The 54414-nt window shown below is 61.7% G+C and carries 62 protein-coding genes, 1 tRNA gene and 1 pseudogene (1 of these 64 only partly in view); 32 read left to right on the top strand and 32 right to left on the bottom strand.

The annotated features are described in order from the left end of the window. Nucleotides 1–293 precede the first annotated feature (293 nt). From AKL28_RS01525 to AKL28_RS01545, 5 genes are all read left to right on the top strand, one after another. Entirely contained in the window at nucleotides 294–2351 is a 2058-nt protein-coding gene (locus tag AKL28_RS01525) for an NAD(+) synthase (protein ID WP_050466306.1), read from the top strand. Nucleotides 2352–2614: 263 nt separating this feature from the next. Continuing rightward, nucleotides 2615–2953: a P-II family nitrogen regulator gene (locus AKL28_RS01530; RefSeq protein WP_050466307.1), complete on the top strand. Its 339-nt coding sequence runs from the start codon at nucleotides 2615–2617 to the stop codon at nucleotides 2951–2953. A 96-nt stretch (nucleotides 2954–3049) separates the two neighbouring features. After that, nucleotides 3050–4270, top strand: coding sequence for an ABC transporter substrate-binding protein (locus AKL28_RS01535; protein ID WP_197091034.1), 1221 nt, complete (start codon nucleotides 3050–3052; stop codon nucleotides 4268–4270). Nucleotides 4271–4552: 282 nt separating this feature from the next. Then, complete coding sequence (adh, locus tag AKL28_RS01540) at nucleotides 4553–6073, top strand: aldehyde dehydrogenase (RefSeq protein WP_050466309.1); 1521 nt, start codon at nucleotides 4553–4555, stop codon at nucleotides 6071–6073. Nucleotides 6074–6166: 93 nt separating this feature from the next. After that, on the top strand, nucleotides 6167–6541 hold the full coding sequence (locus AKL28_RS01545; RefSeq protein WP_050466310.1) for a DUF779 domain-containing protein: 375 nt from the start codon (nucleotides 6167–6169) through the stop codon (nucleotides 6539–6541). Nucleotides 6542–6546: 5 nt separating this feature from the next. Here AKL28_RS01545 and AKL28_RS01550 read toward each other — a convergent pair whose 3' ends face one another. Beyond that, nucleotides 6547–8556: a sigma-54-dependent Fis family transcriptional regulator gene (locus tag AKL28_RS01550; protein ID WP_050466311.1), complete on the bottom strand. Its 2010-nt coding sequence runs from the start codon at nucleotides 8554–8556 to the stop codon at nucleotides 6547–6549. Nucleotides 8557–8776: 220 nt separating this feature from the next. Between AKL28_RS01550 and AKL28_RS01555 the strand changes: the two genes are divergently transcribed. Then, nucleotides 8777–10039: a PA0069 family radical SAM protein gene (locus tag AKL28_RS01555; protein ID WP_050466312.1), complete on the top strand. Its 1263-nt coding sequence runs from the start codon at nucleotides 8777–8779 to the stop codon at nucleotides 10037–10039. Nucleotides 10040–10080: 41 nt separating this feature from the next. Here AKL28_RS01555 and AKL28_RS01560 read toward each other — a convergent pair whose 3' ends face one another. From AKL28_RS01560 to trxB, 3 genes are all read right to left on the bottom strand, one after another. Further along, entirely contained in the window at nucleotides 10081–10734 is a 654-nt protein-coding gene (locus AKL28_RS01560; RefSeq protein ID WP_050466313.1) for a Smr/MutS family protein, read from the bottom strand. A 55-nt stretch (nucleotides 10735–10789) separates the two neighbouring features. Then, on the bottom strand, nucleotides 10790–11098 hold the full coding sequence (locus AKL28_RS01565; protein WP_050466314.1) for an I78 family peptidase inhibitor: 309 nt from the start codon (nucleotides 11096–11098) through the stop codon (nucleotides 10790–10792). A gap of 118 nt (nucleotides 11099–11216) precedes the next feature. Next, a complete protein-coding gene (trxB, locus tag AKL28_RS01570) occupies nucleotides 11217–12170 on the bottom strand; it encodes a thioredoxin-disulfide reductase (protein ID WP_050466315.1) in 954 nt (317 codons plus the stop codon). 413 nt (nucleotides 12171–12583) lie between these two features. Here trxB and AKL28_RS01575 point away from each other — a divergent pair, with 413 nt between their 5' ends. After that, nucleotides 12584–14914, top strand: coding sequence for a DNA translocase FtsK (locus AKL28_RS01575; protein ID WP_050466316.1), 2331 nt, complete (start codon nucleotides 12584–12586; stop codon nucleotides 14912–14914). Between the two features lie 64 nt (nucleotides 14915–14978). Continuing rightward, the gene (lolA, locus tag AKL28_RS01580) at nucleotides 14979–15713 is read left to right on the top strand and encodes an outer membrane lipoprotein chaperone LolA (RefSeq protein WP_050466317.1); all 735 of its coding nucleotides are present in this window, start codon (nucleotides 14979–14981) and stop codon (nucleotides 15711–15713) included. Between the two features lie 81 nt (nucleotides 15714–15794). Here the strand turns inward: lolA and fdxA are convergent, their stop codons facing one another. Further along, nucleotides 15795–16136, bottom strand: coding sequence for a ferredoxin FdxA (gene fdxA, locus AKL28_RS01585; RefSeq protein ID WP_050466318.1), 342 nt, complete (start codon nucleotides 16134–16136; stop codon nucleotides 15795–15797). A 116-nt stretch (nucleotides 16137–16252) separates the two neighbouring features. Then, a complete protein-coding gene (locus tag AKL28_RS01590; RefSeq protein WP_050466319.1) occupies nucleotides 16253–16597 on the bottom strand; it encodes a GFA family protein in 345 nt (114 codons plus the stop codon). A 237-nt stretch (nucleotides 16598–16834) separates the two neighbouring features. Here AKL28_RS01590 and AKL28_RS01595 point away from each other — a divergent pair, with 237 nt between their 5' ends. Continuing rightward, complete coding sequence (locus tag AKL28_RS01595; protein WP_050466320.1) at nucleotides 16835–18139, top strand: replication-associated recombination protein A; 1305 nt, start codon at nucleotides 16835–16837, stop codon at nucleotides 18137–18139. Between the two features lie 15 nt (nucleotides 18140–18154). On the opposite strand, the gene AKL28_RS01600 is transcribed toward AKL28_RS01595, so the two are convergent. Together AKL28_RS01600 and AKL28_RS01605 are read right to left on the bottom strand one after the other, a co-directional pair. Continuing rightward, nucleotides 18155–18550 (bottom strand): VOC family protein, encoded by a 396-nt coding sequence (locus tag AKL28_RS01600; protein ID WP_197091035.1) that lies wholly within the window; start codon nucleotides 18548–18550, stop codon nucleotides 18155–18157. Nucleotides 18551–18669: 119 nt separating this feature from the next. After that, on the bottom strand, nucleotides 18670–19311 hold the full coding sequence (locus tag AKL28_RS01605; protein WP_050466322.1) for an HD domain-containing protein: 642 nt from the start codon (nucleotides 19309–19311) through the stop codon (nucleotides 18670–18672). Between the two features lie 135 nt (nucleotides 19312–19446). Between AKL28_RS01605 and AKL28_RS01610 the strand changes: the two genes are divergently transcribed. After that, the gene (locus AKL28_RS01610; protein WP_050466323.1) at nucleotides 19447–20412 is read left to right on the top strand and encodes a GlxA family transcriptional regulator; all 966 of its coding nucleotides are present in this window, start codon (nucleotides 19447–19449) and stop codon (nucleotides 20410–20412) included. A 5-nt stretch (nucleotides 20413–20417) separates the two neighbouring features. On the opposite strand, the gene AKL28_RS01615 is transcribed toward AKL28_RS01610, so the two are convergent. Next, nucleotides 20418–21032: a hypothetical protein gene (locus AKL28_RS01615; protein WP_050466324.1), complete on the bottom strand. Its 615-nt coding sequence runs from the start codon at nucleotides 21030–21032 to the stop codon at nucleotides 20418–20420. 198 nt (nucleotides 21033–21230) lie between these two features. Between AKL28_RS01615 and serS the strand changes: the two genes are divergently transcribed. Next, on the top strand, nucleotides 21231–22532 hold the full coding sequence (serS, locus tag AKL28_RS01620; RefSeq protein ID WP_050466325.1) for a serine--tRNA ligase: 1302 nt from the start codon (nucleotides 21231–21233) through the stop codon (nucleotides 22530–22532). 121 nt (nucleotides 22533–22653) lie between these two features. Here the strand turns inward: serS and AKL28_RS01625 are convergent, their stop codons facing one another. Further along, nucleotides 22654–24534, bottom strand: coding sequence for a GGDEF domain-containing protein (locus tag AKL28_RS01625; protein WP_050466326.1), 1881 nt, complete (start codon nucleotides 24532–24534; stop codon nucleotides 22654–22656). A 300-nt stretch (nucleotides 24535–24834) separates the two neighbouring features. Between AKL28_RS01625 and AKL28_RS01630 the strand changes: the two genes are divergently transcribed. Continuing rightward, nucleotides 24835–24924: transfer RNA gene (locus AKL28_RS01630), tRNA-Ser, on the top strand. An 85-nt stretch (nucleotides 24925–25009) separates the two neighbouring features. Here the strand turns inward: AKL28_RS01630 and AKL28_RS01635 are convergent. The 5 genes and pseudogenes from AKL28_RS01635 to AKL28_RS01650 all read right to left on the bottom strand — a co-directional run bounded on the left by AKL28_RS01635 (nucleotide 25010) and on the right by AKL28_RS01650 (nucleotide 28422). Beyond that, nucleotides 25010–25993: a tyrosine-type recombinase/integrase gene (locus AKL28_RS01635; protein WP_050466327.1), complete on the bottom strand. Its 984-nt coding sequence runs from the start codon at nucleotides 25991–25993 to the stop codon at nucleotides 25010–25012. A 56-nt stretch (nucleotides 25994–26049) separates the two neighbouring features. After that, nucleotides 26050–26151, bottom strand: a pseudogene (locus AKL28_RS25355) (hypothetical protein); the annotation flags it as partial. Continuing rightward, complete coding sequence (locus tag AKL28_RS01640; RefSeq protein WP_050466328.1) at nucleotides 26148–26843, bottom strand: ASCH domain-containing protein; 696 nt, start codon at nucleotides 26841–26843, stop codon at nucleotides 26148–26150. The gene AKL28_RS01640 and the pseudogene AKL28_RS25355, both read right to left, overlap by 4 nt. Further along, on the bottom strand, nucleotides 26840–27358 hold the full coding sequence (locus AKL28_RS01645) for a J domain-containing protein (protein ID WP_197091036.1): 519 nt from the start codon (nucleotides 27356–27358) through the stop codon (nucleotides 26840–26842). The genes AKL28_RS01640 and AKL28_RS01645 overlap by 4 nt, the downstream gene beginning before the upstream one ends. A gap of 107 nt (nucleotides 27359–27465) precedes the next feature. Then, entirely contained in the window at nucleotides 27466–28422 is a 957-nt protein-coding gene (locus AKL28_RS01650; RefSeq protein WP_050466329.1) for a phage Gp37/Gp68 family protein, read from the bottom strand. A 32-nt stretch (nucleotides 28423–28454) separates the two neighbouring features. On the opposite strand from AKL28_RS01650, the gene AKL28_RS01655 reads away from it, so the two are divergent. Then, the gene (locus AKL28_RS01655) at nucleotides 28455–28841 is read left to right on the top strand and encodes a hypothetical protein (RefSeq protein WP_050466330.1); all 387 of its coding nucleotides are present in this window, start codon (nucleotides 28455–28457) and stop codon (nucleotides 28839–28841) included. A gap of 2 nt (nucleotides 28842–28843) precedes the next feature. Here AKL28_RS01655 and AKL28_RS01660 read toward each other — a convergent pair whose 3' ends face one another. The 17 genes from AKL28_RS01660 to AKL28_RS01725 all read right to left on the bottom strand — a co-directional run bounded on the left by AKL28_RS01660 (nucleotide 28844) and on the right by AKL28_RS01725 (nucleotide 39144). Then, entirely contained in the window at nucleotides 28844–30670 is a 1827-nt protein-coding gene (locus AKL28_RS01660) for a DNA cytosine methyltransferase (RefSeq protein ID WP_050466331.1), read from the bottom strand. Further along, nucleotides 30667–30870 (bottom strand): hypothetical protein, encoded by a 204-nt coding sequence (locus AKL28_RS01665; protein ID WP_050466332.1) that lies wholly within the window; start codon nucleotides 30868–30870, stop codon nucleotides 30667–30669. Before AKL28_RS01665 ends, AKL28_RS01660 begins: the two co-directional genes overlap by 4 nt. Then, the gene (locus AKL28_RS01670; protein ID WP_050466333.1) at nucleotides 30870–32663 is read right to left on the bottom strand and encodes an AAA family ATPase; all 1794 of its coding nucleotides are present in this window, start codon (nucleotides 32661–32663) and stop codon (nucleotides 30870–30872) included. Before AKL28_RS01670 ends, AKL28_RS01665 begins: the two co-directional genes overlap by 1 nt. Nucleotides 32664–32720: 57 nt before the next feature. Then, nucleotides 32721–33407, bottom strand: coding sequence for a hypothetical protein (locus tag AKL28_RS01675; RefSeq protein WP_050466334.1), 687 nt, complete (start codon nucleotides 33405–33407; stop codon nucleotides 32721–32723). Nucleotides 33408–33442: 35 nt separating this feature from the next. After that, nucleotides 33443–34060 (bottom strand): 3'-5' exonuclease, encoded by a 618-nt coding sequence (locus AKL28_RS01680; RefSeq protein WP_050466335.1) that lies wholly within the window; start codon nucleotides 34058–34060, stop codon nucleotides 33443–33445. 12 nt (nucleotides 34061–34072) lie between these two features. Next, nucleotides 34073–35239 carry a recombinase family protein gene (locus AKL28_RS01685; RefSeq protein WP_050466336.1) on the bottom strand — a complete coding sequence of 389 codons (1167 nt, stop codon included), beginning with the start codon at nucleotides 35237–35239 and terminating at the stop codon, nucleotides 34073–34075. Nucleotides 35240–35262: 23 nt separating this feature from the next. After that, nucleotides 35263–36063 (bottom strand): PD-(D/E)XK nuclease family protein, encoded by an 801-nt coding sequence (locus AKL28_RS01690; RefSeq protein WP_050466337.1) that lies wholly within the window; start codon nucleotides 36061–36063, stop codon nucleotides 35263–35265. Next, nucleotides 36060–36293 carry a hypothetical protein gene (locus AKL28_RS01695; RefSeq protein ID WP_050466338.1) on the bottom strand — a complete coding sequence of 78 codons (234 nt, stop codon included), beginning with the start codon at nucleotides 36291–36293 and terminating at the stop codon, nucleotides 36060–36062. The genes AKL28_RS01690 and AKL28_RS01695 overlap by 4 nt, the downstream gene beginning before the upstream one ends. A 1-nt stretch (nucleotide 36294) precedes the next feature. Beyond that, nucleotides 36295–36480, bottom strand: a complete 186-nt coding sequence (locus tag AKL28_RS01700; RefSeq protein ID WP_050466339.1) for a hypothetical protein — start codon at nucleotides 36478–36480, stop codon at nucleotides 36295–36297. Further along, nucleotides 36477–36749, bottom strand: coding sequence for a hypothetical protein (locus AKL28_RS01705; protein ID WP_050466340.1), 273 nt, complete (start codon nucleotides 36747–36749; stop codon nucleotides 36477–36479). The genes AKL28_RS01700 and AKL28_RS01705 overlap by 4 nt, the downstream gene beginning before the upstream one ends. Next, nucleotides 36749–37000 carry a hypothetical protein gene (locus tag AKL28_RS01710; protein ID WP_050466341.1) on the bottom strand — a complete coding sequence of 84 codons (252 nt, stop codon included), beginning with the start codon at nucleotides 36998–37000 and terminating at the stop codon, nucleotides 36749–36751. The genes AKL28_RS01705 and AKL28_RS01710 overlap by 1 nt, the downstream gene beginning before the upstream one ends. Further along, nucleotides 36997–37128 carry a hypothetical protein gene (locus tag AKL28_RS25275; protein ID WP_269432159.1) on the bottom strand — a complete coding sequence of 44 codons (132 nt, stop codon included), beginning with the start codon at nucleotides 37126–37128 and terminating at the stop codon, nucleotides 36997–36999. Before AKL28_RS25275 ends, AKL28_RS01710 begins: the two co-directional genes overlap by 4 nt. Next, entirely contained in the window at nucleotides 37125–37379 is a 255-nt protein-coding gene (locus AKL28_RS01715; protein WP_050466342.1) for a hypothetical protein, read from the bottom strand. Before AKL28_RS01715 ends, AKL28_RS25275 begins: the two co-directional genes overlap by 4 nt. Beyond that, nucleotides 37376–37675 carry a hypothetical protein gene (locus tag AKL28_RS01720; RefSeq protein ID WP_050466343.1) on the bottom strand — a complete coding sequence of 100 codons (300 nt, stop codon included), beginning with the start codon at nucleotides 37673–37675 and terminating at the stop codon, nucleotides 37376–37378. Before AKL28_RS01720 ends, AKL28_RS01715 begins: the two co-directional genes overlap by 4 nt. Before the next feature lie 156 nt (nucleotides 37676–37831). After that, the gene (locus AKL28_RS24285; RefSeq protein WP_156226207.1) at nucleotides 37832–38143 is read right to left on the bottom strand and encodes a hypothetical protein; all 312 of its coding nucleotides are present in this window, start codon (nucleotides 38141–38143) and stop codon (nucleotides 37832–37834) included. Nucleotides 38144–38159: 16 nt separating this feature from the next. Beyond that, on the bottom strand, nucleotides 38160–38573 hold the full coding sequence (locus AKL28_RS24290; protein ID WP_156226208.1) for a hypothetical protein: 414 nt from the start codon (nucleotides 38571–38573) through the stop codon (nucleotides 38160–38162). Nucleotides 38574–38691: 118 nt separating this feature from the next. Then, complete coding sequence (locus AKL28_RS01725; RefSeq protein ID WP_050466344.1) at nucleotides 38692–39144, bottom strand: hypothetical protein; 453 nt, start codon at nucleotides 39142–39144, stop codon at nucleotides 38692–38694. Nucleotides 39145–39222: 78 nt separating this feature from the next. On the opposite strand from AKL28_RS01725, the gene AKL28_RS23800 reads away from it, so the two are divergent. The 19 genes from AKL28_RS23800 to AKL28_RS01810 form a co-directional block, all read left to right on the top strand. Next, nucleotides 39223–39480: a helix-turn-helix domain-containing protein gene (locus AKL28_RS23800; RefSeq protein WP_082221326.1), complete on the top strand. Its 258-nt coding sequence runs from the start codon at nucleotides 39223–39225 to the stop codon at nucleotides 39478–39480. Beyond that, nucleotides 39477–40424 (top strand): hypothetical protein, encoded by a 948-nt coding sequence (locus AKL28_RS24295; protein ID WP_156226209.1) that lies wholly within the window; start codon nucleotides 39477–39479, stop codon nucleotides 40422–40424. The genes AKL28_RS23800 and AKL28_RS24295 overlap by 4 nt, the downstream gene beginning before the upstream one ends. A 169-nt stretch (nucleotides 40425–40593) precedes the next feature. After that, on the top strand, nucleotides 40594–40914 hold the full coding sequence (locus AKL28_RS01735; RefSeq protein ID WP_050466346.1) for a CII family transcriptional regulator: 321 nt from the start codon (nucleotides 40594–40596) through the stop codon (nucleotides 40912–40914). Nucleotides 40915–40955: 41 nt separating this feature from the next. Beyond that, entirely contained in the window at nucleotides 40956–41312 is a 357-nt protein-coding gene (locus tag AKL28_RS01740) for a hypothetical protein (RefSeq protein ID WP_156226210.1), read from the top strand. Further along, the gene (locus AKL28_RS01745) at nucleotides 41309–42166 is read left to right on the top strand and encodes a DNA adenine methylase (RefSeq protein WP_050466348.1); all 858 of its coding nucleotides are present in this window, start codon (nucleotides 41309–41311) and stop codon (nucleotides 42164–42166) included. The genes AKL28_RS01740 and AKL28_RS01745 overlap by 4 nt, the downstream gene beginning before the upstream one ends. Next, nucleotides 42163–43323: a DUF1376 domain-containing protein gene (locus tag AKL28_RS01750; RefSeq protein ID WP_050466349.1), complete on the top strand. Its 1161-nt coding sequence runs from the start codon at nucleotides 42163–42165 to the stop codon at nucleotides 43321–43323. Before AKL28_RS01745 ends, AKL28_RS01750 begins: the two co-directional genes overlap by 4 nt. Continuing rightward, a complete protein-coding gene (locus AKL28_RS01755; RefSeq protein WP_050466350.1) occupies nucleotides 43320–43763 on the top strand; it encodes a hypothetical protein in 444 nt (147 codons plus the stop codon). The genes AKL28_RS01750 and AKL28_RS01755 overlap by 4 nt, the downstream gene beginning before the upstream one ends. 101 nt (nucleotides 43764–43864) lie before the next feature. Continuing rightward, nucleotides 43865–44197 (top strand): Gp49 family protein, encoded by a 333-nt coding sequence (locus AKL28_RS01760; protein WP_050466351.1) that lies wholly within the window; start codon nucleotides 43865–43867, stop codon nucleotides 44195–44197. Between the two features lie 55 nt (nucleotides 44198–44252). Continuing rightward, entirely contained in the window at nucleotides 44253–44732 is a 480-nt protein-coding gene (locus tag AKL28_RS01765) for a RusA family crossover junction endodeoxyribonuclease (RefSeq protein WP_050466352.1), read from the top strand. Next, nucleotides 44729–44893 carry a hypothetical protein gene (locus tag AKL28_RS24300; RefSeq protein ID WP_156226211.1) on the top strand — a complete coding sequence of 55 codons (165 nt, stop codon included), beginning with the start codon at nucleotides 44729–44731 and terminating at the stop codon, nucleotides 44891–44893. Before AKL28_RS01765 ends, AKL28_RS24300 begins: the two co-directional genes overlap by 4 nt. A gap of 8 nt (nucleotides 44894–44901) precedes the next feature. After that, nucleotides 44902–45135 (top strand): hypothetical protein, encoded by a 234-nt coding sequence (locus AKL28_RS01770; RefSeq protein WP_050466353.1) that lies wholly within the window; start codon nucleotides 44902–44904, stop codon nucleotides 45133–45135. After that, nucleotides 45135–45866: a terminase small subunit gene (locus AKL28_RS01775; protein WP_050466354.1), complete on the top strand. Its 732-nt coding sequence runs from the start codon at nucleotides 45135–45137 to the stop codon at nucleotides 45864–45866. The genes AKL28_RS01770 and AKL28_RS01775 overlap by 1 nt, the downstream gene beginning before the upstream one ends. After that, the gene (locus AKL28_RS01780) at nucleotides 45863–47290 is read left to right on the top strand and encodes a terminase large subunit domain-containing protein (RefSeq protein WP_050466355.1); all 1428 of its coding nucleotides are present in this window, start codon (nucleotides 45863–45865) and stop codon (nucleotides 47288–47290) included. The genes AKL28_RS01775 and AKL28_RS01780 overlap by 4 nt, the downstream gene beginning before the upstream one ends. Continuing rightward, nucleotides 47287–49260, top strand: a complete 1974-nt coding sequence (locus AKL28_RS01785; RefSeq protein WP_231602302.1) for a hypothetical protein — start codon at nucleotides 47287–47289, stop codon at nucleotides 49258–49260. The genes AKL28_RS01780 and AKL28_RS01785 overlap by 4 nt, the downstream gene beginning before the upstream one ends. A 12-nt stretch (nucleotides 49261–49272) precedes the next feature. Next, nucleotides 49273–50409: a hypothetical protein gene (locus AKL28_RS01790; protein WP_050466356.1), complete on the top strand. Its 1137-nt coding sequence runs from the start codon at nucleotides 49273–49275 to the stop codon at nucleotides 50407–50409. A gap of 303 nt (nucleotides 50410–50712) precedes the next feature. Then, nucleotides 50713–51762 (top strand): phage major capsid protein, encoded by a 1050-nt coding sequence (locus AKL28_RS01795; protein ID WP_050466357.1) that lies wholly within the window; start codon nucleotides 50713–50715, stop codon nucleotides 51760–51762. A 61-nt stretch (nucleotides 51763–51823) separates the two neighbouring features. Further along, nucleotides 51824–52264 (top strand): hypothetical protein, encoded by a 441-nt coding sequence (locus AKL28_RS01800; RefSeq protein WP_174525321.1) that lies wholly within the window; start codon nucleotides 51824–51826, stop codon nucleotides 52262–52264. Between the two features lie 6 nt (nucleotides 52265–52270). Continuing rightward, on the top strand, nucleotides 52271–54412 hold the full coding sequence (locus AKL28_RS01805; protein ID WP_050466358.1) for a LamG-like jellyroll fold domain-containing protein: 2142 nt from the start codon (nucleotides 52271–52273) through the stop codon (nucleotides 54410–54412). Then, nucleotides 54412–54414, top strand: the 5' end (the start) of a protein-coding gene (locus AKL28_RS01810; protein ID WP_050466359.1) for a hypothetical protein. The gene runs 366 nt beyond the window's last position; only the first 3 of its 369 coding nucleotides appear in the window; its start codon is at nucleotides 54412–54414; the stop codon falls past the right edge of the window. Before AKL28_RS01805 ends, AKL28_RS01810 begins: the two co-directional genes overlap by 1 nt.

Genomic DNA, 54414 nt, shown 5'->3' on the forward strand with positions numbered 1-54414 from the left:
AGGCAGACAACGCTTGCTGGCCGCTCCCGGAGGGTTGCTCCCAGAAGGCGCGCTGGCCGCGTTGCACGGTGAGGCTGGTGGCCCCACCACCAGCCTCACCGCGCGCCTTGCCACCCCGCCTTCTGGGAGCAACGCATCTCGCAAATTAAATGTTAACAGGCCCTAGGGTCTGTTCCTTCGGTTGCCATGTGCGGCTTGCCGTGGCAAGACACCGAACAGGCATTCTACGCAAAATGAAAAAAACGCGTCGCAAGCGCGGCAATCGGATGCAATCAGGTAGCGGAAAGTACGACATGCAAAGCGAATTCTTCAATCTGTACAGCCACGGTTTCGCCCGCGTCGCGGTGGCGGTGCCCCAGTGCAAGGTAGCCGATCCCGGTTACAACGCCGCACGCACCATCGAACTGGCCGAACAAGCCGCCGCCGAAGGGGCGGTGCTGGTCTCGTTCCCGGAGCTTGGGCTGTCGGCCTACAGCTGCGAAGACCTGTTCCAGCAGCGCGCCTTGCTGGATGCCTCGCTGCAGGCCTTGCAATCGGTGCTGGACGCCTCGCTGCGCGTGCCGGCCGTGCTGGTCGTCGGCTTGCCGCTGAAGGTGGACCACCAGTTGTACAACTGCGCCGTGGTGGTGGCCGCTGGCCGCATCCAGGGTGTGGTGCCCAAGAGCTACCTGCCCAACTACAGCGAATTCTACGAAGCGCGCCAGTTCAGCAGCGCCGACTGCGCCATTACCCGTCGCGTGCATCTGCTGGGCCAGGACGTCGCATTCGGCAGCCAGTTGTTGTTCGACATTCGCAATATCCCCGATTTCCGCTTCCATATCGAAATCTGCGAAGACGTATGGGTGCCGATTCCGCCATCGTCCTTTGCAGCATTGGCAGGGGCGACGGTACTGGTGAACCTGTCCGCGTCGAACATCGTCGTTGGCAAGTCCGGCTACCGCCACCAGTTGGTCTCGCAGCAATCGGCGCGCTGCATGGCGGCTTACCTGTACTCCTCGGCCGGCAACGGCGAATCGACCACCGACCTGGCCTGGGACGGCCAGGCGCTGATCTATGAAAACGGCGAACTGCAGGCCGAGTCCGAGCGGTTTTCCGAGCAGGCCCACGTGATCTATGCCGATATCGACCTGGAACGCCTGTCGCGTGAGCGCTTCCACCAGACCACCTTCGGCCAGTCGGTGCGCCGCCATGCCGATGAGGTGCGCAAGTTCGAGGTGGTTGGCTTCGAGGTTGACGTGCCGCAGCAGAAATCCCTGCCGCTCAAGCGCCAAGTGGCGCGCTTCCCTTATGTGCCGGCCAACAATGCCCAGCGCGACGAGCGCTGCCGCGAGGTCTACAGCATCCAGGTGCAGGCGCTGGTGCAGCGGCTGTCTTCCAGCAATATCAGCAAGGTGGTGATCGGCGTCTCCGGCGGGCTCGACTCCACCCATGCGCTGCTGGTGTGCGCCAAGGCGATGGACAAGCTGGGCCTGCCGCGCACCAATATCCTGGCCTATACCATGCCCGGTTTCGCCACCAGCAGCCGTACGCTGGTCCAGGCGCACAAGCTGATGGAGCAGGTCGGCTGCACGGCGCAGGAAATCGATATCCGCCCCAGCTGCGAACAGATGCTCAAGGATCTGGACCACCCGTATTCACGCGGCGAGGCGGTGTACGACATCACCTTCGAAAACGTGCAGGCGGGAGAGCGCACCAACCACTTGTTCCGCCTGGCCAACCACAACGGTGCCATCGTGATCGGCACCGGCGACCTGTCCGAGCTGGCGCTGGGCTGGTGCACCTATGGCGTGGGCGACCACATGTCGCACTACAACGTCAATGCCAGCGTGCCGAAGACCCTCATCACCCACCTGGTGCGCTGGGTGGCGGAATCCGCCTCGCTGGCGCTGAAGCATCCGGAAGTGCTGATGCATATCCTGGAAACCGAGATCAGCCCGGAACTGGTCCCCGGCGCCTCGGCCGGCGAGCCCGGCCAGCGTACCCAGGATTTCATCGGCCCTTATGAACTGCAGGACTTCAACCTGTACTACATCCTGCGCTACGGCTTTACTCCGGCGAAGGTGGCCTTCCTGGCGCATACGGCCTGGAAGGACCGCGAGGCGGGGCATTGGCCTGACGGACTGCACGGCGCGCACAACGAATACACGCTGGCGCAGATCAAGAAGAACCTGGGCATCTTCCTGTTCCGTTTCTTCAAGACCAGCCAGTTCAAGCGCTCTTGCGTCCCTAATGCGCCCAAGGTCGGCAGCGGCGGTTCGCTCTCGCCGCGCGGCGACTGGCGCGCTCCCAGCGATTCTGAAGCAACGGTCTGGATGGACGGCCTGGAACTGATTCCGGACGGAAACTCCTGACAGCCGGTTGCCGCAAATCGAGGTGGCGAGCGCTTTTTTAAGCGGCTTCCTGCCACTGGAGGTTGAAAGCGGGATGCTCCTGATTGACAATACAAATGGACGCTGGCGGCCGACGGTTGCCGGCAGGATGAATACGGTGGACATCGGCCAATTGAGCAGAGTGTGCATGCCGTGTAGGTAAGTGCCGATAAAAGTTAACCATCTACTTATAGTTTTTTAGTTAACAATCGATTTTTTTGGACATGTCAAGAGAGGGAGTTATCATGAAACAAGTGACCGCTATTATCAAACCGTTCAAGCTGGACGAGGTTCGGGAGTCGCTGGCCGAGGTGGGAGTCACGGGGTTGACGGTCACCGAAGTCAAGGGTTTCGGCCGCCAGAAGGGCCATACCGAGCTTTACCGTGGTGCCGAGTACGTAGTGGACTTCCTCCCCAAGGTGAAGATCGAAGTGGTGGTTGACGACGGCGTGGTCGAGCCGGCAGTGGATGCCATCATCAAGGCCGCCCGCACCGGCAAGATCGGAGACGGCAAGATTTTCGTGCAGGAAGTCGAGCAGGTGATCCGAATCCGGACCGGTGAAACCGGCGCTGACGCCGTCTGACCAAAACCGGCCGCTGGCCGGTTTTTTCTTGCCTCCCATCCTATTCCAGCATGACGGCTGGCTGCAGGTGCAGCGATTCTTGCCATGGGAGGCGTCATGCCAGGTGCGGTTATTCATGTTGTCGGCGTTGCCATCGCCGCGGTGCGGTTTGTCCTGCCGGGAGCCGGGTGCAACATGACGATGGGGCGCGGGTTGCGCGCCATATTGCTCTGGCTTGCGGCATCGGCATGTTGGCCGGCGCAGGCCGAGCCGGGCGTCTACCAGAATCGTATCGTCATTGGACAATCCATCGGTGTTACCGGGCCGTTGTCTTCGCAGGCCCTGCAATGCGCGGCTGGCGCCAAGGCCTATTTTTCCGAGATCAATGCGCAAGGCGGCATATACGACCGCAAGATAGAATTGCTGACCCGCGATGACGGTTACCATGTCGATGCCGCGCTGGCCAATACCGAACAACTGATCAATGTGGAGCGGGTGTTTGCGTTGTTCGGCTATGCCGGCTGGCCTGGCATCGAAGCCTCCTTGCCTGCGATCACCAAAGCGCGCGTGCCTTTCCTGTTCCCCTGTACCGGCGCTCCTTCACTGTACGGCAACTTCAAGCGCTATGTTTTTACAATGCGCGTGGGCTACGGCCACGAGTACCGCTACCTGTTGAAACGGTTCGGCCGCTTTGGCGTCAAGAGCGTGGCGCTGGTTTATCAGAACAATAATTTTGGCAGGCAGTTGCTCTCCGCACTGGAAGGGCAGCCCGAGACGCGCTCGATTTCCCTGTCCCTGATCGAGGGCGACGTCAAAGGAAATTTCCCCGCCCTGATACGGCGCATGATGGCGTTGCATCCTGACGCCGTGCTGTTGGCCAACGGCGATCCCTCGATCAACTCGGCAGTGGTGCGCGGCATGCATGAGGCGGGCTACAAAGGCCGCTTCTTCGGCGCATCCGTCATTGGGCAACGGGCATTGGCCGATAAGCTGGGGCCGCTGTCGCGCGGTGTGATCATCACGCAAATCGTGCCTTCGCCCTGGCATGTATCCATTCCCCTGGTGTCCGACTACCGAAAGCTGATGCAAAGCAGCGGCGTGACCGAGTTTTCCTTCAGCAGCATGGAAGGCTTCATTGCTGCGCGCGTCTTCGTCGAAGCCTTGCGCCGTACCGGCCGCAACCCGACGCGCGAGAAGCTCATCGATGCGCTGGAGAGCATCAATGAACACAACTTCGACCATCGCGGCTTTCCGCTCAACTTCTCTTCCACCCGCCATGACGGATCGGACTATGTCGATACCACCGTGATGGCCGGCGACGCCGCTTTCATCAATTGAATGCCATCAAGGGTGTTGCAGGCGCATGTTCCAGATTGACACAAGACCGGTACAAGGCTGCAACAGTCGGCGCATATCGTGCCATGTGCCGGCATGGCGCAACCCCGATGCCAAGGGGCTTTGCCGGCGGCAGCGCGATGTGAGTGCAGCCCCATCGTGCTGGCATGCGGTTTGCCCCATGTCTGATTGAACCCCAGGTTGGGACACTTGCCCGGTTATCCCTGAACATACGCGGCAAGCGATCCCATCCGGGCTTTCATTCCTACAACCCATGGAGACGACATGAATCTGGCAGACATCAGCAAGCTCGGCGTACGCGACCCGTTCAAGCAACGCTACGACAATTTCATCGGCGGCAAATTCGTACCGCCGGTCAAGGGCGAGTACTTCGAGAACATCAGCCCCGTGATTGGCCGCGCCTTCTGTGAAGTGGCGCGCTCCAGCGCGGAAGACATCGAACTGGCGCTGGATGCCGCACATGCGGCCAAGAAGGCCTGGGGCAAGACTTCGCCCACCGAGCGCGCTAACATGCTGCTGAAAATCGCCGACCGCATGGAGGCCAACCTGGAGCTGCTGGCCACTGCCGAGACGATCGACAACGGCAAGCCCATCCGTGAAACCATGGCCGCCGACATTCCGCTGGCGATCGACCACTTCCGCTACTTCGCCGGCGCCATTCGCGCCCAGGAAGGCGGCATTTCGACCATCGACAACGACACTTACGCCTACCACTTCCATGAGCCGCTGGGCGTGGTCGGGCAGATCATCCCGTGGAACTTCCCGATCCTGATGGCGGTATGGAAACTGGCGCCGGCGCTGGCGGCGGGCAACTGCGTGGTATTGAAGCCGGCCGAACAGACGCCGGCCTCGATCATGGTGCTGCTGGAACTGATACAGGACCTGATCCCTCCGGGTGTGCTCAACGTGGTGCAAGGCTTCGGCCTGGAAGCCGGCAAGCCGCTGGCCTCCAACAAGCGCATCGCCAAGATCGCCTTCACCGGCGAAACCACGACCGGCCGCCTGATCATGCAATACGCCTCGCAGAACCTGATTCCGGTGACGCTGGAGCTGGGTGGCAAGTCGCCCAATATCTTCTTTGCCGACGTGCTGGACAAGGACGATGACTTTTTCGACAAGGCGCTGGAAGGCTTCGCCATGTTCGCGCTGAACCAGGGTGAAGTCTGCACCTGCCCCTCGCGCGTGCTGGTGCAGGAGTCGATCTATGACCGTTTCATCGAACGGGCCCTGAAGCGCGTAGCTGCCATCAAGCAGGGCAATCCGCTCGACAAAAGCACCATGATCGGCGCGCAGGCTTCGCAAGAGCAATTGGAGAAAATCCTGTCCTACATCGACATCGGCAAGCAGGAAGGCGCCAAGGTGCTGGCCGGCGGCGGGCGCGAAGAGCTGGGCGGCGACCTGGGGGCCGGCTATTACGTCAAGCCCACCGTGTTCCAGGGCAATAACAAGATGCGCATCTTCCAGGAAGAAATCTTCGGCCCGGTGGTGTCGGTGACGACCTTCAAGGACGAAGAGGAGGCGCTGGCGATCGCCAACGATACGCTCTATGGCCTTGGCGCCGGCTTGTGGACGCGCGACGGCACCCGCGCTTTCCGCATGGGGCGCGAGATCCAGGCCGGCCGCGTGTGGACCAACTGCTACCACCTGTATCCGGCGCACGCAGCGTTCGGCGGCTACAAGCAGTCCGGCATCGGTCGCGAGAACCACAAGATGATGCTCGACCATTACCAGCAAACCAAGAACCTGCTGGTGAGCTACAGTCCGAAGGCGTTGGGCTTCTTCTGAGCCGGGCGGCATGCGGACGACGGTGCCGGGTCGTGGCAATGCGCTGCGGCCGGCGCCGTTTTTCATGGTGGAGACAGGAACATGGAGATACGAATGCAGGCACCGGAACGCGTAACCGCGACCGAGGCGGCGATCGGGTTGCTGCGTAACTTGAAGCAGCGCCACGGCGCGCTGATTTTCTTCCAGTCCGGCGGCTGCTGCGACGGCAGCGCGCCGATGTGCTACCCCGCCGGCGAGTTCACGCTGGGCGATACCGACGTGCATCTGGGCGAACTCGACGGCGTGCCGTTCTACATCGGCGCCGACCAGTACGAATATTGGAAGCATACCCAACTGATCATCGACGTAGTCAACGGCAACGGCGGCATGTTCTCGCTGGAGAACGGCAGCGGCAAGCGCTTCCTGACCCGCTCGCGGCTATTTACCGACGAGGAGTACGACGCCTTGCCGCAATTGGCCAGCCGCTGAACGGTTCAACCGCTTCGGGCCTTGATGCGCCGGTAGATGGTGTTGCGCGAGATGCCCAGCGATTTGGCCGCGGCGCTGACGTTGCCGGCATGTGTTTGCAGTGCACGCTCGATGGCGGACCATTCGTTGTCTTGCAATGACAATGAGGCCGATGCAACTGGCGCCGGCATTGAAATGGCCGGGGCGGGAAGGGCGCCGGCCTCGTCGAGGAAATCGTCGGGCAAGTGCTGCAGCGTGATGCATTCTTCGCTGCCGGCCATGGCCAATGCGGTACGAATCAGGTTGCTCAGTTGGCGCAAGTTGCCCGGCCACCGATGGGACAGCAGCAGATGCTGAACTTCGGCAGCCAACTGCGGGGCTTGTCCTCCGGATTCACGTTCAAGGATGTGCCGGATCAGCTGCGCCAGATCGCTGCGCTCATGCAATGCCGGCAGCCGCACCTGCAAGCCGTTGATGCGGTAGTACAGGTCTTCGCGGAAGGCATGGCTGGCCGCCATTTCGCGCAAGGGGCGATTGGTGGCGCAGACCAGCGCGAACTCCACCGGAATCAGGCGGTGGCTGCCCAGGGGCATCACCGCACGCTCCTGCAACACGCGCAGCAGGCAAGCCTGCAGCGCCAGCGGCATGTCGCCGATCTCATCGAGGAACAGTGTGCCGCCATGCGCTTGTGCGATCTTGCCCACGGCCCCTTTGCGCCGCGCGCCGGTGAAGGCGCCGTCGTCGTAGCCGAACAGCTCAGCCTCGATCAGGTGCTCGGGAATGGCCGAACAGTTGACCGCAACGAAGGGCGCGATGCCGGCATGCGCGCCATGCACAGGTTGCCGGCGCAGCGTCTCCTTGTGGATGGCCTGGGCCAGCCATTCCTTGCCGGTGCCGGTCTGGCCGGTAATGAGGATGGGGATGTCGCGGCCGATCACCTTGCGCAGCTTGTCGATGACGGTGCGCATCTGCGCGTCGCCGGTATCGAGCGCCTGCAAGTCCGGTGCCGGCGTGGCGGATGTGATCCGGCGAGGAAGCGGCGTCTGGGATGCTGCGGGCAAGGCCGGTTCGGCGACCGCATCGCGCGTGCTCTGGAAATGCTGGTCCTGCAGCCGCATCTCGGCACGCGCATGGATCTGGATGCCGCTGTGCAGATAAAGCTCCATCAACCCCGGCATGGCCTTGCGGTAATGGTCGGAAAGCATCGACACCGGCACGCCGAACAGCGAACTGAAGGTGTGCGACTGCAATGCTCCCAGCGGCAGCCCGAGCTGGAACAGCGCGCTGCGGTTGGCCGCCAGGAAGCGTCCGCCCGGCGTGAAGCTGGCGATGCCTTCGACCAGGGTGCCGACAAATTCCGGCCGGCTGTGGAAGTGCAGGGTGATGCAATCGGGGAAGCTGCCGGCCAGCAGGTGGTTTTCGATCATCTGCGCCGACATGCGCACCAGCGCCATGGTGTGCTTGTGGAAGCTGCCGCATTCGCCGGAGACATCCAGTACGCCCAGCACCTTGCCCTGGTGGTCGAAGATGGGGGCGGCCGAGCAGGTCAGGAAGCGGTTGGCATTGAGGTAATGCTCCTGCGCATGCACGGTGGTCGGCTTCTGTTCGAACAGGGCGGTGCCGATGGCATTGGTGCCGCGCAACTGTTCCGACCAGCGTCCGCCGGCGCCCAGCGCCACGCGGTCGGCCTTGGCCAGGAAGTCGCTGTCGCCCAGCGTATGGAGGATGGTGCCGCTGGCGTCCGAGAGGATCACCATGCTGTGGGTATTGCGGATCTGGTCGTAGAGCGTTTCCATCACCGGCTGCGCATGGCCGAACAGCGCATGGTTGGACTCCAGCGTCAGCGCCAGGTCGGGACGCGAGAGCGTATCCAGGTCGGGCCGCTGCTGGCGGGTGATGCCGTAGGAAGAGCTGCGCTGGTGCGAACGCTCGATGATTTGCAGGTCGAGCAATTGGCTGTCGGCCGCAGGCTGCAGCACAGGGGCATTGCTCAGCAGGGACGTACCGGCATCCGGCCGGTTTGCCTGGTGTTGCATCGTTGTCTCCTTTGGGACCTGAGGTCCTGATCCCCCATTGTTCTATTTCTTATGGATTGGGAAGCGAGGTGGACCAAGCATAACCGATTAATTCGCGCTTGGCCTCGCCCTTGTCTCGGCGATATTGGCGGGCTGGCAAGGGAAAATTGAAACAGGGTTTGCAGGCCGGGATGGCAGGGTGCAGAATGCTGTATATATGTACAGTATTTGTGTCTCTATCATGCCTAAATTTCCCAAGTTTCCAGAAGGAATCGCTGCGCCGTTCCCTGAGCAGCCCCGGCCGCTTGCCGACGACGATCCGACGTTGACGCCCGAGTCTTACATCCATCCCAGCCAGGTTGCGCGCAAGGGGCGTGGCGCCGTGACCAATCTGCGTGGACGCTACGAATCGGTCAGCCGGGAAGCGTTCGATGACGGCTGGCAAGCGATCGCGTTGGACAATCTGCGCGAGCGGGGGCAGGAGGTTAGCCCGGAAGATGCGGACGAACCTGCACCCCTGAAAACCATCGTCACTGAAGAAACGGCGAAGTCCATCATCAGCCGCAACAGCTCGCCCGATTTGCCGTTCAACCTGTCGCTCAACCCCTATCGCGGCTGCGAACACGGCTGCATCTATTGCTTCGCGCGGCCGTCGCACAGCTATCTCGGCCTGTCGCCGGGACTGGACTTCGAAAGCCGCCTGTTTGCCAAGACCAATGCACCCGAGCTGCTGCTGCGCGAGCTGGCGCGGCCGTCCTATGTGCCTGACACCATCACGGTAGGCATCAATACCGATGCCTACCAGCCGATCGAACGCGAACTGAAACTGACGCGGCGCGTGCTGCAGGTGCTGCATGACTGCGGCAATCCGGTGGCGCTGATCACCAAGTCTTCGCTGATCGAGCGCGACATCGACTTGCTGGCCGCAATGGCGGCCAAGCGCCAGGCTATCGCCGCCGTCACCATCACCACGCTGGATCCGGCCATCGCGCGCACGCTTGAACCGCGGGCAGCCAGCCCCATGCGGCGCCTGCGGGTGATCAGGACGCTGGCCGAGGCGGGTATCCCGGTCAGCGTTTCGATTGCACCGGTGATTCCGTTCATCACCGAGCCGGATCTTGAGCGTGTGATGGAAGCCGCCATTGAAGCCGGCGCAGGGCAGGCCGGCTACATCGTGCTGCGCCTGCCGTGGGAGGTGAGCCCGTTGTTCCGGCAGTGGCTGCAGGCGCACTTCCCGGATCGCGCCGCGCGCGTGATGAACCGCATCAAGGACATGCGCGGCGGCAAGGACTATGACGCCGATTTCGCCACCCGCATGCGTGGCGCCGGAACATGGGCCGACCTGCTGCAGCAGCGTTTCGAGAAAGCCAGCCAGCGGCTGGGCATGACGCACCGTAACCGTGCCTTTGCCACGCTCGATGCCAGCCAGTTCCGGCGGCCGCTGGTGGCGCCGGCGGCTCGGCAGCCGATGCGCAGCGATTCGGGACAGATGGATTTGTTTTGAGGAGCTGTGGGCGAGCGTCCAGCGAGACCTGGAGCAGGTTCTCAGGCGCGTTCACTGGACTTGAGCAACACCACCAGCGCACCGGCGCCGCCGTCGGCCGCGCGCGCCTGGCAGAAGGCCATGACTTCATCCTTTTGCGCCAGCCAGTTGCGGACCTTGTGCTTCAACACCGGTTCCTTGTTGACCGAGCCCAGTCCCTTGCCGTGGATCACGCGCACGCAGCGCAGGCCGCGCCTGCGGGATTGGCGCAGGAATTCGCCCAAGGCCTCGCGCGCCTGGTCGCGCCGGTAGCCATGCAAGTCGAGCTGGGCCTGGATCACCCAGTTGCCGCGCCGCAGTTTGCTGAGTACGTCGGAGCCGATACCGGGGCGGGCGAAACTGAGGTTTTCATCGCTGTCCATCAGGGTGTCGACGGTGAATTCGTCGGACAGCGATTCCAGCAGCGCGGCCTGTTCATCGGCGATATGCTGGCGTGGAATGGGCGGCGGCAGCTCCGGCAGATGGTGCGCTTTGTCGGCCGCCTTGGTGCGCAACGGCGCCACCTGTCCGATGCTGTTGCGGAAGATATCGGTTTCTTCCCTGAGTTTTGCCTCGTTGCGCAAGCGTTCGGCTTGCGCTTCGGCGCGCGCCTGTTCTTCGGCCTGCAATTGCTTGCGCAGCCCCTTGAGTGCGGAAAAATCCTTGATTGTTGCCATGATGCAGCCCGGTCAAACTTCCCAGTGGCTACTTTATCAGAACGCTGGCCGCGGTTCAGCCGCAGGCCAGCTTGATGATGACCTTGTCGGGGTCGGTGTAGATGTTGAGGCGCTTGGGGTTGAAGTCCATGGTGGCGGCGTCGTCAGGGCGCAGGGTGCGGACATCGGATGCGCCGGATTCCTGCATGGCCTTGCGTTCGATATAGCCGCTGACATTCTGGCCGATCAGATAATCGACCTTGGCGGCATCGCAATCGGCGCTGCCGCTGGTGTCGCGCGGTTGGGGTTCCTGAGATGCGCTGCAGGCAGCCAGCAAGGCGATCAGGGCAAGCGGGGAAAGCAGGGCGGCGCGGGGAAATGCCACGGTTTTGCCTTTCTATTCTGATCTGATGAGCTCTAAGAACAAAGCCGATGGAAGCACTTGTCTTCCACCGGCTTTTGGATGAGCAGCCGCGCCGCTAGTTCACACGATAGCGAAAAGTTTATTCCAGGCCTTCGAGATAACGCTGGGCATCGAGCGCCGCCATGCATCCGGTGCCGGCGCTGGTGATGGCCTGGCGGTAGACGTGGTCTTGCACGTCGCCGGCAGCGAACACGCCTTCGACGCTGGTGGCGGTGGCAAAGCCTTCGGTGCCGGTGCGGGTCTTGAGGTAGCCGTTATGCATTTCCAGCTGGCCTTCGAAGATGCTGGTGTTGGGCTTGTGGCCGATGGCGATGAACAGGCCGTGCACCGGGATATCGGTGACCGCGCCGCCTTGGGTCGACTTGATCTTGATGCCGGTTACACCGCTGTCGTCGCCGACAACCTCATCCAGCGTGTGGTGCCACTGGATGGCGATCTTGCCCTCGGTGACCTTGTGCAGCAGGCGGTCGATCAGGATCGGCTCGGCGCGGAACTTGTCGCGGCGGTGAATGATGGTGACCTTGCTGGCGATGTTGGACAGGTACAGCGCTTCCTCGACCGCGGTATTGCCGCCGCCGACCACCGCCACTTCACGTCCGCGATAGAAGAAACCGTCGCAGGTGGCGCAGGCGGAAACGCCTTTGCCCATGAACGCCTGTTCGGACGGCAAGCCCAGGTATTGCGCCGAGGCGCCGGTGGCAATGATGAGCGAGTCGCAGGTGTACTCGCCCGAATCGCCGATAAGGCGGAACGGACGTTCGGACAGCTTGGTCGTATGGATGTGGTCAAAGATGATTTCCGTGTTGAAACGTTCGGCGTGCTGCAGCAGGCGCTGCATCAGTTCCGGACCCTGTACGCCCAGTGGGTCGCCCGGCCAGTTTTCGACATCGGTGGTGGTCATCAGCTGGCCGCCTTGCTCGACCCCGGTGATCATCACCGGATTGAGGTTGGCGCGTGCGGCGTACACGGCGGCGCTGTAGCCGGCGGGGCCGGAACCGAGGATCAGAACCTTGGCATGTTTGGGCGTGCTCATAAGATACTCTTTGTCTGTTTAATGGGATCGCTCAACCTAGCTTGAGACGAATCCCGGGATTTCAATTCAGGGCCGCAGGGCGGCGGTGCGAACGCGCGAGCGCGAGACTCGTCAATACTGCACTGCAAAACGGGTAAGATTATAGACGAAGGCCCCTGTCCAGCTGATGGAATTACGCTATTCATCCGATAGGCCGCGCGGATCCGGCCATACTTGCCGTTTGTCGCGCGGGAACTTGTAGAAACGATAATGCCGCCGCGCCGGGTGTCCTGTGCGTGAGCCCTAAGAACCTGTTCAGAATCCCACCGGGGCCATTTGCACGGCCCCGGTGGGATTCTGAACAGGTTCTAAAAGCGCATGACGCCAATCCAATGCCGTTACAATGACGGCTACGCTTTTTTTGCACGGAAGTTATGTCGAAGACGAGTCAAGCCCATATCCGCAACACCAAAGCGCCGGCCCCGCCGATGCCCAACCGCCTGGTGCGGCTGATTTCCGAAGCGCGCTGGCTGGCGCTTACCGCGCTGCTGGTCTATCTGGCCTTGATCCTTCTGACTTACTCCAAGACCGATCCGGGCTGGTCGGTGGCCAGCTCGGTGCCGCGCGCGGCCAACTGGGGCGGCCGCGTGGGCGCCTGGATGGCGGACCTGATGCTGTACATCTTCGGCATGTCGGCCTGGTGGTGGTGCGTGCTCCTGGCGCGCTCGGTCTGGAATGGCTACCGCCGCCTGTCCAACCGCTTCCTGCTGGAAAAGGAAGTCGAGCCTGAACACCGGCAGGAGCCCCTGATCCGCGCCGTCGGTTTTGTCTTCATGATGACCGGCAGCCTCGGTATCGAATTCACCCGCATGCATCGCCTGGCGCCCAAGCTGCCGCATTCTCCTGGCGGCGTGCTGGGGGAAATGATCGGTACGGCGGTACAGCCGACCTTCGGTTTCACCGGCGCTACCTTGCTGCTGCTGTTGCTGTTCGGGCTGGGCTTTTCCCTGTTCTTCCATGTTTCGTGGCTGGCCGCGGTGGAACGCATCGGCGGCGCCATCGAGGATGGCCTGCTGTGGGTGCGCAATTTCTTCGCCGCGCGCGCCGACCGCAAGGCGGGCCAGGAAGCCGCCGTCAAGCGCGAGGAAGTGGTGGTGCAGGAGCGCGCCAAGATCGTCGAGGCGCCGCCCATCCGCATCGAGCCGCAGATCGTCGAGGTGCAGAAATCCGACCGCGTGCAAAAGGAAAAGCAGACCAGCCTGTTCGACGACAGCAATACCGACCTGCCGCCATTGTCGCTGCTGGATGAGGCGCCGCCGGCACAGCAGACGGTGTCGGTCGAGACGCTGGAATTCACCAGCCGCCTGATCGAGAAGAAGCTGTCCGACTTCGGCGTCGAGGTCAAGGTGGTCGCTGCTTACCCCGGCCCCGTGATCACCCGTTACGAGATCGAGCCGGCTACCGGCGTCAAGGGCAGCCAGATCGTCAACCTGGGGCGCGACCTGGCACGTTCGCTGTCGCTGACCTCGATCCGTGTGGTGGAAGTCATCCAGGGCAAGAATTTCATGGGCCTGGAACTGCCCAACCCCAAGCGCCAGATCGTGCGCCTGACGGAAATCCTCGGTTCCAAGGTCTACAACGACAGCCATTCCAGCCTGACCGTGGCGCTGGGCAAGGACATCGCCGGCAACCCGGTGGTGGCCGACCTGGCCAAGATGCCTCACTTGCTGGTGGCCGGTACCACCGGCTCGGGCAAGTCGGTGGGCATCAACGCCACCATCCTGTCGCTGTTGTACAAGTCCACGCCCAAGCAGGTGCGCCTGATCCTGATCGACCCCAAGATGCTGGAACTGTCGATCTACGAAGGCATTCCGCACTTGCTGGCGCCGGTGGTGACCGACATGCGCCAGGCCGGCCACGCGCTGAACTGGGCAGTAGAGGAAATGGAGCGCCGCTACAAGAAAATGTCCAAGCTGGGCGTGCGCAACCTGGCCGGCTACAACCAGAAGATCATCGACGCCGACAAGCGCGGCGAGAAGATTCCCAACCCGTTCAGCCTGACCCCGGACGCACCGGAGCCGCTGGAGCAGTTGGAAACCATCGTCATCATCATCGATGAACTGGCCGACCTGATGATGGTGGTGGGCAAGAAGGTGGAAGAGCTGATCGCCCGCATCGCGCAGAAGGCGCGTGCGGCCGGCATCCACCTGATCCTCGCCACGCAGCGTCCGTCGGTGGACGTGATCACCGGCCTGATCAAGGCCAACGTGCCGACCCGCATCGCCTTCCAGGTATCGTCCAAGATCGACTCGCGCACCATCCTCGACCAGATGGGCGCGGAGACCCTGCTCGGCATGGGCGACATGCTGTACATGCCGCCCGGCACCGGCTTGCCGGTGCGCGTGCACGGCGCGTTCGTCTCCGACGATGAAGTCCATCGCGTGGTGGAACACCTCAAGTCCCAGGGGGAACCGAATTACATCGAAGGCATCCTAGAGGGCGGCGTGCTGGAAGATGCCGAAGGTGGCAGCGGCGCTGGTGCAGGCGCCGGTGGCGGCGAGAGCGACGAGCTGTACGACCAGGCCGTCGCCGTGGTGCTGAAGAACCGCCGTGCCTCGATCTCGCTGGTGCAGCGCCACCTGCGCATCGGCTACAACCGTGCCGCGCGCCTGCTGGAGCAGATGGAGCAGAGCGGGGTGGTGTCGACCATGCAGTCGAACGGCAACCGCGAGATCCTGGTGCCAGCGGGCAACGATGCCGATTAAGCAGGAGGGAAGGCTGCGAGATGCTGCCTTTACCTTGTTGCACAACTGTAAGAACGGAAACAACATGAACAATCCCAGGCATCCCCTGTTTGAAGGAATCGAACGCCGCGGCCAGGTGCAATCCCGGGCGCGTGCCATCAACCTGCGCCGCATCCTCGCGGCAGTTTCGCTGTCGGCGCTGGCAGTGGCCGGCGCTATCGTTTTCACCGCACTGACGCCGGGCCGCGCCTCGGCGGCCGCGCTGGAGCAGTTCAAGCAATTTGTCGCCAGCACTCAGTCCGCCAAGGGCGATTTCACCCAGCGCCTGGTCAGGAACGACAACGGCAACGCCAAGGTGGTGAACACTTCCAGCGGCACCTTCGTGTTTTCGCGTCCGGGGAAATTCATCTGGACCTACCAGAAGCCCTATGAACAGGTGATCCAGGCCGATGGCGAAAAGCTGTTCATCTACGACAAGGACCTGAACCAGGTCACCACCAAGAAGCTGGGGAATGCGCTGGGCTCTTCGCCGGCGGCGATCCTGTTCGGCAGCAATGACCTGGAAAAGAATTTCACCTTGAAGGAGGCGGGCGCCAAGGACGGCATGGAATGGCTGGAGGCGGTACCCAAGAGCCGCGACACCACTTTCGACCGTATCGGCATCGGCTTCAAGAACGGCATGCCGGTAGCGATGGAGTTGCATGATTCCTTTGGGCAGATCTCGGTGCTGAGTTTCGACAGCTTCGAAAAGAATCCGCCGCTGAAGGTCAACAGCTTCACCTTCACCATTCCCAAAGGCGCAGACGTATTCAGCAACTGAGCAACAGCCAGGCTGTTGCGGCCCCATGAAAAAAGCCCCGCAAGTGCGAACTTGCGGGGCTTTCTTGTTCATGGCGGGGGGTTATTCGCCGTCGGTCATTTTCAGCATCGGCAGCTTGTCCTGGACGTCCTTCCACTGCGCATGATCGGCCATCGGCGCCTGCACCTTGGTGATGGGCTTCCAGCCGGGATGCTTGGCCAGCTTGGCATTGAGGTCTTCGAAATGCGCCAGTGCCGCCGGCAGGTCGGTGGCGTTATAGATCGCACCGACCGGGCATTCCGGTACGCACATCGAGCAGTCGATGCAGCCATCGGGATCGATGGCGAGGAAGTTCGGTCCTTCAACGAAGCAGTCCATGGGACAGACGCTGACGCAATCGGTGTACTTGCACTGAATGCAGGAATCGGTGACGACAAATGGCATGGGATTCTGAAGCGGGCAGGGTGGCGACTTGCGCGGACAGGCCGCGCGGCAAGCGGGTATTTTAACCGCTGCCGCGTTTGCCTGCCGTGACCGTTTCGTGACGGTTATGCACACTCTCAGGCGTTGCGACCGTCGTAGTGGATGCGTTTGAGCGTGTCGAGGTCAATGCCTTCCAGGCAACGGGCATTGATCGCAGCCATCGGCTTGCCTTGGGGGCTGGTGCCCATGCCGAATACGCCGATGCCGCAGCGTGCGCAGAACTGGTGGTCGATGACGTGCTTGTTGAAGCGGTAAGTGGACAGGCTTCCCTTGATCGTACAGTTGAGCTTGTCGCGGTCGACGAACCACATCAAATGGCCTTTGCGGCTGCAGTAGCTGCAGTTGCATTCCATCACTTGCCCGATCTCGCCTTCTGCAGTGAAGCTGATGTCGCCGCAGTGGCAACTGCCTTGATATATCATGGTCCTCTCCTCATCTTGCCGGTAATAGTAGAAACGGACAGCAGCGACAGTGTAGTGCATGCCGCATCCCGTGCAAGTCCTGCTCTGCGTTAGACTACTGCCTTTGGCGGCAGGCCCGTCTGCCGCCGGCACCGATTGATTCCGAGATGAACTTGATACCCCTGGCCGGGCGCATGCGGCCGCAATCCTTCTACGACGCGATCGGCCAGCGGCATGCGGCTTCGATGGGAGCCGGCCATGTCTGACCTGTTCGCACACGAACCCGCCGCACCACTGGCCGAGGCCCTGCGTCCGAAGACCCTGGATGAGGTCATCGGGCAGTCGCACTTGCTGGGCGAGGGCAAGCCTTTGAGGCTGGCTTTCCAGTCGGGCAAGCCGCATTCCATGATTTTCTGGGGGCCGCCGGGCGTTGGCAAGACCACGCTGGCACGGCTCACGGCCACCGCCTTCAAGTGCGAGTTCATTGCCCTGTCCGCGGTGTTCTCCGGCGTCAAGGACATCCGCGCCGCGATGGAGCAGGCGCAGCAGAACCTGTCCATGGGCAAGCACACCATCTTGTTCGTCGACGAAATTCACAGGTTCAACAAATCCCAGCAAGACGCGCTGCTGCCTTATGCGGAAAGCGGCCTGGTCACATTTATTGGCGCCACCACCGAAAACCCATCCTTTGAAGTGAATTCGGCGTTGCTGTCCCGGGCCCAGGTTTATGTGCTGAAGTCGCTGGCAGACGAAGAATTGAAGCTGCTCCTGAAGCGGGTCCAGGAAGAAGGCGTTCTTGGCGATCTTCAATTTGAAGACCTGGCGATAGAAACAATCATTGGCTATGCGGATGGCGATGCAAGAAGGTTCCTGAACCTGCTGGAACAATGCAAAACGGCTGCGGGCGCTGCCGGTGTGCAGAAGATTGATAGCGACTTCATCCAGAATGCCCTGACCTTGAATTCAAGGCGTTTTGATAAGGGCGGAGATAATTTCTACGACCAGATTTCAGCCCTTCACAAGTCGGTTCGCGGATCACATCCAGACGCCGCCCTCTATTGGCTGACGCGCATGCTGGATGGTGGCGCCGATCCCCGGTACCTGGCGCGGCGCATTGTGCGCATGGCTTGGGAAGACATTGGCTTGGCGGACCCAAGGGCCATGCAGATAGCCAACGATGCCGCCTTGACCTATGAACGGCTGGGAAGCCCTGAAGGGGAACTGGCGCTCGGCCAGGCAGTGATCTATCTGGCCGTCGCCGCCAAGAGCAACGCCGGTTACAACGCCTACAACCAGGCCAGGGCCTTCGTGAAGCAGGACAAGAGCCGTGAAGTCCCGGTGCATTTGCGCAATGCGCCGACAAAGCTGATGAAGGAACTCGGCTACGGGCATGAATACCGATATGCCCATGATGAACCTAATGCCTATGCCGCCGGCGAAACCTATCTTCCTGAGGGCATAGAAGAACCCGGTTGGTATCAGCCGGTGCCCAGAGGCTTGGAAATCAAGATCGGTGAGAAGCTGGCCTTGCTGAAGAAGTGGGACGAGGAAGCCGGGGAATAGCGTTTCCCGGTTTCATCAAGCCGCAAGATTCAATTGCCAGGACACTCCAAACTTATCATCGACCCAGCCGAACCGCCGGCTAAAGCCATAGTCGTCCAGCGGCATATGGACTTTCCCGCCGTCCGCGAGAACGGCAAACACACGCTCCAGCTCTTCCTCGGAGTCGCATTCCACAAAAGTCGAACTCGATGGCGTGAACGTGAAATGGTGTTCCACCGGACTGTCGGAGCACATGAATTCGCGGCCGCAGAGGCTGAAGGTCGCCACCTTGATGGTGCCGGCCGGCCCGTGTTCGCCTTCGGCATAACGCTCGGCGCGCACGATGCGGGAGCCGGGGAAGGTGGCAACGTACAGTTCCATTGCCGCCTGGGCAACGCCACCCTGGAACATCAGAAAAGGTAGGGGAGTCATCGTGGATCGGTTCCATTTCGTGTTCAATGAAGGCTAATGCTAATCCTGATTGCCTTGTACATGCCAGTCCGCTACCGACTCCATCCGATTCCGGCGCCATGCTGGAGATGGCAGTTGCCTCAGCCCGGCCAGCGCGAATTGCGAATCACGCTGCAGAAGTTGCCGGGCCTGAACGCAGGCTCCTTGTCGGCGATCACATCGGCCTTGACGTTGCCGAAGGTGGTCTGGGGTTTGCGCCTGATGCCGTCGTAGAAGGCCTGGATGATCTCTTCCTTGAATTGCGGCCCGCGCGGATGCGCCGCCACCACGGCTTCCTGCTGCGCGTCGCTGTATTGGCCATAGGTCAGGCCCAGCACGTCCATCTCCACTCCCGCCGTCACCAGCGCAATGACCGGATCCATGTATTCGGGAATGCCCGGCGTGGTGTGCAGTGCGATGGCGGTCCAGACCAGGTCGATATCCTGCTGCGAAATACCGCGGCTTTTCAGGAAGTCCCGCGCCGCGTTCGCGCCATCCACCTCGAAGCGGCAGCAGTCGCTGCTGTGCTGATGCGTCAGGCCCATGTCGTGGAACATGCAGCCGCAGTACAGCAGCTCGCGGTCGAATTTCAAGCCGCGCTGCAGGCCCGCGAGCGCGCCGAAGTAGTAGACGCGGCTGGAATGGTGGAACAGCAGCGGCGAGGCCGTGTCGCGCACCAGTTCTGTGATGTCGCGGGCAAGCTGGCTGTCGGGGATCTGGATGCCGTCGATGGTCGGGTTCATGGCTGAGTCCTTTTGAAGGTTGAACAAGGGTTCGACAAATCTTCCCATTGCACTAAAATGTCTTCAATTGGCGTGATATGTTAAATGCTGCCAAATCGCGCGACATCAAGACACCCAGCCGCAAAGCCGCCCCCGATGATCAAAACCATTGCCATTCTTGCCTTGCCCGGCGTCCAGATGCTCGACGTTTCAGGACCGCTCGACGTGTTCGCGCAGGCCAATGCCGACGCCGGGCGCGAACTGTATGCGCTGCGCGTGGTGGGATACGAACCCGGCCCCATCCGGTGCTCTTCCGGTGCACGGCTCCTGCCGGACCTGATCGTGGGAGAACCGCTGCCACGGCTGGATACCTTGCTTGTCGCCGGGACGCCGCACGCCTCGCGCACGGTGTTAAGCACCTCCGCGCTCCAATGGATTCGGGATACGGCCAAGGGAGCGAAGCGCTACGGTTCAGTCTGCACCGGTGCCTTTGTCCTGGCCTCGGCAGGCTTGCTGGATGGCAAACGTGTGACGACCCACTGGAATGCCGCCGGCGATTTGCGCCATGCCTATCCCCGCGTCACCGTGGAAGAGGATGCCCTGCATGTGAGGGATGGCAAAGTGCGCACTTCCGCAGGAGTGACTGCCGGTCTCGACCTGGCCCTGTCGATGGTGGAGGAGGATCTCGGCCGCGAGGCGGCAGCCGGCGTGGCGGCGCAACTGGTGATGTTCTTCAAGCGCCCTGGCGGGCAGTTGCAGTTCAGCCGCAAAGGGCAGGCCGGCCCCGTCGGGCGTTCAGTGTTGCAAGAGGTGCAGCGCTGGGTGGCGGCCAATCCGGGGCTGCCGCTGTCGGTGGAGGCACTGGCCGGGCATGCCGGCTTGAGCCCACGGCATTTCGCACGCCTGTTCCATGCGGAAGTCGGGATTACGCCCGCAGCCTGGGTGGAGATGACGCGCATCAGTGCTGCGCGCGCATTGCTGGAGGCCGGTGCGGCGACGCCCAAGCAGGTGGCGGCGCAATGCGGCTTCGCCAACGTCGATACCTTGCGCCGCGCCTTCGTCAAGCATGTGGGTGTGTCGCCGGCCGTCTACCTGCGGCACCACGGGGGCGGGCAGGCCTGATGTTGTCAGGCCGGTTTCCGACTCCAAACCGGGAAATGGCCTTCCATGGCCGCCATTGCGGAAATGATGGTTTGGTAGGTGGCGTCATTATCGTAGCCCGGCAGGCGCGCCTTCATTGCCTCCATCAGGGCGTCCAGTCCCTCAGCGTCATTGGGAACAATGATGCCCTTGGCGCCTTCGGCGCCGTCGCCGCCGATCATCCATTGCGGCAGCGGCAGGAATTCGTCGCTGATGACGATGTCGACCCGGTTGACAGCGCTCCAGGCCACGCCTTCTCGCTTGAGGCCATTGGCCATGGTGCGGATTTCCTCGTCGTCGAATTCCACGCTGATCTTGCGCGCCTGTTGCGCAGCCAGTTTGGCCGGGCTGAGTTCGGCCGCTCCTGGCGCGTGCACTTTCCAGTCGGTCTTGCGTTTTTTCGACGGCACGATACGGTTCTTGATCTGCTGGCCGAACGCGAAGGCGGCGCCGAACGACAGGCCGGCCAGCAAGCCGTAGAACAGGCTGGCGTCATGCGTCATGTAGTGGATGCCGGCCCACAGGGCCAGGCCGAAGGCCGCTGCCAGGCCAAGGATGGAAAGCGGCAGGGGAGTTTTCGGGGCGTCGTCGGTATCGGACATGATCGGAATTGGCAAGAGTGGCTGGAAATGGGCCGAATGGTAACCCGTCCTGGCCGTTGCGTGCCATGCCGCGGGGGTGTGGAGATATGCGGATGATACGTATTTATTATCGGAAACACCCAGGCAAGCCCCGGTAAAGCCGCCCGGCTTGGTACAATCTCCTTTTTGAGCACCAACCCTTATTTGCTATTTGTTCCCATGATCGACATCCAACTTCTCCGTAAAGACATCGACAATGTGGCCGCCCGGCTGGCAGCGCGCAAGTTCGTCCTCGACGTCGCCGGTTTCAATGCGCTCGAAGCCGAGCGCAAGCAGATCCAGACCCGCACCGAAGAATTGCAGGGCAAGCGCAACAGCCTGTCCAAGCAGATCGGCATGCTCAAGGGCAAGGGCGAGGACGCCTCGGCGGTGATGGCGGAAGTCAACGGCATCGGCGATGAGCTGAAGGCCTCGGCGGCGCGCCTGGAAGAGGTGCAGCAGCAGATGAATGCCTTCCTGCAGACGGTGCCCAACCTGCCGCACGAATCGGTGCCGGTGGGCAATGATGAATCCGGCAACGTGGAAGTGCGCAAGGTTGGAACGCCGCGTGCCTTCGATTTCGAGGTGAAGGATCACGTCGATGTCGGCGCGCCGCTGGGCCTGGATTTCGATACCGCCGCCAAGCTGACCGGCTCGCGCTTCTCGGTGATGAAGGGCGGCATCGCACGCCTGCATCGCGCGCTGGCGCAGTTCATGCTGAACACCCACACCGGCGAGCATGGCTATACCGAGTGCTATACGCCTTACATCGTCAACGCCGATTCGCTGCGCGGTACCGGCCAGTTGCCCAAGTTCGAGGCCGACCTGTTCGCCGTCAAGAAGGGCGGCCAGGAGGGCGAGGCGGAAAACGCCGCGTTGTACCTGATCCCGACCGCCGAAGTGCCGCTGACCAACCTCGTGCGCGATGAGATCGTCGCCGGCGACGCGCTGCCGCTGAAGTACACGGCACATTCGCCGTGCTTCCGTTCCGAGGCCGGCTCCTACGGCCGCGACACCCGCGGCATGATCCGCCAGCACCAGTTCGACAAGGTGGAAATGGTGCAGATCGTGCATCCGGAGAAGTCCTACGAGGCGCTGGAAGAGATGCTGGGCCATGCCGAGGCCATCCTGAAGAAGCTCGGCCTGCCGTACCGCGTGATCACGCTGTGCACCGGCGACATGGGCTTTGGCGCGGCCAAGACCTATGACATCGAAGTCTGGCTGCCGGCGCAGAATACCTATCGGGAAATCTCGTCGGTGTCGAACTGCGAAGCCTTCCAGGCGCGCCGTATGCAGGCTCGCTTCCGCAACGCCCAAGGCAAGCCGGAGCTGCTGCACACCTTGAACGGTTCCGGCCTGGCTGTTGGCCGTACCCTGGTGGCGGTGCTGGAGAATTACCAGCAGGCCGACGGTAGTGTGGACATTCCTGAGGCGCTGCAGCCTTACATGGGCGGCATCGCCAGGCTGGCGCCGGGCGCCTGACCCGCACGGCAAGACCCGATGGAGAACGGCCGACCTGTAATGGGTCGGCCGTTTTTATTTTGGGGCTAGCGCGATGGCAGGCGCGGCGCCGGTGAAAACGTTTTTGCGGGCAGCGTAGCTGTCAGCTGTCATTGAGTGCCCAGGAGAATGCCACCGGGATACGGCGCTCGATGAACAGGCTGTTGCCTTGTGTCTTCTTGGCCTGTTTCTTGGCTCGGGTCGCTGCCGAGGCAATCTGGTGCGGGGAAGAGTACTGGGCAGGTTCGATCTTCACCGCTCCTAGGGAAATGCTCACCAGCGGGTGTTGCACGCGGTTGCCCTGGCGGTCTTCGCTGAAATAGCCGCCGCGCTCGCGGTCTTCATCGTAATAGAAGGCGCTGGATTGGGCGGTGAAATTGTCCAGCATGTTGCGGCAGCGCCTTTCCCAATCCTCGCTCTGGAACATGATCAGGAAATCGTCGCCGCCGATATGGCCGATGAAGTCATGGTGCGGGTCGCAGCCTTGCTGCAGGATCCGGCCGGTGAGCTGAATCATGTCGTCGCCCTTGCGATAGCCGTAGACATCGTTGAAGGGCTTGAAGTGGTCCAGGTCGCAATAGCAGATGCAGAACTCGACCCCGCTTTGCAGCAGGTATTCGATGTGGTCGTTGATCGGCACGTTGCCCGGCAGCTGGGTCAGCGGGTTGGCATGGCGCGCGGCGTCGATCTGCATCTGGGTGATTTCGCGCAGCAGGTCATGCCCGGTTCCCAATCCCACATACTGGCCGCGGTCGGTGATGATGAAGCCGTTGGACAGGTGATGCGACTCGGCCTGCACCAGCAGGTTGGAGAGGTCTTGCAGGCTGGTGTCCTGCTCGGTCAGGATCGGGTTGGGATCCATGAAAAAGGCGCAGGACTTCTTGCCGTAAAGCTCGCGTCCATACAGGCGGGCGAAGCGCTCGACCATGCTGTAGCGGTTGATCAGCCCGATCGGCAGTCCGTTGCTGACCACCGGCAGCGCCTGCAACTGCGGATCGTTGACGAACATGTCGTAGACGTGGTCGTTGGTGATTTCCGGTGTGACGTACTGGGTTTCGCGCAGCAGCTTGAAGACGGTGGCGCTGCGTTTGCCGGGGCCGTATTTGTTGGCGGCCAGCGGCACCTTGTCGCGGCGCAGGGGCTTGGTGACATCTTCCGGGATCGACACCGGCGGTTCGGCCATCGGCCGGGCAATGTGGTAGCCCTGGCCGCAGGCGATGCCGAGGTCGCGGATGGTCAGCAGTTCAGCCTGCGATTCGATGCCTTCGGCGATGACGATGGAGCCGGATTTCTCGGCGATCTCCTGGATCGAGCGTACGAACTGCAGCTTCATCGGGTCGTTGTTGATGCCCTGCACGAAGTGCATGTCGATTTTGACGTACTCGGGCTGCAGCTCGGACCACAGGCGCAGGCTGGAGAAGCCTTCGCCGAGGTCGTCAATGGCGATCTGGAAGCCCATGTCGCGGTAATGCATGACGGCATTGCGCAGCAGGGCGTAGTCATAGGTCGGTTCGTTTTCGGTCAGCTCGATGATGATGCGCTGCGGATTGACGCCCAGATTCTCGAGATAACGCAGAGTCTCGCCCTGGATTGCCTCCGGCTGCATCAGTGCCCCGGGGGTGACGTTGAGGAACAGGTTGCCGGGCAGGCCGGATTGCGCGAAGCGGGTCAGGACGATGTGCCGGCACAGGTATTCCATCTGTACCGAGAGGTTGTGCGTACGCGCTACCTTGAACAGGGCCAGCGGGGAGTGCAGAGGGGTGTTGGACGGTCCGCGGATCAGGCCTTCATAACCGAGAATCTCGCCATTGCGCATGCGGACGATGGGCTGGAACAGCGCCGTCAGTTTGCGCTGGGCGATGATTTCGTGCAGCAGCGACAGCATCTGGTCGTCAGCATTTGGCGGCAACCCACCGGCGGCGCGGGCGATCAGCTCGGCAGCTTCGGCGTCGAGCGGAAAAGGGGCATTGGAAAGAGGCGCCATTTGGCTGTTCCCGATATGAAATTGTTCTAGGAGCGGAAAATAATTTACGGATGGATGCTAGAAGTGATTTATGACAAGACGATGATATGGGGGCGCAAGGTGAACCTTTTTGCATGAAAAAAACGGCGCTTTGCGTTTGAGGCAGCGCCAGTCCTGCATGCTGGGATCGGGCCGGTAAAAAATGGTGACGCAGCAATAAGTTGGAGGGAATAATTTCGAGAGGGATATTCCTTTATTAAAAAACTTCTGCTATAGTTGCGAGCTTTGCTGCTTCACGCAGTAAAGCGACCGAAGTTAACCGGAGAGGTGGCAGAGTGGTCGAATGTACCTGACTCGAAATCAGGCGTACGGTTTCCCGTACCGTGGGTTCGAATCCCACCCTCTCCGCCAGTATTTACGCGGGTTTCCGCGCTGTAGAGAAAGCCGCCATGTGCGGCTTTTTTTACGTCTGGTGGGGAAGAAGTTGCCCAGAAAATCAGGCGCGCTTCTTCCCGATCTTGGCCACCGCATCGGTCAGCGTATCGATGGCCAGGTGCGCATACCGCTGGGTACTGCGTGAGTCCTTGTGCCCCAGCACCCGCCCCACGGTATAGAGATCCACGCCGTTGTTTATCAGCTCACTGGCCGCGCTGTGGCGCAGGTCGTGGAGGTGCAGGTTATCCAGGCCGGCGCGCTCCCGGGCTTTCCGGAAGTTCGCTTGGATGGTGATCTTGGGTACCGACTGATCGAACACCCGGGCCGCGTACTTGATTCGCGGGTGCACCGGCACCATGCGCGGCGATCCATTCTTCGTGTCGGCCAGGGCAAAAACTTCCCCACTCAATTTATATTTCAGCAACTCGGACAGGCGCATGCCGCTGTAGAAGAGGATGCGGAAAGCTCGGCGCACGTTCCTGTTCTTGATGGCCAGGGCCAAGCGGATCATGTCGCGGCGGCTGGCATATTCCTGGCGCTCATTGCGCACGGCCGGCACCACCACCTTGGCAGCTGGATCTTCGTGGCCCATGCCGTGTTCCTTCCAGGCATACCGGCAGGCGGCGGTGAGGTAGCGGATTCGATTGCGTAGCGAGGCGGCCGAGAGCGGGGTTTCCATGCCCTCATTGTCTCGGGTGGCCTTGGCGATGTAGAACTTGCAGGCATCCGGCAGGGCGGAAAGGGGACGCCCCTGGTAGGCGAAGAACATGAGCGCCAATTCGCGCTCCACGTTCTTGCCGGTCTTGAGGTGGGGCAGGCGGTGCTTTATGTAGACGGCAACAGCGTCCTCGATTGAATGCTGAGCACGTTCGACGCTGGTCGCGACGGCGTAGAGCTTCGCGCTTTCTTGTCGGTCGTAGGCGTCAGCCTGGGCTTGATTCCATGTTTTTGGAAGAGCCTTTCGAGTCCGGACCCGCTGGCCATCGACACGGCGGTCGAACTCAAAGACGAAGCAACCTCGCGCTTTATCTCGGTAAATTGGCATTTTTGTCGATATTCAAGGATGTCTTGGCGGTTAAAGGTGACTCGGCGCCCAATTCGATAGCATGGGATCGGGCCAGCCGGCGCGGCTAGATCATATACCTTGCGGCTGGACACCCCCAAAATCGCGGCAGCGGCGCAGACGTTGATGGTTTCGGTCATCCCTTGATCCTCCTGAATTCAACCACCCACACCCACGGGTTGGCTGTCCAGCTGTCGGCGCCGTTGATGGATCCCCACAGCCACCGGAATTGGTCGGACGGATCGGCGGTCTGGCCCTCCGGGGAGAGTGCGCCGGGTGCCCATGTCGCTACACCCTCGGCCGCCGCGTCGGCCTCGCTGATGTCCTGCAGGCGCTCCACGCGCACGCCGGTGATTTCCAGAAGGATGCGGCTGGCCGCGCGCGGTGCATGAATTGCTGGGCGCTTCCACCAGGTGATGCAGCCATCGACGCGCCGGCTGGATATGAAATGCGGTTCGTCCGAGGCATATCGGTACTGGAAGCCGCCTTCGATGGTCATGTCGACGAAGTGCCATTCCAGCCGCCCTTTTTCCTCGCTATATCGCTGCTCCCACATACCCCACGCAAACACCGTTTCGCGCACCCAGATGCGGTCGCCGGGCTGGCCGTAGGGGCATGCTTGGCTCCAGTCCGATACTTCGCAGACGGGGCCGGGCGGCTCGGTATCCACCCAGGCGTAGAAATTGGGAAGGTGGTCGGGATGGTTGTATTGCATCACCTTGTAGGTCGCTGCCGGTGGCTGCGGCTTGACCGGACGCCGCGTCTGCGTCTTGTCGCCGGCCAGGACACCGCGCACCATGGCGCCGCTGAAAAGGATAGGGCGTTCTTTCATCCGAAAATCTCCTTCAGGGCCTCGTCTTGGGCAACGTTGAGTTCGGCCATCATGGCCTCGCTGCCGCCCTTGTCAGGATGGTGCATGCTCGCCAGAGCACGGTATGCGGCCTTGACCTGCTCGCGGGTAGGGAGGGCGACGCTGCGCAGTCCCAGCACATCCTGCCAGTCGCGCTTGACGGTCTGGCCGGGCGCCGGCAGCGCGGTAAAGCCGCTGAAGGCCCGATCCAGAACCACGGCGCCGCCATGGCGCTCGATCGCGCGCATCGCATCCAGCGTCGCCGCCACGGCGGCCAGGTTGTCGGCCACGCGGTCATAAACGTCAATGGCCATGACCTTGTTTTCTCCCTTGCGGGTGCGCCAGTACACGGCGGCGCCAGAATCAAAGGGCTCGCCGCGGTCGGAGCGCGGAAGGCCGTCCAAGCGCACCGGTACGTTGGTGCTGATCACCACGTCGTCGCGGGTGTAGCCCATGCGATCGAGTTCGGCCAGCACGCGCTGGACGCCTTCGTTCACGGTGATGCTGCTGGAAGAGTAGCCGCGCGACTTCGTGCTGAAGCGCGCAGTCTTGCGGCTGCGGCAGCGGGGCCAGCCGGTTGGCCACTGGAGGGGGTAGGCGTTGATCATGCCGGCACCTCATCCCAGGTGCGGCCATCTAGCAAGCGGCCGGCAGCTTTCTTTCCCACCTTCCTGATAGTGATGCAGTCCGCATCCTCATCTCTTGGCGCATGCTCCCAGCGCGTTCCGTCGCTACGAATGAAAGCGATCTCACCGCGCAGCGATCCGAAACCAGCAACCGATACGTCTATCCACTCGCCCCACTGCTTAAACAGGAAGGGAACACCAGCGCTATTGCACTGGTCACGCAGGTAGCGCGCCCAATCGGAATGCGTCGGGCGGGCGTCTGGCCCGCTCTCGCCGCCGACAATCACCCAATCGATCCCGATTGGCTTGCCGGCGCCGTGCGCCGACAGCGCCCCGTAGTCAGCGTCGCAGCTCTCGCAGTGGACCGGTGGAAGCGCTTGGTTCAGGTCGACCGGACCCAGCAGCGGTTCCATGGACAGGAAGCGCTTGGCGGCGTCGATCTGCAGCAGCTTCGGGATATCGCGGTCGGCTTCCGTTTGGTTGACCACAGTGATCCCGATCCAGACATTCGGGTACAGCGCGGCAAAGCTGAACGGCACCGGCAGCATATTGCCGACGTTGCCGATGCGCTTGGTCAGCAGCAGCCAGTCGAGGTGCGGCGTCGCCTCGATCAGGGAAAACAGGTCGTCGCGCCACTGCGGGTCGACCGCGTTGTCGAAGACGTCGGCCAGGCTGGCGCAGAACACGCGCTGGCGCCGGCCGTGCGTTACCTGGAATTCGGTCGCCGCGGCGTTCCAGGCCAGCGGCTTGTTCCAGTTCGCAGCGCTGGTGCGCCGGCGCGGCGCGCCAGGCCCCCAATTCACCGCCGCCCCCCCGGCGAACCGCGCGTTGCGGCTCTCGGCGTAGCAGTGGTCGCAGCCCGGGCCGACCTTTTGGCAGCCTTCCCACGGATTGAAGGTGTGGTCTGCCCATTCGATCTTGGTGTTTTCGCTCATGATAGGATGCCTCGAAAATTGAGGGGGACGTTATGGCGGACAATTTCAACGAAGTGCACAAGGCCGAGACCTATAAATCGATGATCACGATCTCGATCGAGGTCTTCAAATTGCTGGTGCTGATAAACGGTGGCGCCGCGGCAGGCATGGTCACTGCCATGAAAAGCATCTTGGAGGTGATCGATCACACGGCATTTCAGCGATCCCTTTCGATGTTCATCCTTGGCCTCGTCGGTGCCGCCGTTGCGATCTTCGCCTCTTGGATCACGCAAAACATATTGCATAACGAGAATATGGGCGCGATGAAGCCGCGTACGCATATCACGCCGCTGGCTTGGGCCATTGGCGCGAGCATTCTCAGCTTGGTAAGCTTCTGCATTGGTGCAGGAGTGGCGGCGTTTTCCATTCACGCAAAGTAGATTCACGGCGTCCCTCCCTGCGCCACGTTCATTGCAATGGCCACCGGCCGCACCCAGATCGGCGCCGCGCTGAGTTGGAAGGTTTCACCCGACCAGGCCAGCAGCAGGGTGCGCCCCATTTCCGAGGCGATGGCTTCGGCAGCTGCCGGCGGCACGGCATTGCCGATACGCTCGCGCCAGGCCTGATCGGACAGACCGTCCAATTCCAGCATCTCTTCCGGGTCGACCAGCGACTGCAGGGCGGCCAGCTCCAAGGTAGTAAAAGGGCGGTGCCAGGTGCCGTCCAGCGCACGGATCACGCAGATCAGCTTGTCGGCGGCGGCTGGCATGCGGTGGTCGGCCACCGACCAGCGGCCATTGTCGTAGCTGGCGGCCGACGAGACGGCGCCGGAGGTCGCGCTCATAGGCAGCACGCCATAGTGGCCGCCCGTCAGGTAGTGATCGCCTTTTTGTGGGATGCCGGCAGAACGCGGATCCGCAACGGCAAATGCGCCCTGGCCGGTGGTGCTGCCGCTGATAACGGTGCCGGTCGAACCAGGCCATGACGTCACCGCATACTTTCCAAACGACTCACCGACGCGGCGCGGATCTGCGACCGCCTGTCCGCCAGAACTGGGGCCGTGGCCGCCGCCGACCACCCCGGCGGCTCCTTCCCACTTCACAACCCGATAGACATTCTTGTGGGTCGTGTCGATGTCGCCAGAGCGTGGGTCAGCAACGGCGAACGTCCCTTGTCCAGGGGACTTGACGCCAATGATGGCGCCCGAAGTATCGGCCATGTTCAGAACGCCGTATTGCTGATATTCGGCTGCACCGGTCGGAGCACGAGGATCGGCGATCGAGAATGCACCGTTCTGCGGAAGGCTCCGGCCAGTAACAGTTCCTCGCGAGTCATCCCAAGTGTTCACCCCGAGGAAGCCACCATTACGGTTTTCCGGCACGATCAAGTAATCGCGCAGGTGGCCATCCTCGACCGCCAAGCGGTTCAAGCTGCGCCAGTCACTGCCGGCCTCAACGAAAGCCAGGCGCACCCATGTCTTCCACTGCAGTGAGGGGATACGGTGCATCGGGCCGCCACGCTCGTCGCCCGGTAACGGCATGCGGCCCAGGATGTCGCCCACGGCCAAGAGGTTGCGCTTCGGCGGCTCGTAGAGGAAGTTCGGCACCTTTTCCATGTGGCGCGCTACCAGAAGGAATCGCTTCCGGCTCTGCGCCAGGCCGCCGATCTCGCCGCAATCGTGCGTGGTCTCGGCCACGGCATAGCCATAGTGGCGCAGCAGCCCGACGATCTGATCGAGCAGGTGCCGGCCGCGGTTGGCGATGCGCGGCACGTTTTCGAACACCACCAGCTCTGGTAGGTCGTCCTTCCAGGCCTCCAGCATCAACCAGACGCCGCGCAGCGTCAGGCGGTTCAATGCCTGATACTTGGCCGTCTTGCTCTTGCCCTCGGCCAGCAGGCCGGAAAAGCCCTTGCAGGGCGCGGACAGGAAGACGATGTGCGGCCGCTCGTAGCCGGCAGCGCGGCGGATATCTTCCGGCAACGCCTCGCGCCAGCCAGGCGGGGGCATGTTGCCCCAGAAGGCCAGGTATTGGTCGAGGTCGAACAGGTCCAGTGTGGTGGCAGGCACTCCGACCAGGCGGCCGAAATCGCGGTTCGCCGCCGCGTCCACGTCGATGCTGCCGATGCAGCGGAACTTCGCCACCATGTTGCCGACACGGGCTTGCCCGCGATTGAAGCCGCGCGCACCGCCGCCGATGGCGCCGAACAGATGGAAATGACGAATCTCACGGACATCGTCGGGGACGCCGGTGAAGGTGTCGCGCTTCATGCAGATTGCTCCTGTAATTTTTTGACTTGCTGGACTTCGTCGGTGGTCAGGGGGCGTACCCAGATCAGCGCATGCCTGTCGGTCGTGCGTGACCAGACGATGGCGCGCACACGCGCGGCGATGATGGTGGGGTGGATGTACCACCAGAGGCGTCCGTCGAGCGGGTGCGAGAAGATGCGCATGCGGTGAGGCTGCGGCATTACGCAGCCTCCCGCAGTGGCGCGATCACACCATCGGCGATCCAGTGCGCGGAGAAGGTGGGCGGCAGCCGCTCCGGCAGCTGCTTGAGCGTGCCGAACACCAGCGCCGTCTCGATGTGACCTTTCTCGGCCAGCGCATGCAGCCAGTTGATGGCCTCGGAACGGCCAGGCAGATCCAGAACATCGAAGCGATCCAGCATCAGGATGCGCAGGCCGGTGACCTGAGCGACCGCCTGGGCGATCATGGCGTCGCTGCGCCACTGCGCCGACTCCGACAGCAGGGAGTAGGGGCGGCCGCCGGCGGTGATCGTCATGTCCTTGTCGATGTAGACCGAGGCCCAGCCGCTGAAGGCTGCGGACACGGTGAGCGCGCTGTTGATCGGCTTGAGGGCTTCGTCCAGCAACTCGCCCGGGATTCCATCCGGTGCGCATGCGTCGGCAATGGCCAGCCAGGCCTTGATTTCGCCGTTCACCTTGGCAGCTTGCTTGGTCAGCGCATCGGCGGCGTCGGCCTTCTTCCACGCCGCGGCGGCGGCGTCGATCGCCTCGATCATCTTGGCGCGGCTGGCGGTCAACGCGGCGATGCGCTGTTGCCGCTCTTGCAGGCCGGCCGTGTAGTCGGTTTGGAAGTTGGTCTGCGCTTCCAGCTCGGCCAGCACCTGGTCGGCGCCGGTGGCAGCGTCGAAGTCACGCTTCAGGTTCTTGACACGGTTTTGCAGCACCTCCAGGCCACGCTCGAATTCTGGCAGTGAGTTCTGCGCCTCGGTATCTGCCTCGCCGGCAGGCTTGATTTCGCCATGCACGTTCTCGTAGGCATCCAGTGCTGCGTTCGCCACCTGGTAGGGAATATCATCCTCGCCAGTCGACGGAACCGGGAAGACCTCGCGCAGGCCGTGCAGCGCATAGGCCAGGTCATGCACCAGCCCCAGAGGGCGGCCGCCGACGGCGCGCTGGCGCATGGCCACCACCTTCGGTTCATAGTCGGCCAGCTCTTTTTCGGCGCGCTTGAAGTTGCCGCTGATGTCCGGGGCCTTCTTCGACAGCTCCAGCAGCTCGGCGCGGCGCTTCTTGGCCTGGGCCTGCGCGGCCTGCTTCGCCTGGACCTCCCCGATCTGCTTGTTCAGCTGGTCGATTTCCTTGCCGAGCGCCGAGGCCTCTGCGTTGCCATGCTCAGGCTGCAACACCTCGGGCTTCTCGGCCTCCCAGCCATCGGCGGCCACGCCGCCCCAATTCGCGCCGGTCAGCTGCTGCCACGCGCCTTTCTTCTTGCGCGCCTCTTCGGCGGCAAAGTCCTTGCCGGCCGGGAAGCCGCCGCGCAGGACCGGCATCACGATTTCGACCAGCGCCTTGTCCAGGTTGCGCGCCAGCAGGCGCTTCTTGATTTCTTCGCCGTTGATCTTGCAGCCGGCGGCGGCGAACAGGAAGGCGCGGCGTTCGTCTTCCTTCATGCTGGCGAAGCGCTGGCCGTTCAGCACCACCGAGACGGTGGCGCCGGTCGGCAGGCCGTCGTCGATCTGGGCGGCACCCTTGGGCAGGTTGAAGCCGTAGGTGCGGCCATCAGCCACGGTGACCAGCACGCCGCCGGCCTTCGAACCGTCATGCACCAGCTTGTCGTATTCCTTCTTCAGCTTGACGCGGGTGATTTCGCCGGTCATCGCCATTTTGACGGCTTCAGCGATCGAGCTTTTCCCGGCCTGGTTGCGGCCGGCGATCAGCGTCACGGGGGTGGTGGTTCGAATATCCACGCTGCGCAGGCGCAGGAAGTTATCGACCTGGATCTGGGAGATTTGCATCGCAGTGTTTCCTTGGAGTGGGGCGGGTAGGGCCGCGCACGGCGGCCGGCCTGGTTGTTATTCGACTTGGTACTGGCCTTGTTGCCCAGCAGGTTGGGCTTGATCGACTTCGCGGAAGTCTGGATCGCCAGCGCTCTGCTGGTCTTCCTCATCGTCGTCAATGAGGTTGCCCGTTTGGGTGTCAGGCTCATCCGCCGGCGCGCCGCCCTTGAAGTGCTCATCCAGCGCGCGCTTACGGTTCTTCTTGGCCTGTTCGATCTCAAACCGCTTCTGCTCATCGGGCGGCACCAGGCTGATCTGCACCTCGGTGTCCAGCAGCTCGGAGAGCTTGCCGACATCGGCTGGGTGCGTGCGCGCGCGCACGATGAAGTCCATACCGACAGCGCCCTTGTCCTGCAGCTGGAAATACACCTTGTTGATCACCGAGTCATTCAGTTTGACCTCGGACGGGCCGCCGGCGCCGATGTGCGCCAGGAAGGTGTAGCCCTCCAGCGAGCCCTTATGCGAGAAGCGCGGGAAGGCGAACTTCAGGTGCGGCAGACGCGCGCCGCTGACCATGTCGGCCTGGTCGTCGCCGGTGTAGAAGGCCGGGCGGTAGAGCGGGTTGAAGTGGTCCAGCACCTCATTTTCCATCGGCGCCGAAAAGCCGATATCGCAGACGCCATGCTCGTCGCCTTTCTCGTCCTTTTCCTTGCGGAAGTTGAGGCTGGTCACCTTCACCATCTTGGTATCGAGTTGGAACATTGATTTCTCCGTAGTTGCGGGGTGTTGGTGGGCGATCAGGCGGCGGCCTTGGTCAAGTGTTCGATCAGCTCAAAGTAGATGACGCGGCAGGCGGCCACGTCGGCGCCGGCATCGTGTGCGTTCAGCAGCGGCTGGCCGGTGAAGAACTCATAGGCCTCGGCCAGCTTCGGCTGCTTGGGATTGTTGCGGCCGGCCTTGACCATGGCAGGAGAAGGAGGCAGGTTGACAATGGCGGTGGATGCCGTGCAGGTGCAGAACGCCTCGCCGGCCTTCCAGTAGTCGGCAAACTCGGTATTGCGGTGGCGCATGGCAGCGATGCGCACCAGGCGCGCGTCGAACTGCTCGTTGTGAGCGATCCGGCCATTCGTGGCCATGGACCACATGCCGAAAAACATATCCAGCACGTCGTCGACCGGCTGGCCGAACATTGCCGCGCGTTCGGTGCTGACGCCGGTCAGGGCCTCAACATCGGGCGGGATGATCCAGCCGGTGGGCTTGATCAACTGGCTCATGCTGGCGATGGTCTTGCGGGTGTCGATGTCGACCAGGTCGGCGGCCAACTGGAAAATATGCGGCTGGCGCGGATCCTCGGACGGCTCTCGGAAGAGTGGTAGGCCGGTGGTTTCGGTGTCGTAAAAGAGGGCGGTGCGCATGGTGGCTGTTCCTTATTCGGCGTTGTAGGTCTGCTGCGGCTTGGCGCGGCGGGTGGTGGTGCCGGCGGCGGCCGGCGGATTGGTGAGCGCGTCCTTGCGCTCGCGGTAGAAGGTGCGCAGCTCTTCCTGCTGGCCCTGGTCGAAAACCTCGCCAATCAGGTCGGCGGCAACGTCCAGCACTTCCAGATCGGCGGCCTTTTCGAGGGAGTCACGCACCTTGGCGTAGGAGGGGCCTTCGTCGGCGCCACCGTTCTGCTGCTGCGCCTGGGCTGCCTGCTGGCTGGTTTCACCAGCAGGCCCGGCGACCGTGCCGGCTTCAGGCTCGCCAGGCTCTCCTGCCTGGCTCTCGGGGGTATTCGGCTTGTCGTCGTTCTTGTCTTCAATAATGGTTGCCGGCGCGGCGGCCTTGCCCTGTGGCGGCGTGCGCAGTTGGTTGAGGTCGGCTGCCGGGCGCGGCTGCGCTTCCGGCATTTCGATATCGATGATGTCGGCGGCTTCCTCGTAGGATTGAAGACCCATCAATAATTCCGGCGCATACAATTTTCCGAAGAAACTGGCCGTGCGGTAACGGAGCATGACTTCGGGCATTGTTTGCCACTTGGAACCGCTCTTGCCGTACCAGCCTTCCCGTACAGCCATCTCAATGGATACGCGCGGGCTGTCGATGCGTGCGCCGGTTTCGCGCTCGATCGCCCATGCGGTGCATTCGAGATTCGCCACCGTCACCTTGTGCTTGCTGACTTGGCGATCCCGGTTCACCCACTTGGTGGTTTCGTATTCGACTTCCTTAGGGCCAAGGTCTTTCAAGTCGAAGCGCAGGGGCGAGAAGCGGCCGCAGCCGTTGATGGCCGCGATGATCCACTGCGATGACCAGGATGGGCGGCCCTCAACGATGTACAGGTTCTGCATCACCATGAGCGGATCGGCGCCCATGCGCTGGGCCATGTTCAAGGAAACAACGCAGTTGGCCAAGGCGTTGGGGTTCTCCCCCTTTTTTTCATCCCATTGGCGATAGGCGGCCGGCACCAGCGTGGAGGAAGAGAGCAGCCTGGCGGCGCGCTGCATGAGTTCGAACGACTGCAAGCTGCCGAAGCCCATGGTGACGGCCGGCATGTTCTGCTCGCGCGGCGTGGGGTTCTTGATTTCCTGCAAGGTGGTGGTCTGCTGCTGTTGGGACATGATTTCTCCAGGTGAGCGGGTGGTTATTCGTGGTACATGCACTTGCTCCAGCGCGCGCAGTACTTCGAGCTGCACAGCTGGGATTGAGGATTCGGGGGGAAGAGGCCGGTCTGGAACATCACGGCGGCATACTCGATCAGGCCCTTTTCGGTGTCGGTGCCGACCATGACCCGCTTGGCGTCGAAGATGCGCGACACGCCGACATTGGCCGCGGCGGTGGTCTGCAGGCCGATGATCTGGGCGCCGTCGGTCGGCTCGCCATCGGTGTTTTCCGACATGAGCTGATAGGCGCCCAGCTGCGCAGCGCGGCCCTGCGTACTGACCACGCCGTTGGCGATCACGCGCGCACCGGTCTTGATGTCGGGAATGATCTTGCGACCGTCGACGCGGGCGACCCGGGCGCGGTCCATGGTGCCGGTCAGGCGCACCAGGATGTCGCCGCCGCAGTCGATCACCAGCGGTTCCAGCGCCATCTCGACGGACTGGTAGTCCATGCTGGGCGCGATGATGCTGCAGTAGCGCGCCAGCAGTTTCAGGCCGATGGTTTCGCCGTCGCGCACGGTCAGGTCGTCCTGCTTATAGTCAACGTCCTGTTCGGGGTTGTGCAGCGTTTCGACGAACACGCCGGCGGCGGCGTCGATGCTGATCGGGGTGCCGCTCAGAGTGGCCTGGTCAAATGCGGCGGTACCGGCATGCACGGCCGTGCCCAACTGAGCGCGCAGGCCGGAGGCCTTGCGCATGCCCAGGATGTGCTCGCCCTCCCAGCGGTAGGCACAGTCGAAGAGGGAGCCCCAGGAAGAGGCGCGGACGCGGATCTCGCTCATTTGGCGCCCCCGTCCGTGAAGCGGACATGCGCCGGGGCGAATGTCTCGACTTTGCCATCGATGAATTCGACGATGGCTACCGAGTAGTTGCCCGGGCCGGCTTCAAACTCCATGAATTCGACACCCCAGCCGTGGAACAATCCTTGTTCGGCCGGCAAATAGTCGTGTTTGCCCGTTTCAGGATCCTTGGCGTATCTATAGACCTGCACGGTGCGCAGTGGAGTCTGCATGTCAGTTCCCTCCCGCCAGCGGCACGGCCAGCTCGGCCAGCGCCGGGTCTGGAAACTTCGTGAAGATGCGCGCCTTCATCTGCGCTTCAGCTTTGCGCTGCGCAGCGTCATCGGCGGCCGTCATGAACAGCACGGCGCCCAGCACCAGGCAGGTGCCGAGGAAGGCGAGGGCGGTGGAGGTCTTCATTGCGCGCGCTCCGCGATCATGCGGTCGGCGTATGCACCACGCAGTTCCGCAAGCTGTTCCAGCGCTTCCAGCCAGCCGGCGTTGCGGCCGTTGCGCTTGTAGAAAATCTCGTTTGCCCAGGCCAGATCAATAGGGGCGTGCGCGGCGTAGTAGTCGCGCAGCGTCATACCCTCAGGCACGCCGTGGGCAGCAGCCGGAACAACTTCACCGTTCGGGCCTACCGCTACGCTCCCCGGAAAGGCCGGGCCGCCGGTCTTGTCGATCGCCATCACAGATCCTTCCAGTCTTGCGACGCGGGGGCGGCTGTCGGTGCCGACGCAGCGCGCGGCTGGCCCAGCGCCTGGACCGTGTACAAGGTGACCATGAAGCCGCTGGCCAGCAGCACGCCGGCCGACAGCCAGAACAGGACGAACATCAACAGGCTGCGCAAGCGGCGCTTGAGGCGAGCAACGACGGGGCGCGGCGCCGGGGAAGAAGCGCGCACGCCGGCGCGCCAGTCGATCAGGGCGGAATAGTTCACAGCGGGACTCCAAAGGAAGCGGCCAGGATGATGGCGATCGCCATGCCGACCAGGGTTGCGTTGCGCGGGGCGCCGCTGGTGGCGAACACCGGCACCAGGGCGAGGAAGAAGAGGCTGATCCAGTTCATGGCTGGACTCCGGCGGCGGTCATGGCGGCTTGCCTGGCTTCTGCCTTGGCCCGGCGCGCGAGATATGCCTGCTTGAACGGTTCATCGCCAATGCGGTCGAGGATCGAGATATGCACCTCATGGCGTTGGCCGGCCGTCATACCCAGCGCCTTCATGGCAACCTCATTGATCAGTTGCGTACGGCGGCTGTAGGTGCGCGAATCGGCACACAGGCGCATGATCTGGTCAAGGGCTTGGCGGTGGTCGCTCATGCGGCACCTGCGGCACGAAACTGCGACGGAGCGGCACCCAGCAACTCAGGCACGCGGTGGCCGGCCAGGTATTCCCATTCGGCGTAGTCCTGCGCGAACTTGACGAACTTCTCGTCCAGCGCTTCCATGAAGTCGGTGCCGTGGCCGGGCAGCGTCACCGCCACCAACTCGTAGTTTTTGTTCCGCTGCACAACCCACAAGGAGAACGTCACGTTCTCGGGCTGGTAGCTGTCGGTCAGCAGGAAGGCGCCTTTGGGAAGGTTCGCGGGCTGGATAGGTTGGGTGGTGGTCATCATGTCCTCGCATCTACTTAAAGTAGGATTGAGGGCAGATTAAACTACCAAAAGTAGAGTGTCAACTACTTTAAGTAGAAATATTTGGTGATCTTGCCGATGGATGGCAGAAATGAAAAAGCCCTCCGAAGAGGGCTTGCAGCACCAATAAACTACTCATCAGCCTTTTGATTGGCTGGCAATGCATAGTCCAATAAAAAATCCGATGTAGTAGCCCGTACCGGTATTGGGCCTGCCGATTATTTCGATGTTGGATAAAAAACTGATGTCGAAGAGAGAGGCAAACCAAGAAAAAATATTCACCAGAAGAGCCAGAGGGAAAATAATCCCATGCCATATTCCAGAAAAAAAGCCATATGGATCGGCAAAAGTTTGTGGCTCATTGTGAGTTGCGCAACCAGCCAAAAAGCAAGTAAAAATCAGGAGGGCCGAAGATTTTTTCTTTTGATTTAAAGGGGCGGCGTAAGTCACTGAAAATTCTTCCTGGCTAGTAGCATGTAGTGGAAACCAATCCGCCACGTCCAGGTAGGGAAGTGCAATTCACCATCGGTCTTGGTTGTGGCGCCGCATTTCGAATAGCATTGCCGACACCGAGCAGCATTGCTGCCGCTGTTGCACGTTGCTGCGCATCATCGGCTGCTTGCCGGCGCGCATATTCTTCGCGGGCAATTCGGCCGCGTTCTTGTTGCTCGATCTCACCAGCGCTTTCTGGCCTGGCTAGCGACGATGGGGCCTCATTGCCTTCTACTCCCCTGTTCAGCGTCAAGGGAGTATCCGTATATTTTTTCCAAGGTTGAGACTGATCCTGCTCGGATTGGAATTTGACTTGGGCGACGGAAATACCAGAAAGAAGCGCGAAAGCCAATGTGATCGCTACTTGTAAAGTTTTTTTCGTCTGCATTCTGCCTCTCCATTCCGTCGTTCATTCACTTTCTGGAATTCGATTTTTTATTCTCGATGGAAGGTGATAAATCTTCGCTGTCGGGAATGATAATTGCATTTGGCGTGGGTCAGGTGGTTTATCCCGCCTTCTTACTTTTCATCTGGGTTCGATGCTCCCACGCCGTAATGGTGTGTTCGATCAAACCGTCGATACGTTCTTTTTCGTCTTTGGGCAGCCGGTCAAATCGCGCCTTACTTACGCTGAACGGCCAGGCTGCTTGCATGATGTCGACAGTATTTTTCGTGCTACTGCCCCCTTGTTGGCCCCACTGAAGGGCGCCGGCATCTATTTTAAGCAGTGCTGCCAGCGCTTCCATCTTGTCCTTGCGTGGCATCGCCATTCCCAGGTAATACCGGCGCGCCATCTCGTAAGTTACCTTCAGCGTGTCCTTGATCTGCGTCACGGTCACGCCTTGCTTTTCGGCAGCATCCCGCACCCGGTCTGCAAACTCCGGGTATCGCACGGGCATGCCGTTTGTATCGTTATCTACCATTAGTAGAAGGTTAGATAAAGTAACCATCTGTGTCATTTCTATTTTTAGTAGTTGATAAAATCTACTTTAAGTAGTATTGTTCGCCGTAATGAGACAACCCTACGGATCGAACATATGGAAAACACTGCTAATCCTGCCGTTGGCGAGGCCATTGATCATCTCGGTGGCGATTCTGCGGTAGCAAAATTGGCCGGGCTGAAAACAGCTTGGGGCGTTTCAAAGTGGCGCCAAAAGCTGCCAGACGGTCGAGCCTTATGGCTGGCAGAGCAAACCGGCTTCAAATTCACTCCGCATCGGCTGCATCCGTCGATGTATCCCAACCCCACAGATGCGCTTCCTCCGGGCTTTTCTGCCGAACAGGTGCAATCGTGAGCGCCAGAATCCACGATCACTGCGGAATCTGCCGCAAATATATGGCCGTGCCGCAGCCAGCCGACATCTGCGAGGATTGTCTCGCTCGGTCTTCCAGCGAGCCGCGCGGCGGCAAGATCATCACCAAGGTGCGAAAGCATGCGGTTTCCGTGAAGCAGCGCACCTGGGTTGATGAAATCAGGAACCGAATGCTTCAAGCGTCCGATGGAAAAATTTCGTCCGCAGACGAAAGAAATCTTCAAAGGGCCGCGAAAGGCTCTCTTCTTGATCAACTTTCAGTTTCCATGTCGGTGGCCCGTCAGGAAGCAGGGAATGCACTCCTTCCTCGCCAGCATTCCGCTGAATGCGCAAATAAGTCCAATTCCAAGCCGAGTTCACGCCCATCCCGCGCCGAACGGAAGCTTCTCCGCCGCATCGCCAATCTTGAGCGAAACGTTCATACGAACCATAGAAAGCGCCTGGAGCACTTGGAGCGCGAAGTCGCAGGCGAACGGAAGCTGCTCAGTCGCGTTTCGCTCGTTGAGCAAACCGCTCATGCCGCCCTGATCGAGGCGCAAAAGGCATCCCGGCGCGCACAGGATGCGATAGAGGCGTTTGAGCGCTATAGGCCTCTTCCTACGGCTTTGCCGCTTGGATACTGCTGGCGGCTGGCTATCTCGATAGCTGAGATGGATGAGGAAAATCGGAGAAATAACGTCGATCCGATGCCTGCTCAGGATGTCCCGCATAAATCGGGGTCGCTGACATTCCGCCTCTTACTTCTGTGTGCACGTACACGAGTGCGGCTGTTTCGATTATTCCCAGAACGATTCCGACCGGTTCCGGCCAGCCGGAAATTGGCTGCCCAACGGTTGCGACATGGCGCTGTTGATTGTGCCGAAACGCAATCGAGTAAAGACGCGACGGCGGATTCGCAACAGGATCCGAAGAGGAATTCGAGATGAATACACCATATACGCGCTCTGCCTGTTCGGCATCTTTTGCGTATGGAACAAAGAAATTGACGGTTTCCATGCGTGTTCCTTTCGTGACCGATATCGGCCGGTGTGAGAGCCCCGATTGTGGCATGGGAGCGAACACGCGCCCTTATTCCCACAAAAACAGGGTGCCCTCATGAGCACAGAGAAAGTTTCGCCGGACCCGGCTGAAAACACCCGCAAAGCTGCTGCAGAGATTGAGAGCGAGCTTTTGCGCCGTCTTGCAGAGGTCAAGCAGGTCAATGCAGCGGAATGCATGGGCGTGTCCGGTAGCACGGTGAGCCGCTTTGCGACTGATGACCTGGGCAAGTTCTGCCTGTTCCTGGCCTCAATTGGTTATCGGGTCGGGCCGGCTGACGCCATGATGCTGAGTCCTGAGCGCATCGAAATGCTGGAGGACATCGCCGCCGACTACTTCAATTCGAAGCGCGCCCAGCGGCGCAAGGTGGTTGCATGAAGCGCACCAAGCCCCGCAAGCCGCGCACCATCCGCCAGCCGATGATGGCTACCACCCGCGACAACCTCGCGCTCGAGCTGCGCCTGGGCGTCGAGGCCTTGGTCGGCGCGCCGTCGGCCGAGACCTATAACCAGTTGGTGCTGATGACGGCCACCTTCGACAACGCCGGCGCCCAGTCGGAATCCCTGTCCGCCGCGCAGGCGGTGCTGACCGCGATCTGCGAGCGTTACGACGCCGGCCAGCCGGTGACCGTGGCCGCCGACGAGGCGGAAGCGCTGCGCGCCGCGGTGGATGGCCTGGACCAGGCGCTGGCCAAGGTGCCGCACAACGTGTTCCGGGCTGCGCAGGTGATTACTCGGCAGAATTTTGCGGCCGCAAGGGCAGGGGCGCCGGCATGAGCCAAGTCACGCGCCCGGTCCTGCGCTACCACGGCGGTAAGTTTCGCCTGGCGCCGTGGGTCATCCGGCATTTCCCGCCTCATCGCTGCTACGTGGAGCCTTTCGGTGGCGCCGCGGGCGTCCTGATCCAGAAGGAGAGGGCATACGCCGAGGTCTACAACGACCTGGACGGCGATATCGTGAACCTGTTCCGTGTCCTGCGCGATCCCGGGCAATGCGCACGCCTCACACAAATGTTGCTGCTGACGCCTTACGCGCGCCAGGAATTCGAAGAGGCCTACGAGCCGACGGATGACCCGATCGAGCGCGCCCGCCGCACGATGGTGCGCGCCGAGATGGGATTCGGCTCGGCCGGCGCGACGAAAGGCCACACCGGCTTCCGCATCGACACCCGCCGCAAATACGGTACCGCCCAGGACCTGTGGGCGCGGCTGCCGGACTCTCTCGCTCGAGTTTGCGATCGCCTGCAGGGCGTGATGATCGAGAACCGCCCGGCGGTCGCCGTCATTGAGCAGCACGACGCGCCCGACACCCTTTTCTACGTCGACCCGCCCTACATGATGGAGACGCGCTACGTGGGAGCGAAGCACGGTCGCTATTACGCCCATGAAATGGACGACGCTGGCCACGCCCAGCAGCTGGGCGTGGTGAATGCTGCCAGCGGCATGGTGGTGCTGTCCGGCTACGACAACGACCTCTACCGCGATGCTTTGACCGGCTGGCAAATGACCAGCACCGAGGCCCGTATTTCAGCAGCCAGGGGCACGGGGCTGCGCACCGAATGCCTTTGGCTCAATCCGTCCAGCTTCGCCCAGCTCGAGCGAGGCGGCATTTTTGGACTGGGAGCAGCATGACCGACCTTCCGCAACCCCTCACGCCGGCCGACTGCGACCTCGCGGGCTACCGTTTCATGCCCCTGGACGTAGTGCGGCTGAAAGGCTCCGAACTGGCCTCCAGCTACACTCCAGACGAGTGCTGGGCCGCCATGCTGCTGTGGTGCGCGTCCTGGCAGCACGTTCCCGCCGGTGCCATCCCCGACAACGACAAATGGATTGCCGACCAGGCCGGTTACTCGGCGCGCGGCAAGATCGATCGCGCCTGGAAGACCGTGCGCGATGGCGCGCTGCATGGCTGGATCAAGTGCAGCGACGGCTTGCTGTACCACCCGGTAGTGGCCGAGAAGGCGCTGGAGGGCTGGATCGGCAAGCTGCTGAGTCGCCTGGCCGGCGGCATCGGCAATGCCAAGCGCTGGGGCGCCGAGTTCGACGCCGAAGCCATTCACGCCCAGATTATCGACGCCGCGGCACGCCTGAAGTCCATCGCCCCCCAATCGGAATGGCTGACCAAGAAGCAGGTCGTCGCAATCCTGTCGGGATCGCCCCCCGATGAAAAACAGGTCGCCCCCCGACAGAAAAAAGCATCGCCCCCCGATGATGAAAACATCGCCCCCCGACAGCTAGATTTATCGCCCCCCGATTCGGGGTGCGATCGCAATAGAGAGGGAGAGGGAGATAGAGAGGGAGAATTAAAAACAAATAAGGCAGCAGCTACTTCAACCGTAGTAGGGGCCGGCGAGGCCGAACGCGTTGCCGCCCCGGTGCAAGACCCGGAAAAGCCCATCAACCGCGGTGTGGCCGTGGCCATTCTGCTGCGCAGGCTGGGCGTGCGGCCCATGACGCCCCAGCATCCGCTGGCGCTGGGGTGGGGCGGGAACCCGAAATGCACCGACGAGCTGCTTCAGCAGGGCATCGACATCGCGCGCGAGCGCAAGCCGCTGCCCGAGTCCATCCATCCGAACTACCTCGCCCCGATCATTGCCGAGCTGCTGAACCCGCCACCGCCGCGACACGACAGCAGCTGGCGCGCCAGCGAGCCGGCCACCGATGCCAAGGCGAGGGAGCTGGGAATCACTGCGCCGCTCGGCTGGAGCTACTCGCAGCTGCGCGACCTCATCCAATCGGAAATCGACCGCCGCCGCAAGCAGCCACCCGCGAAAGGAGCCGCAGCATGAAGGACACCACCGTAGACAAGACCGCCTGCGCAGCCTTTGGCTGCCCCTGTGCCGCTACCGCCTCCAACGGCGGATCGAACTGGTTTTGCACCTACCACTTGGGCACCGAAGCCAGCAGTTGGCAGCGCATCACCCAGGAATTGCGCCGGCTCGAATGGCTGATCCTGATCTGCCGCGGCATCCGCGTCTGCTACGGCACCGAGCGCTGGGAAAAGGCATTCAAGCAGATCCAGCACGACATCCGCGCCCACCAGCGCAGCGATCTGCTGTTCGTGAAGGAAACCGATGTCAACGCCCAGCAGTGGCTGCGCCGCCTGGAGGGCGTCATCGACAACGCAGCGCGCGGCGTGCAGCAGCCGCAGTTGCCGGTAATGCCGCAGCGCCAGGCTGCTCACGATCCCGTGCAGCGCGTGCAATTCGATTTGCCGCAACACGCATGAGCGGCCCTACGACCTGACGAAAATTGACCTCAGACCGCGGCGCCACGCGTTTAAACCGATTTTTAACCGCCTCATTTTGAGGTTTCAAAGGAGAAGTAACCATGCCTGACCAAGCAATCGAAAACGAAATCCAGGCCAAGGGCTTGACGGCGCCACGCATCACCCTGGCCGACATTGATCGCCTGATGGCGCGCGTGGAGTTCAAGGGCGGCCGCATCGATGGCACCACCAGCACCGTGGTGCATGCCTTCCTCGATGGCAAGTTCCTGCTGGCCAGTGGTCATAGCGCTTGCGTCAGCCCGGAAAACTTTGACGCCGAACTGGGCTTCAACATGGCTAAGGCCAGCGCTGCCGAGAAGGCTGCGGACAAGTTGTGGGAGCTGGAAGGCTACGTGCTGTTCTTGAACCTGAATTCGAAGATTGCATCGGTTTAACCCCACCCACCCGGCTCCGGCCGGGCAGTTTGCCAACTTGCACGGAATCGCAAACATGAAGCCCATCACCCTGACCCTGCCGTACCCGGTGAGCGCGAATGCCTACTGGGCCACGCGCATCATCCCGGCCAAGGCTGGCCGGCCTGCCATGGCCATCACCTACGTCACGAAGGAAGCCGAGGCCTACAAGCAGGCGGTCGGCTGGAAGTGCAAGGCGGCCGGCCTGCGCGAGCCCATCACCGGCCGCGTGCAGATCGATGTACAGCTCTACCCGGCGCGCCCGCAGGACTGGCAGAAGCGCCAGCGCCAGGCCGGCGCCACCTGGGACGACACCGTGCGCTGCATCGACCTGGACAACGCCAACAAGGTGCTGCTGGACGCGCTCAAGGGAGTCGCCATGGATGACGACAAGTGGGTGCGCCGCATGGTGGCCGAGCGCATGGAGCCGGACGCCGAGGGCGCGCGTGTGGTGGTGACCATCACGCCGCTGGGCGTAGAGCAGCGGCAGGTCGGCCTGTTCGGGGAGGCGGCATGATCGAGATGCACCCAATCGTTGCGTTCGCTGGCAAGCTGGCTCTGGCCGCCCACTTTCACCGCCTGGAGCAGCAGCGCATCGCCGCCTTGCACCAGCAGGCCGATACCGATGATTGGCATGGCCAGGTGTTTGCGCGGACAGAACCGCTCTCCGAGGAATAGGGCGCGATATGGGCGAACGTCTGCGCGATGTCGATGATTTTCCGGTTGGCGCGCGAGTGATCACGCCAACCGGGCGCATCGGCGTGGTCGTCGCCCACAAGGGGATGGAATCGAAGGAAGACGCGCACGAACGTTGCGTGGTGCGTTACAACGGCGGCGGCGGGGAAGACCGGGACACGGTTGAATTGCTGCCGCATTTGCTGAAACCGGCCAGTGAAGGGCCGCAGAGGGAGTTGTTTTAATGCCGAGGAATCCGATCACACCGAAGGTCGAGCGGTTCATCGATGAATATCTGATGAACCTCAACGCCACCCAGGCGGCCATCCGGGCCGGCTATAGCGTGCGCACGGCCAAGCAGATCGGCAGTGATTTATTGTCAAAGCCGGCGATTGCCGAGGCCATCGCACGCGCCAAGGCCGAGCGGTCGGCGCGAGTGAAGGTTGATCAAGATGCCATCTTGCGCGCACTGGTGGCCGCTGCGCACGTCGACCGCAACGGACTGACCGAATATCGCCGCGTGTGCTGCCGGTACTGCCACGGCGATGGTCATCGTTATCAGCGCACGGCCGGAGAAATGGAGCGCGACCGCGCCGAGCATCGCCGCAAGTTGGCCGAACACAAGGCGGATGGAAAGAAGCCGAATCCCGGCCGGTTCGATCCCCAGGGCGGGATCGGTTATCACAAGCTGCGCGATCCGCATCCCGATTGCCCTGAGTGCTTTGGGGAGGGGATTGGCGAGACTTTCATCAAAGACACCCGCAAGCTGTCACCCGAGCAGCGCGCCATCTACGAGGGCGTGGAGCAGACACGCGACGGCATGAAGCTAAAGGCGATGGACCGCAAGGCGGCCACCGAATTGCTGATGCGTCACGAAGGCATGCTGCAGGATAAGGTCGACCACACCACCAAGGGCGACAAGTTGCCGGTATCGGCCGAGCCGGCCGTCATTAACGTCACCATCGGGAAGGCATGACGGCGCTTGACATCAACCTGCACCCCAAACAGGGAAGCATTCTCCGCAGCCTGGCCACCGAGATCCTGTTCGGCGGCGCGGCGGGCGGCGGCAAATCCTTCCTCCTGCGCGCCCTGGCCATCATCTGGTGCGCCATGATTCCAGGACTGCAGGTCTATCTGTTCCGGCGCATCCTGGAAGACCTGATAAAGAACCACGTCGAGGGACCCAGCGGGTTTCGCGCCCTGCTGGCGCCGTGGGTGCTGACCGGTCGTGTGCAGATCATCGATACGGAAATCCGGTTCTGGAACGGCTCGCGGATCTACCTGTGCCACTGCCAGTTGGAAAAGCACCGATTCAAGTATCAGGGAGCGGAAATCCATGTGCTCCTGATCGATGAGCTGACCACGTTCACCGATGTGATCTATCGCTTCCTGCGCTCTCGCGTGCGTATGACCTCGATTGCATTGCCGCCTGAGCTGCTGGGCCAATTCCCGCGCATCCTGGCCGGCTCCAACCCGGGCAACGTCGGGCACGGCTGGGTAAAAACCGCCTGGGGACTCGGCCGCGATGGCTCGCACGAAGCCATGGAGATATGGCGCACGCCAGACGAGGAAGGCGGCATGCTGCGGCAGTATGTGCCGGCGCTTCTTGAAGACAACCCGACTATGGCCGAGGAAGACCCCATGTACCGCGCTCGCCTGCGCGGCCTGGGCTCGCCCGCCATCGTGCGCGCTTTCGAAAAGGGCGATTGGGACGCCGTGGCCGGTGCATTCCTTGAGGGCGTGTTCGATCCTGATCGGCATATCGTCACACCGTTTGAAATCCCGGCGTCTTGGAAGGTCTGGAAGGCGATGGATTGGGGTTTCGCCAAGCCTTACAGCGTGGGCTGGTGGGCACTCGACCATGATGGCGTGTTCTACCGCTGGCGGGAACTGTACGGCTACGGCGGCAAGCCAAACGAGGGCAGCCGCGAGGACGCCACTGCCGTGGCCAAGCGCATCCTCACGATCGAGGAATACGACGAGCGCCTTGGCTATGACTATCGGCAGAACATCGCTGACTCGGCCATTTTCAGCAATGCCGGCACGGAATCCATCGCGCGCGCCTTCAAGCGCAGCGGCGTGGCATGGCGTGAATCTGCGAAGGGGCGCGGGTCGCGTATCAATGGCGCGCAGCGCATCGTGGATCTGCTCATGGCCGACCGCCTGAAAGTCTTCGAGTCCTGCCGGCATTGGATTCGCACTGTGCCATTGCTGATGCCTGATCCCAACCGCCTGGAAGACGTGGACACCTCGATGGAGGATCACGCATGGGACGAAACCATGTATGCCACCGGCCCCATCCGCCGCGCGCCCGATGCAGATCAGGAAAAATCCGACGATGCCGAAGACGCTGCCTATGCTGACGGCCACGGCAACATCCGATACAAGGCGATGACATGAACCCAACCGACGACACCAGCCAGCCAGATCCGCAGCAGGCCACCCAACCCGGCGAGCTGGAGAAGCCAGCGGACGACGAACTGGCGAAGAAATGGGCCTCCCGCATCCGCGCCGCCCGCAAGCACTGGGAAAAGCTGCACAAGCGCATCAAGCACAACCGCAAGAAGGCGGCGGGCTTCAACTGGAATAAATCAGCTGAATCACGCGATTTTGTGGACAACCGGGCCAACCTGATATTCAGCACGGCGCAGGCAACCCTGCCCAACATCTATGCGCGCAACCCCGATGTGTCTGTGACGGGTACATGGCGGCACGGCGACGTGCGCCTGTTCTGCGATACGTTGCAAACCGTGCTGTCGCGCCAGATGCGGGATGCCCACCTGAAAAAGCGCATGAAGATGACGGTGCTGGGCGCGCTGATCGAATACTTCGGCGTGCTGAAGGTGACGTACCAGCGAGACCTGCGCACCGATCCGCTCATTATCCAGCGCATCAACGACACCCAGGACAACATCGAACGCCTGGAAGGCTTGATGCAGTCGCTGGACGATGACCAGCAGCGCGGCGATGCCGAATTGCATAAGCGTGAACTGGAACAGGTGCTGCAAGGCCTGTCGCAGCAGTCGGAAGTGGTTGCGGCCGAGGGCCTTGTCATCGATCGGGTGTTGCCTGAAAACCTGCTGATCGACCCTGCCGTGATCGAATTCGATGATTACGAGAATGCCGACTGGATCGCCCAGGTGGTGCCAATGACGCGCGGCGCCGCCAAAGCCCGGTACAAGATTGATCTATCTGGCGCGAAGTCCTACGAGGGCTTCAATGCGATGGATGACCAGCCTGACAAGTCGGGCAGCGTGATGATGAGTACCCCCGCCAGCAAGGGAAGCGACGACGAACAAATCTGCATCCTTGAAATCTGGGATAAGCAAAGCCAACTGGTCTACACGATGGCCGATGGCACTTCCTTTTTTTGCCGTGAGGCATTTTCGGTGCAGACGGTCGGCCAGCGCTGGTACCCTTTCTTCCTCCTGCCCTATGCAGTACTGCCGGGCCAGTTCATTGCCCCGTGCCTCGTTGACCTGACCGAGAAATTGCAGGTCGAGCATAACGAAACACGCGACAAGTTCGCCGCGCACCGCAACCTCAACAAGCCCGGATGGGTGGCCTCGTCCGACCTCAATGGCAAGAGTGTCAAACGGCATACTGATGCCGAGTTGGGCGAGGTGGTGCTGATCGACACGGATGGGAAGCCGCTGAATCAAACCATCATGGCGCGACCGAATATTCCCATCAACCCGGCCGACTACGATACTGGCCCCATCAGGCAGGACTGGGAGCAGGTCACCGGCCTGCAGGACGCCGCGCGCAGCACCATCGTCCAGGCCAAGACAGCGACCGAGGCCGGCATTATGCAGCAGGCGCTGTCTGGCCGCACCGGTGAATTCCGCGACAAGCAGGAGGACATGCTGACGGAGATGAGCCAGTATGCCGCCGAGGTGCTGCTGCAAAACCTTTCTCCGGTGCAGGTTGCCAGATACACCGGCCCCAATGTCGATGCCGTGATGGATCAGGTTACCGGCCAGGTGATCACGCCGGCGCGCCAGGCTTTCGACTGGCCCGAACTCACACGCGACCAGATTTTCGACATGGTTGAGATTTCCATCGTCGCCGGCACCACCGGCGCGCCGGACAAGGCGCAAGCGCAGGAAATTTGGGCCAAGGTCATGCCGCTGATTCAGCCGCTGGTTACGCAGATTATGCAGATGGCAGCCCAGGGCATCGATTATCAGCCGCTGGAAGCGCTGCTGCGCGAAACGATGTCGCGTTTGGATGATCGTATCGACGTTTCCCAGTTCCTGCCGAAGATGCAGGCCCCACCAGTGGCGCCGCCCGCCGCGCCTGGTATGCCGGGTATTCCGCCGGGCATGCTGCCGGCTGGCGCCGGCGCCCAGCAACCCGTTTCCATTTAACAGGAGAACAACATGGATCAAGAACTGCAAGGCCAGGACCAAATCGCCCCGCAAGACAATGGCACACCCGCCGATCCGGCCGCGAACGACGCCACCGGACAGGAACATGCCGCGCCGGCGGCAGCGCCGCAGCCTGGCGAATATGAGAGCCTGCTGTCTTCCCTGACGGTGGGCGGCACGCCGGCCGCAGCCGGTGAGCCTCCGGCCGCAGGTCAGCCGCGTGATCCATCGGGCCGATTCACCAGCACCGCCGCGCCAGCCGCCATGGCATCCGGGCAGGGCGCCCCTGCACAGCCCGGACAGCCACCGGCGCAAGGGCAGCCGCCGCAGGGCCAGCAGCCGACCGGTCAGCCGCCGGCGGCCAAGACGCCCGAGCAGGAAGATGCTGAACTGCTGGCCGGCATCCAGTCTGAGCGCGGTCGTGCGCGCGTGCAGCAATTCATCAGCCGCGCACGCGAGGCCGAAGGCGGGCTGACTGCCATCCGCGAAGAAGTCGCCCGGGCTGGCCTGACGGCCGAGACGTTCAGCCAGCATCTGGAGTTTTCGCGCCTGGCGAATTCCAACGATCCGCGCGACCTGCAAGCCGCTGCGCAGATGCTGGAAGAGACGCGCGCCGATATTTACCGCCGACTTGGCCAGGATGCTCCAGCCATTGATGTGTTGGCCCCTCATCCCGACCTTGCGCAACGCGTGGCGAATCTGGAGATTCCGCGGGAGGTAGCGCTGGAGGTGGCGCGCATGCGTCACGCCGCGGCACAGAATGACGCGCAACGCCAGGCCCAACTGCGTCAGCAGCAGGACACGCAGAGGTTCCAGCAAGATATCGCAGCCGCCCAGGCATCGATGGAAAGCTACGTTGCCACCCGTCAGCATGAGGTCGATCATCCGGCGCGAATGCGGGCGGTGCAGGAGTATTTCGCCAATCCGGTGAACTTGCAGACCTTTGCGACGACGTACCAGCCCCATCAATGGCCGGCGGCTATGCGCATGCTTTACGACAACGTGCGTATCGCACCCGTGCAGCAACGCGCTCCCGCCGGGGCGCCGATCAGTGGCCGTCCGGCTGCCGCTGGTCGCCCGGCACTGCCGGCGAATGCATCCGGTTCCGACCAGATCATGCGCCAAATCGAAAATATGGGCCTGCTTTAGAAAAATCCTTGCGCATGCCATTGTGATCTGATAATGCGCTTGCCATGTGTGCTTCTTGGATGATGACCTGGCCGGAAAACGCGATAGCCGAGTGCGCGGCCGGCCCGACCAGGTTGGAATCCTTGAAACCCGACATACCGAATTTGTCGCTGCATCGCCGGGGTCGCGTCCGGTAGCACCACTCGAACCGTTCAAGTCGCAGTAGCCGAGGTCGCGCCGGCAGAACGAATGCGAGGAATCCCAGCTTGGTGTGCTGGACCGGTGTGGAAGTTGGCTTTATCAACTTTCATTCTTGGAGCAGCGATGCCTATTTCCGCCCCTGACCTTGCCACCCTTGGCATGTCTTCCCTCGATCAATACGTGCGCAACATGCCGGTCGACCAGATCGGTACCGCGCATCCCCTCTTGAAAAAACTCATGGAGCGGCGCAAGCAGCTTCTGGGTGGCAAGCAGAACGTGATCTTTCAAGTTCGCAAGGCCTATGGTTCCAATTTTTCGTGGACCTATGGCACTGCCACCGTCAACTTCAACACCCGCGACACCCTGGCGCAAGCCGGCTTCCCGTGGCGCCGTTGCGTGGATGCTTTCACCATCAGCCATGACACGCTGTTCGGCAACGGCATCAAAGTGGTCGAGGGTGAACGCGGTTCGGTGAAGCTCGACCAGAACGAAGCCGTGCAGCTTACCAACCTGCTGGACGAGCAGCGCGAAGCGTTCCGCCTGGGCTTCGAGGAAAAGCTCGACCTCGAATTGCATCGTGATGGATCCAGCGGCACGGACGCCATTACCGGTCTGGATGCCCTGGTGGCCACCGCACCGACCACCGGTATTGTCGGTGGCCTGGACCGTGCGACCGCGACGTACTGGCGCAACAACGCTGTCCTGGCGATCGCCACCGGCACGTCGGGCGCGCTGAAGAACGCGATGGAAGCACAGTGGCGCAAGTGCATCCGCGCCGGCCAGTCGGCGCCGGATTTCATCCTGGCCGGCTCGGCATTCGTGGATGCCTATGCCGGCACGGTGACGATTACCCAGAACGCCAACGCCGGCGCCGTCAAGACCCTGGATATCGGCACCGGTAAGGGCGTGGAAACCGGTCTGTATTTCAAGGGCGTGCCGATCATCTGGGATCCGACCTTCGAGGCCCTGGATGCTCTCGACTCTCCGACGGTGCCATGGGAAAAGCGGTGCTACTTCCTCAACTCGCGCCATCTGGAGTTGCGCGACGACGGCATGGATATCGTTTCGCCCGTGCGCCCGCACAACGTGCTGTCGATGTTTTTCATGATTTCGCTGCGCCTGGTGCTGGCTATCAAGCAGTCCAACGCGCATTCGGTCCTCGCTATCGCGTGAGTGTGGCCTTGCCCCGCGGCCATTTGGCTGCGGGGAATTTTTTCATCTGGAGAATCCATTCATGTACGTCATTCATGCCAAGGTGCGGCGCGATCCGCATACCACTACACCGGTGACCGTGCGCGCGCACGAAGTCGCCATTTTGCAAAGCCTGTTTGGCCAGGAAAATGTCCACACTCATGACGGCAAGGTGCTGGACGTGAAGAACCTGCGCCCCGAAGACGTGGCCGGCAAGCATCCCATGCCCGAAGACGAATACGAACGTTTGAGCGCGAAATATGGCGGCGACGAAAAAGGTTCGTACGTGGAGCAGGTCTACGGTAAGAAAGCTGGCGGCGGCCTGGATACCGCTATCGAGAAATTGCATGCGGTCGTCTCCAAACTGACCAAGGCCGACGAAGCGGCCAGCGCCGAATCGGGCGAGGGCCGGCCGCGCGGTCGCCGCGGTGCATCCGCTGGTGGTGAGGGAGCAGCCGGCGCCGAATCGGGCGCACAGGAGTAAAAGGCCATGTCACAGCCCCCTCGTTATCAGCGTACCAAGGATTTTGGCGCGGATGATCCCGACCAAACCGACAACCAGGCCATCAACAACGAGTTTGATGCGGTGGCGCGAACCACCGATGGCCTGCGGTCGAATCTCGCCAAAATCCAGCGCGATGACGGGGGGCTGAAAGATGGCCTTGTTACCAAGGATGCCTTGGCCCAGGCCCTGAAAGAAGACCTCTACACGGAATTCTCAGGCAATGTCAGCGCTAGCGTGGTGGCTGCCCAGCAGGCCGCAGGAGACGCAAACATTGCTGCGATAGCTGCGCAGGATGCTGCTACCGCTGCTGCAGCAAGCCAGGCGTCCGCCGCATCCAGCATGGTGGCTGCTGGAAATAGTGCTGCCGATGCAGCAGTGGCGGCAGCCTCGGTCAGTTTGCCGTCCATCGTCGGAAAATCTCAGAATTTTTTAAGAGTGAAAGCCGATGAGTCTGGATATGAACTCAGGGCGTCAGCTCAAGTCCGCGCCGATATCTCCGCTGTCGGTTTGGCTGGCGACGAGATAGTCGAGGGGGAAAAGGAATTCACCGTACGTCCGATAGTTGGTACCGCCATGCCAGGCACCAATGATGACGGCGCAGCCAGCACCGCCTATATAGATACTGCTGTCAATGCCAGCCGTGAGGTACGCCAAACCGTATTGCAGGGAGTCATCAATTCAAGCGGATACGCCAGTATGCTTTCTGCCGGTAGCGGTCGAGCCTTGAACCTCTCGGCCGCGGCCATGCCGATGCGCACCGCGTTCGCACAAGGCGCCGCCGATTACATCGCAACCCTTTCGGCTGACGCCACGGGCGTAGTGTCCGGTCTGGCCGCGAGCAACCTGTCTTACATCTACCAGGATTATGTCGGGCCGACCTCGGTGGCTTGGGGTGCGACGCTGGCGCCAGTTCAATATGGCTACAGCTATAACCAAGCGGCGCAAGCGCTGCTCCAGTTCGGCGGCTCCGCCGGATCGAATGTCTTCCTTGACGACTTCGGCAACACCTGGGTGATTGGCGGGGCGGCCAAGATCCAGAGTAACCAGGTCAAGTTTGGATCTGGCGCACTCGGTGGAAGCGGCGCGTCCAATTCCTTGAACGGTACGAATGAATCTATTTACACAAGCAACATCAAGACGCTGGGAAACGGCGGTTGGACGTTGCGTTGCTGGTTCTATGCATTGACCAATGCGACAAATCAAACCGTAATTAACGCCGGCGTCGCCTCTAATTACTACGGCATTGCAGCTCGTCTCGGAACAGCTGGGAAGATGCTGTACAACCTCTCTTCAACCGGAAGCACGGATGATATTTCAGGTGGAAGTACTGCGACAGGGGCACTCACTGTCTCGACAAACACCTGGAACTATCTGGAAATTACCTATGATCCTGTAGCTGGAAAATATTTCTGCTACATCAACGGTGCCTTGGATTATTCAGTTGCATCCGGCTTGAAGATTTGCCCGATTGACCGCGTTAGCTTAGCGGTGCTGTCTGGAATAGGGCAATACTTGTCAGGGTACATCGATAAATTCGAGTTCCTGCCGTATTGCGCGAACCCCAATGGCACGGGGTATTCGGTTCCTGTTGCCGCACCGAACATTACCGCGGTTGGATATGCCTCGGACTTTTTCAGCATTCCGAATATGACGATGTATCAGGTGACGGCTCCATCTACTGCTGCCGGAGTAAATCCAACCTTCACCGCTAAAAAACGCGTCTACGTCGGCGAGGCAGTAGCTTCCGCGTCCGCTGTATCGAGCGTAGTAAATTATGCATCGAACGGCGGGTACGTAAGCATCGATACCTATCCGCTTCCAGCCGCCGGCCTGACGATCTCAAAGGCGCACAACATAGGCACCGCAATTGGTGTGCGTGTTTCGATCGAAGCTGAGTGCATGGCGGCGGAACATGGCTTTTCAGTCGGTGACATCATTGCGGAGGGGCTTTGTGGTGGCGGTTCTTCCTCCAACTATCCGCTGTCGCCAGCAAAGACGCGCAATAACATCACATTCACAACTGGCAATGCCGCGGCATTTGCTGCCGTAAGCAAAACTTCGGGTAATGCTTTTGGGCTAGCTTCAGCCAACTGGAAATACCGCGTAATCGCCAAGAGGGGATGGTAATG

The organism is Herbaspirillum chlorophenolicum (genome assembly GCF_001189955.1).
GTDB lineage: Bacteria > Pseudomonadota > Gammaproteobacteria > Burkholderiales > Burkholderiaceae_D > Herbaspirillum > Herbaspirillum chlorophenolicum.

Bases quoted from the DNA above. Each gene is read 5' to 3' on its own strand.
- AKL28_RS01640 (WP_050466328.1), bottom strand. From the start codon at position 26,843: ATGAAAGAACGCCCTATCCTTTTCAGCGGCGCCATGGTGCGCGGTGTC.
- AKL28_RS01610 (WP_050466323.1), top strand. From the start codon at position 19,447: ATGATCAAAACCATTGCCATTCTTGCCTTGCCCGGCGTCCAGATGCTC.
- AKL28_RS01755 (WP_050466350.1), top strand. From the start codon at position 43,320: ATGAAGGACACCACCGTAGACAAGACCGCCTGCGCAGCCTTTGGCTGC.
- AKL28_RS01680 (WP_050466335.1), bottom strand. From the start codon at position 34,060: ATGCGCACCGCCCTCTTTTACGACACCGAAACCACCGGCCTACCACTC.
- AKL28_RS01790 (WP_050466356.1), top strand. From the start codon at position 49,273: ATGGATCAAGAACTGCAAGGCCAGGACCAAATCGCCCCGCAAGACAAT.
- AKL28_RS01795 (WP_050466357.1), top strand. From the start codon at position 50,713: ATGCCTATTTCCGCCCCTGACCTTGCCACCCTTGGCATGTCTTCCCTC.
- AKL28_RS01760 (WP_050466351.1), top strand. From the start codon at position 43,865: ATGCCTGACCAAGCAATCGAAAACGAAATCCAGGCCAAGGGCTTGACG.
- AKL28_RS01690 (WP_050466337.1), bottom strand. From the start codon at position 36,063: ATGAGCGAGATCCGCGTCCGCGCCTCTTCCTGGGGCTCCCTCTTCGAC.
- lolA (WP_050466317.1), top strand. From the start codon at position 14,979: ATGAACAATCCCAGGCATCCCCTGTTTGAAGGAATCGAACGCCGCGGC.
- AKL28_RS01780 (WP_050466355.1), top strand. From the start codon at position 45,863: ATGACGGCGCTTGACATCAACCTGCACCCCAAACAGGGAAGCATTCTC.
- AKL28_RS01605 (WP_050466322.1), bottom strand. From the start codon at position 19,311: ATGAACCCGACCATCGACGGCATCCAGATCCCCGACAGCCAGCTTGCC.
- AKL28_RS01660 (WP_050466331.1), bottom strand. From the start codon at position 30,670: ATGAAGCGCGACACCTTCACCGGCGTCCCCGACGATGTCCGTGAGATT.
- AKL28_RS01720 (WP_050466343.1), bottom strand. From the start codon at position 37,675: ATGATGACCACCACCCAACCTATCCAGCCCGCGAACCTTCCCAAAGGC.
- AKL28_RS01665 (WP_050466332.1), bottom strand. From the start codon at position 30,870: ATGCCGCAGCCTCACCGCATGCGCATCTTCTCGCACCCGCTCGACGGA.
- AKL28_RS01705 (WP_050466340.1), bottom strand. From the start codon at position 36,749: ATGGCGATCGACAAGACCGGCGGCCCGGCCTTTCCGGGGAGCGTAGCG.
- AKL28_RS01635 (WP_050466327.1), bottom strand. From the start codon at position 25,993: ATGCCAATTTACCGAGATAAAGCGCGAGGTTGCTTCGTCTTTGAGTTC.
- AKL28_RS01560 (WP_050466313.1), bottom strand. From the start codon at position 10,734: ATGGCAACAATCAAGGATTTTTCCGCACTCAAGGGGCTGCGCAAGCAA.
- AKL28_RS01530 (WP_050466307.1), top strand. From the start codon at position 2,615: ATGAAACAAGTGACCGCTATTATCAAACCGTTCAAGCTGGACGAGGTT.
- AKL28_RS01735 (WP_050466346.1), top strand. From the start codon at position 40,594: ATGAGCACAGAGAAAGTTTCGCCGGACCCGGCTGAAAACACCCGCAAA.
- AKL28_RS01525 (WP_050466306.1), top strand. From the start codon at position 294: ATGCAAAGCGAATTCTTCAATCTGTACAGCCACGGTTTCGCCCGCGTC.
- AKL28_RS01750 (WP_050466349.1), top strand. From the start codon at position 42,163: ATGACCGACCTTCCGCAACCCCTCACGCCGGCCGACTGCGACCTCGCG.
- AKL28_RS01785 (WP_231602302.1), top strand. From the start codon at position 47,287: ATGAACCCAACCGACGACACCAGCCAGCCAGATCCGCAGCAGGCCACC.
- AKL28_RS01765 (WP_050466352.1), top strand. From the start codon at position 44,253: ATGAAGCCCATCACCCTGACCCTGCCGTACCCGGTGAGCGCGAATGCC.
- AKL28_RS01805 (WP_050466358.1), top strand. From the start codon at position 52,271: ATGTCACAGCCCCCTCGTTATCAGCGTACCAAGGATTTTGGCGCGGAT.
- AKL28_RS01700 (WP_050466339.1), bottom strand. From the start codon at position 36,480: ATGAAGACCTCCACCGCCCTCGCCTTCCTCGGCACCTGCCTGGTGCTG.
- AKL28_RS24290 (WP_156226208.1), bottom strand. From the start codon at position 38,573: ATGCAGACGAAAAAAACTTTACAAGTAGCGATCACATTGGCTTTCGCG.
- serS (WP_050466325.1), top strand. From the start codon at position 21,231: ATGATCGACATCCAACTTCTCCGTAAAGACATCGACAATGTGGCCGCC.
- AKL28_RS01770 (WP_050466353.1), top strand. From the start codon at position 44,902: ATGGGCGAACGTCTGCGCGATGTCGATGATTTTCCGGTTGGCGCGCGA.
- AKL28_RS01600 (WP_197091035.1), bottom strand. From the start codon at position 18,550: ATGACTCCCCTACCTTTTCTGATGTTCCAGGGTGGCGTTGCCCAGGCG.
- AKL28_RS01615 (WP_050466324.1), bottom strand. From the start codon at position 21,032: ATGTCCGATACCGACGACGCCCCGAAAACTCCCCTGCCGCTTTCCATC.
- AKL28_RS01675 (WP_050466334.1), bottom strand. From the start codon at position 33,407: ATGTTCCAACTCGATACCAAGATGGTGAAGGTGACCAGCCTCAACTTC.
- AKL28_RS01595 (WP_050466320.1), top strand. From the start codon at position 16,835: ATGTCTGACCTGTTCGCACACGAACCCGCCGCACCACTGGCCGAGGCC.
- AKL28_RS01725 (WP_050466344.1), bottom strand. From the start codon at position 39,144: ATGACACAGATGGTTACTTTATCTAACCTTCTACTAATGGTAGATAAC.
- fdxA (WP_050466318.1), bottom strand. From the start codon at position 16,136: ATGCCATTTGTCGTCACCGATTCCTGCATTCAGTGCAAGTACACCGAT.
- AKL28_RS01655 (WP_050466330.1), top strand. From the start codon at position 28,455: ATGGCGGACAATTTCAACGAAGTGCACAAGGCCGAGACCTATAAATCG.
- AKL28_RS01575 (WP_050466316.1), top strand. From the start codon at position 12,584: ATGTCGAAGACGAGTCAAGCCCATATCCGCAACACCAAAGCGCCGGCC.
- AKL28_RS01625 (WP_050466326.1), bottom strand. From the start codon at position 24,534: ATGGCGCCTCTTTCCAATGCCCCTTTTCCGCTCGACGCCGAAGCTGCC.
- AKL28_RS01550 (WP_050466311.1), bottom strand. From the start codon at position 8,556: ATGCAACACCAGGCAAACCGGCCGGATGCCGGTACGTCCCTGCTGAGC.
- AKL28_RS01775 (WP_050466354.1), top strand. From the start codon at position 45,135: ATGCCGAGGAATCCGATCACACCGAAGGTCGAGCGGTTCATCGATGAA.
- AKL28_RS01800 (WP_174525321.1), top strand. From the start codon at position 51,824: ATGTACGTCATTCATGCCAAGGTGCGGCGCGATCCGCATACCACTACA.
- AKL28_RS01555 (WP_050466312.1), top strand. From the start codon at position 8,777: ATGCCTAAATTTCCCAAGTTTCCAGAAGGAATCGCTGCGCCGTTCCCT.
- AKL28_RS01670 (WP_050466333.1), bottom strand. From the start codon at position 32,663: ATGCAAATCTCCCAGATCCAGGTCGATAACTTCCTGCGCCTGCGCAGC.
- AKL28_RS23800 (WP_082221326.1), top strand. From the start codon at position 39,223: ATGGAAAACACTGCTAATCCTGCCGTTGGCGAGGCCATTGATCATCTC.
- AKL28_RS01740 (WP_156226210.1), top strand. From the start codon at position 40,956: ATGATGGCTACCACCCGCGACAACCTCGCGCTCGAGCTGCGCCTGGGC.
- adh (WP_050466309.1), top strand. From the start codon at position 4,553: ATGAATCTGGCAGACATCAGCAAGCTCGGCGTACGCGACCCGTTCAAG.
- AKL28_RS01745 (WP_050466348.1), top strand. From the start codon at position 41,309: ATGAGCCAAGTCACGCGCCCGGTCCTGCGCTACCACGGCGGTAAGTTT.
- AKL28_RS01590 (WP_050466319.1), bottom strand. From the start codon at position 16,597: ATGATATATCAAGGCAGTTGCCACTGCGGCGACATCAGCTTCACTGCA.
- AKL28_RS24300 (WP_156226211.1), top strand. From the start codon at position 44,729: ATGATCGAGATGCACCCAATCGTTGCGTTCGCTGGCAAGCTGGCTCTG.
- AKL28_RS01695 (WP_050466338.1), bottom strand. From the start codon at position 36,293: ATGCAGACTCCACTGCGCACCGTGCAGGTCTATAGATACGCCAAGGAT.
- AKL28_RS01715 (WP_050466342.1), bottom strand. From the start codon at position 37,379: ATGAGCGACCACCGCCAAGCCCTTGACCAGATCATGCGCCTGTGTGCC.
- AKL28_RS01650 (WP_050466329.1), bottom strand. From the start codon at position 28,422: ATGAGCGAAAACACCAAGATCGAATGGGCAGACCACACCTTCAATCCG.
- AKL28_RS25275 (WP_269432159.1), bottom strand. From the start codon at position 37,128: ATGAACTGGATCAGCCTCTTCTTCCTCGCCCTGGTGCCGGTGTTCGCC.
- trxB (WP_050466315.1), bottom strand. From the start codon at position 12,170: ATGAGCACGCCCAAACATGCCAAGGTTCTGATCCTCGGTTCCGGCCCC.
- AKL28_RS01685 (WP_050466336.1), bottom strand. From the start codon at position 35,239: ATGTCCCAACAGCAGCAGACCACCACCTTGCAGGAAATCAAGAACCCC.
- AKL28_RS01545 (WP_050466310.1), top strand. From the start codon at position 6,167: ATGCAGGCACCGGAACGCGTAACCGCGACCGAGGCGGCGATCGGGTTG.
- AKL28_RS01535 (WP_197091034.1), top strand. From the start codon at position 3,050: ATGCCAGGTGCGGTTATTCATGTTGTCGGCGTTGCCATCGCCGCGGTG.